Origin of the sequence: Kitasatospora sp. NPDC085879, from assembly GCF_040686255.1 — a bacterium.
Taxonomy (GTDB): Bacteria; Actinomycetota; Actinomycetes; order Streptomycetales; family Streptomycetaceae; genus Kitasatospora.
The window spans coordinates 1-57,115 of the sequence record NZ_JBFBJZ010000034.1; the positions used below are offsets into that span (position 1 = coordinate 1).

General features: G+C 73.6%; 49 protein-coding genes. 24 read left to right on the forward strand and 25 right to left on the reverse strand.

The window, feature by feature from the left end:
- Positions 1-248 precede the first annotated feature (248 nt).
- Positions 249-950 carry a DUF3105 domain-containing protein gene (locus AB0P35_RS24545; RefSeq protein ID WP_095876753.1) on the reverse strand — a complete coding sequence of 234 codons (702 nt, stop codon included), beginning with the start codon at positions 948-950 and terminating at the stop codon, positions 249-251.
- Positions 951-1,074: 124 nt separating this feature from the next.
- Positions 1,075-1,566 (reverse strand): hypothetical protein, encoded by a 492-nt coding sequence (locus tag AB0P35_RS24550; RefSeq protein ID WP_363514214.1) that lies wholly within the window; start codon positions 1,564-1,566, stop codon positions 1,075-1,077.
- Positions 1,567-1,885: 319 nt separating this feature from the next.
- Between AB0P35_RS24550 and AB0P35_RS24555 the strand changes: the two genes are divergently transcribed.
- Positions 1,886-3,865 (forward strand): protein phosphatase 2C domain-containing protein, encoded by a 1,980-nt coding sequence (locus AB0P35_RS24555; protein WP_363514217.1) that lies wholly within the window; start codon positions 1,886-1,888, stop codon positions 3,863-3,865.
- A gap of 31 nt (positions 3,866-3,896) precedes the next feature.
- Here the strand turns inward: AB0P35_RS24555 and AB0P35_RS24560 are convergent, their stop codons facing one another.
- From AB0P35_RS24560 to AB0P35_RS24580, 5 genes are all read right to left on the reverse strand, one after another.
- Positions 3,897-4,523: a TetR/AcrR family transcriptional regulator gene (locus tag AB0P35_RS24560; RefSeq protein ID WP_363514220.1), complete on the reverse strand. Its 627-nt coding sequence runs from the start codon at positions 4,521-4,523 to the stop codon at positions 3,897-3,899.
- A 71-nt stretch (positions 4,524-4,594) separates the two neighbouring features.
- The gene (locus tag AB0P35_RS24565) at positions 4,595-4,756 is read right to left on the reverse strand and encodes a hypothetical protein (protein WP_179419663.1); all 162 of its coding nucleotides are present in this window, start codon (positions 4,754-4,756) and stop codon (positions 4,595-4,597) included.
- A gap of 102 nt (positions 4,757-4,858) precedes the next feature.
- Complete coding sequence (locus AB0P35_RS24570; protein ID WP_363514223.1) at positions 4,859-5,686, reverse strand: tyrosinase family protein; 828 nt, start codon at positions 5,684-5,686, stop codon at positions 4,859-4,861.
- A 50-nt stretch (positions 5,687-5,736) separates the two neighbouring features.
- A complete protein-coding gene (locus AB0P35_RS24575; protein WP_363514226.1) occupies positions 5,737-6,132 on the reverse strand; it encodes a tyrosinase cofactor in 396 nt (131 codons plus the stop codon).
- A gap of 249 nt (positions 6,133-6,381) precedes the next feature.
- Positions 6,382-7,161: a GntR family transcriptional regulator gene (locus AB0P35_RS24580; RefSeq protein ID WP_363514229.1), complete on the reverse strand. Its 780-nt coding sequence runs from the start codon at positions 7,159-7,161 to the stop codon at positions 6,382-6,384.
- A gap of 96 nt (positions 7,162-7,257) precedes the next feature.
- On the opposite strand from AB0P35_RS24580, the gene AB0P35_RS24585 reads away from it, so the two are divergent.
- Both AB0P35_RS24585 and AB0P35_RS24590 read left to right on the forward strand, forming a co-directional pair.
- The gene (locus AB0P35_RS24585; protein WP_363514232.1) at positions 7,258-7,500 is read left to right on the forward strand and encodes a hypothetical protein; all 243 of its coding nucleotides are present in this window, start codon (positions 7,258-7,260) and stop codon (positions 7,498-7,500) included.
- On the forward strand, positions 7,494-7,745 hold the full coding sequence (locus tag AB0P35_RS24590; RefSeq protein ID WP_363514235.1) for a hypothetical protein: 252 nt from the start codon (positions 7,494-7,496) through the stop codon (positions 7,743-7,745). The genes AB0P35_RS24585 and AB0P35_RS24590 overlap by 7 nt, the downstream gene beginning before the upstream one ends.
- 99 nt (positions 7,746-7,844) lie before the next feature.
- On the opposite strand, the gene AB0P35_RS24595 is transcribed toward AB0P35_RS24590, so the two are convergent.
- The 3 genes from AB0P35_RS24595 to AB0P35_RS24605 are packed head-to-tail and all read right to left on the reverse strand — an operon-like array spanning position 7,845 to position 11,361.
- A complete protein-coding gene (locus AB0P35_RS24595) occupies positions 7,845-8,882 on the reverse strand; it encodes an agmatine deiminase family protein (RefSeq protein ID WP_363514238.1) in 1,038 nt (345 codons plus the stop codon).
- 47 nt (positions 8,883-8,929) lie between these two features.
- On the reverse strand, positions 8,930-10,645 hold the full coding sequence (locus AB0P35_RS24600) for an urease subunit alpha (RefSeq protein WP_095877275.1): 1,716 nt from the start codon (positions 10,643-10,645) through the stop codon (positions 8,930-8,932).
- 5 nt (positions 10,646-10,650) lie between these two features.
- The gene (locus AB0P35_RS24605; protein ID WP_095876744.1) at positions 10,651-11,361 is read right to left on the reverse strand and encodes an urease subunit gamma; all 711 of its coding nucleotides are present in this window, start codon (positions 11,359-11,361) and stop codon (positions 10,651-10,653) included.
- 293 nt (positions 11,362-11,654) lie between these two features.
- Between AB0P35_RS24605 and AB0P35_RS24610 the strand changes: the two genes are divergently transcribed.
- Both AB0P35_RS24610 and AB0P35_RS24615 read left to right on the forward strand, forming a co-directional pair.
- Positions 11,655-12,362: an ATP-binding protein gene (locus AB0P35_RS24610; RefSeq protein WP_363514242.1), complete on the forward strand. Its 708-nt coding sequence runs from the start codon at positions 11,655-11,657 to the stop codon at positions 12,360-12,362.
- A 223-nt stretch (positions 12,363-12,585) separates the two neighbouring features.
- Positions 12,586-14,802: a SpoIIE family protein phosphatase gene (locus AB0P35_RS24615; protein ID WP_363514245.1), complete on the forward strand. Its 2,217-nt coding sequence runs from the start codon at positions 12,586-12,588 to the stop codon at positions 14,800-14,802.
- A 58-nt stretch (positions 14,803-14,860) separates the two neighbouring features.
- On the opposite strand, the gene AB0P35_RS24620 is transcribed toward AB0P35_RS24615, so the two are convergent.
- From AB0P35_RS24620 to AB0P35_RS24640, 5 genes are all read right to left on the reverse strand, one after another.
- Entirely contained in the window at positions 14,861-15,862 is a 1,002-nt protein-coding gene (locus AB0P35_RS24620) for a DUF2637 domain-containing protein (RefSeq protein WP_363514248.1), read from the reverse strand.
- 130 nt (positions 15,863-15,992) lie between these two features.
- Positions 15,993-16,799 (reverse strand): (2Fe-2S)-binding protein, encoded by an 807-nt coding sequence (locus AB0P35_RS24625; RefSeq protein WP_363514251.1) that lies wholly within the window; start codon positions 16,797-16,799, stop codon positions 15,993-15,995.
- 347 nt (positions 16,800-17,146) lie between these two features.
- Complete coding sequence (locus AB0P35_RS24630) at positions 17,147-17,917, reverse strand: hypothetical protein (protein WP_095876739.1); 771 nt, start codon at positions 17,915-17,917, stop codon at positions 17,147-17,149.
- A gap of 174 nt (positions 17,918-18,091) precedes the next feature.
- The gene (locus AB0P35_RS24635; protein ID WP_257019448.1) at positions 18,092-18,910 is read right to left on the reverse strand and encodes a hypothetical protein; all 819 of its coding nucleotides are present in this window, start codon (positions 18,908-18,910) and stop codon (positions 18,092-18,094) included.
- Positions 18,911-19,114: 204 nt separating this feature from the next.
- On the reverse strand, positions 19,115-19,717 hold the full coding sequence (locus AB0P35_RS24640) for a nucleotidyltransferase family protein (RefSeq protein ID WP_095876738.1): 603 nt from the start codon (positions 19,715-19,717) through the stop codon (positions 19,115-19,117).
- Between the two features lie 131 nt (positions 19,718-19,848).
- Here AB0P35_RS24640 and moaA point away from each other — a divergent pair, with 131 nt between their 5' ends.
- Together moaA and AB0P35_RS24650 are read left to right on the forward strand one after the other, a co-directional pair.
- Positions 19,849-20,889 (forward strand): GTP 3',8-cyclase MoaA, encoded by a 1,041-nt coding sequence (moaA, locus tag AB0P35_RS24645; RefSeq protein WP_095876737.1) that lies wholly within the window; start codon positions 19,849-19,851, stop codon positions 20,887-20,889.
- 92 nt (positions 20,890-20,981) lie between these two features.
- Entirely contained in the window at positions 20,982-21,725 is a 744-nt protein-coding gene (locus tag AB0P35_RS24650) for an HNH endonuclease family protein (RefSeq protein WP_363514256.1), read from the forward strand.
- A 214-nt stretch (positions 21,726-21,939) separates the two neighbouring features.
- Here the strand turns inward: AB0P35_RS24650 and AB0P35_RS24655 are convergent, their stop codons facing one another.
- Together AB0P35_RS24655 and AB0P35_RS24660 are read right to left on the reverse strand one after the other, a co-directional pair.
- Complete coding sequence (locus AB0P35_RS24655; protein ID WP_363514259.1) at positions 21,940-24,219, reverse strand: glycosyltransferase family 39 protein; 2,280 nt, start codon at positions 24,217-24,219, stop codon at positions 21,940-21,942.
- A 109-nt stretch (positions 24,220-24,328) separates the two neighbouring features.
- On the reverse strand, positions 24,329-25,465 hold the full coding sequence (locus AB0P35_RS24660; RefSeq protein ID WP_363514262.1) for an alpha/beta hydrolase-fold protein: 1,137 nt from the start codon (positions 25,463-25,465) through the stop codon (positions 24,329-24,331).
- A gap of 264 nt (positions 25,466-25,729) precedes the next feature.
- On the opposite strand from AB0P35_RS24660, the gene AB0P35_RS24665 reads away from it, so the two are divergent.
- Complete coding sequence (locus tag AB0P35_RS24665; protein ID WP_363514265.1) at positions 25,730-27,958, forward strand: MMPL family transporter; 2,229 nt, start codon at positions 25,730-25,732, stop codon at positions 27,956-27,958.
- Positions 27,959-28,040: 82 nt separating this feature from the next.
- Here AB0P35_RS24665 and AB0P35_RS24670 read toward each other — a convergent pair whose 3' ends face one another.
- Together AB0P35_RS24670 and AB0P35_RS24675 are read right to left on the reverse strand one after the other, a co-directional pair.
- Positions 28,041-30,563 (reverse strand): discoidin domain-containing protein, encoded by a 2,523-nt coding sequence (locus AB0P35_RS24670; RefSeq protein WP_363514431.1) that lies wholly within the window; start codon positions 30,561-30,563, stop codon positions 28,041-28,043.
- A 430-nt stretch (positions 30,564-30,993) separates the two neighbouring features.
- Positions 30,994-32,235, reverse strand: a complete 1,242-nt coding sequence (locus AB0P35_RS24675) for an ROK family transcriptional regulator (protein WP_363514268.1) — start codon at positions 32,233-32,235, stop codon at positions 30,994-30,996.
- A 166-nt stretch (positions 32,236-32,401) separates the two neighbouring features.
- On the opposite strand from AB0P35_RS24675, the gene AB0P35_RS24680 reads away from it, so the two are divergent.
- Genes AB0P35_RS24680 through AB0P35_RS24695 form a run of 4 tightly spaced genes read left to right on the forward strand, consistent with a single transcriptional unit; the run spans position 32,402 to position 36,845 of the window.
- Positions 32,402-33,718, forward strand: a complete 1,317-nt coding sequence (locus tag AB0P35_RS24680) for a sugar ABC transporter substrate-binding protein (protein WP_363514271.1) — start codon at positions 32,402-32,404, stop codon at positions 33,716-33,718.
- A gap of 1 nt (position 33,719) precedes the next feature.
- Positions 33,720-34,649: a sugar ABC transporter permease gene (locus tag AB0P35_RS24685; protein ID WP_363514274.1), complete on the forward strand. Its 930-nt coding sequence runs from the start codon at positions 33,720-33,722 to the stop codon at positions 34,647-34,649.
- A complete protein-coding gene (locus tag AB0P35_RS24690; protein ID WP_363514277.1) occupies positions 34,642-35,484 on the forward strand; it encodes a carbohydrate ABC transporter permease in 843 nt (280 codons plus the stop codon). Before AB0P35_RS24685 ends, AB0P35_RS24690 begins: the two co-directional genes overlap by 8 nt.
- A 20-nt stretch (positions 35,485-35,504) precedes the next feature.
- Positions 35,505-36,845, forward strand: coding sequence for a GH1 family beta-glucosidase (locus tag AB0P35_RS24695; RefSeq protein WP_363514280.1), 1,341 nt, complete (start codon positions 35,505-35,507; stop codon positions 36,843-36,845).
- A 73-nt stretch (positions 36,846-36,918) separates the two neighbouring features.
- Here AB0P35_RS24695 and AB0P35_RS24700 read toward each other — a convergent pair whose 3' ends face one another.
- A complete protein-coding gene (locus AB0P35_RS24700) occupies positions 36,919-37,635 on the reverse strand; it encodes a LysR substrate-binding domain-containing protein (protein ID WP_363514283.1) in 717 nt (238 codons plus the stop codon).
- Here AB0P35_RS24700 and AB0P35_RS24705 point away from each other — a divergent pair.
- The 4 genes from AB0P35_RS24705 to AB0P35_RS24720 all read left to right on the forward strand — a co-directional run bounded on the left by AB0P35_RS24705 (position 37,523) and on the right by AB0P35_RS24720 (position 41,017).
- Positions 37,523-38,131 (forward strand): maleylpyruvate isomerase family mycothiol-dependent enzyme, encoded by a 609-nt coding sequence (locus AB0P35_RS24705; protein ID WP_363514434.1) that lies wholly within the window; start codon positions 37,523-37,525, stop codon positions 38,129-38,131. The genes AB0P35_RS24700 and AB0P35_RS24705 overlap by 113 nt on opposite strands.
- A gap of 5 nt (positions 38,132-38,136) precedes the next feature.
- Positions 38,137-38,652 (forward strand): DUF1772 domain-containing protein, encoded by a 516-nt coding sequence (locus tag AB0P35_RS24710; RefSeq protein WP_363514286.1) that lies wholly within the window; start codon positions 38,137-38,139, stop codon positions 38,650-38,652.
- Positions 38,653-38,756: 104 nt separating this feature from the next.
- A complete protein-coding gene (gene sigJ / locus AB0P35_RS24715) occupies positions 38,757-39,701 on the forward strand; it encodes an RNA polymerase sigma factor SigJ (RefSeq protein ID WP_363514289.1) in 945 nt (314 codons plus the stop codon).
- A gap of 113 nt (positions 39,702-39,814) precedes the next feature.
- Positions 39,815-41,017 (forward strand): FAD-dependent oxidoreductase, encoded by a 1,203-nt coding sequence (locus AB0P35_RS24720; RefSeq protein WP_363514292.1) that lies wholly within the window; start codon positions 39,815-39,817, stop codon positions 41,015-41,017.
- A gap of 198 nt (positions 41,018-41,215) precedes the next feature.
- On the opposite strand, the gene AB0P35_RS24725 is transcribed toward AB0P35_RS24720, so the two are convergent.
- Positions 41,216-43,165 (reverse strand): CocE/NonD family hydrolase, encoded by a 1,950-nt coding sequence (locus tag AB0P35_RS24725; protein WP_363514295.1) that lies wholly within the window; start codon positions 43,163-43,165, stop codon positions 41,216-41,218.
- Between the two features lie 162 nt (positions 43,166-43,327).
- Positions 43,328-44,266, reverse strand: coding sequence for a hydrolase (locus AB0P35_RS24730; RefSeq protein WP_363514298.1), 939 nt, complete (start codon positions 44,264-44,266; stop codon positions 43,328-43,330).
- Between the two features lie 322 nt (positions 44,267-44,588).
- On the opposite strand from AB0P35_RS24730, the gene AB0P35_RS24735 reads away from it, so the two are divergent.
- The 5 genes from AB0P35_RS24735 (at position 44,589) to AB0P35_RS24755 (ending at position 51,600) form a co-directional block, all read left to right on the forward strand.
- Positions 44,589-45,695, forward strand: a complete 1,107-nt coding sequence (locus AB0P35_RS24735; RefSeq protein WP_363514301.1) for a HoxN/HupN/NixA family nickel/cobalt transporter — start codon at positions 44,589-44,591, stop codon at positions 45,693-45,695.
- Positions 45,696-46,308: 613 nt separating this feature from the next.
- The gene (locus tag AB0P35_RS24740) at positions 46,309-48,750 is read left to right on the forward strand and encodes an endonuclease/exonuclease/phosphatase family protein (protein WP_363514304.1); all 2,442 of its coding nucleotides are present in this window, start codon (positions 46,309-46,311) and stop codon (positions 48,748-48,750) included.
- Positions 48,751-48,897: 147 nt separating this feature from the next.
- On the forward strand, positions 48,898-49,830 hold the full coding sequence (locus AB0P35_RS24745) for an alpha/beta hydrolase (RefSeq protein ID WP_363514307.1): 933 nt from the start codon (positions 48,898-48,900) through the stop codon (positions 49,828-49,830).
- 16 nt (positions 49,831-49,846) lie between these two features.
- Entirely contained in the window at positions 49,847-50,560 is a 714-nt protein-coding gene (locus AB0P35_RS24750) for a WYL domain-containing protein (protein WP_363514310.1), read from the forward strand.
- 59 nt (positions 50,561-50,619) lie between these two features.
- Positions 50,620-51,600, forward strand: a complete 981-nt coding sequence (locus AB0P35_RS24755; protein ID WP_363514313.1) for a nucleotidyl transferase AbiEii/AbiGii toxin family protein — start codon at positions 50,620-50,622, stop codon at positions 51,598-51,600.
- Between the two features lie 113 nt (positions 51,601-51,713).
- Here the strand turns inward: AB0P35_RS24755 and AB0P35_RS24760 are convergent, their stop codons facing one another.
- The gene (locus tag AB0P35_RS24760; RefSeq protein WP_363514316.1) at positions 51,714-52,640 is read right to left on the reverse strand and encodes an SGNH/GDSL hydrolase family protein; all 927 of its coding nucleotides are present in this window, start codon (positions 52,638-52,640) and stop codon (positions 51,714-51,716) included.
- Between the two features lie 291 nt (positions 52,641-52,931).
- Here AB0P35_RS24760 and AB0P35_RS24765 point away from each other — a divergent pair, with 291 nt between their 5' ends.
- Positions 52,932-54,587, forward strand: coding sequence for an FAD-binding dehydrogenase (locus tag AB0P35_RS24765; RefSeq protein ID WP_363514319.1), 1,656 nt, complete (start codon positions 52,932-52,934; stop codon positions 54,585-54,587).
- Positions 54,588-54,660: 73 nt separating this feature from the next.
- Here the strand turns inward: AB0P35_RS24765 and AB0P35_RS24770 are convergent, their stop codons facing one another.
- Positions 54,661-55,095 (reverse strand): CBS domain-containing protein, encoded by a 435-nt coding sequence (locus AB0P35_RS24770; RefSeq protein WP_095876719.1) that lies wholly within the window; start codon positions 55,093-55,095, stop codon positions 54,661-54,663.
- A gap of 243 nt (positions 55,096-55,338) precedes the next feature.
- Between AB0P35_RS24770 and AB0P35_RS24775 the strand changes: the two genes are divergently transcribed.
- Positions 55,339-55,743, forward strand: coding sequence for a hypothetical protein (locus AB0P35_RS24775; RefSeq protein WP_095876718.1), 405 nt, complete (start codon positions 55,339-55,341; stop codon positions 55,741-55,743).
- 24 nt (positions 55,744-55,767) lie between these two features.
- On the opposite strand, the gene AB0P35_RS24780 is transcribed toward AB0P35_RS24775, so the two are convergent.
- A complete protein-coding gene (locus AB0P35_RS24780; protein WP_363514323.1) occupies positions 55,768-56,253 on the reverse strand; it encodes a hypothetical protein in 486 nt (161 codons plus the stop codon).
- Positions 56,254-56,334: 81 nt separating this feature from the next.
- On the opposite strand from AB0P35_RS24780, the gene AB0P35_RS24785 reads away from it, so the two are divergent.
- Entirely contained in the window at positions 56,335-57,102 is a 768-nt protein-coding gene (locus AB0P35_RS24785; protein ID WP_363514326.1) for an aminotransferase class IV, read from the forward strand.
- Positions 57,103-57,115: the final 13 nt, after the last annotated feature.

Genomic DNA, 57,115 nt, shown 5'->3' on the forward strand with positions numbered 1-57,115 from the left:
TGGGGGGGGGGGGGCCCCCGGGGGGGGGGCGGGGGGGCCGGGGGGGGGGGGGGGGGGGGGGGCGCCCCCCCCCGACGAGCCGCCGGAGTCCGACCCGCCCGCCACCAGCGCGGACACGCCGAGGCAGAGCGCGATCACCGCGGCGATCGCCGCCGGCCACCACAGCAGCTTCCGGGAGCGGCGCGGCGCGGCGCCGTCCGCTCCGGACTCCTCGGTCCGGGTGGCCGAGGTCTCCTCGGCGCCGGTCATCACTGCATCACACCCGCGCTGCAGGACGCGCCGGGCTCCTGGGTCTGCGGACCCTGGACGTACTTGGTGAAGAACTGCTCCACCCGCGGGTCACTGGCGCTGTCCACGTTCAGCTGGGTGCCCCAGGCGCTGAGCGTGATCGGGCTCTTCTCGTCCGGGTAGGGGCTCATGAAGGTGTACGGGGTGGCCTTGACCTTCTCCGACAGCTTCTTGACGTCGTCGGCGGACGCCTTCGAGTTGTACGTCACCCAGACCGCGCCGTGCTCCATCGAGTGCACGGCGTTCTCGTTGGCCAGCGGCTTCTCGTACACGTCGCCCATGCAGTTCGCCCAGCGCGGGTTGTGGTCGCCGCCGACCGGCGGGGTCTGCGCGTAGGTGACCTTGGTCTCGACGTGGTTGCGCGACAGGTTGTCGAAGGTCTGCACGCCGGATATCGGCGCCTTGGCGGCGGCCGCCTTGGCGTCCTTGTCGTGCTTGGCGTCGAGGGCGATCCAGGTGCCGGCGCCGATCATGCCGACCAGCAGCGCACCGCCCAGGCCGAACGCGATGATCTTGTTGCGGCGGTCGCGCTTCTGCTCGGTCGCGCGCAGCTCCGCGATGCGGGCCCGGCGGTCGGCCTGCCGATCGGACTGGCTCGGCCGGTTGCCCGGGTTGCCGGAGGTCTGCTTGGCCGGCTTGGACTGCCTGGAGGCGGAACCCATGAGTGTGTCCTTGTCTCCGCCGTGCGCACGGGCACGACGGTAGGGCGAGAGGGGGATGGGGGCGGCGGAGCCGTCGGACGGCCCGGTGCGCGGGGCACGGGTCACGGCCGACGGTGGGTTCCGCTCAGGACCTGTGGACCTGCAGCACGTGGAGGTCGGGCGCGGGAGGCGGCCCGGCCAACGTGTCGAGCGGGACGGCGGCGGGCAGCGCCGGCGCCGGAACCAGCTGCGGCAGGGTGACCGCCACCGGCTGCGGGGGAGCGTTCGGCAACTGCGCCTCCAGCCCCCGGAACGGGTGGCTGGTGCAGCCCTTCCCCGGCAGCGGGTGGTCGCCGTCGGCAGAGCACCAGACGTGCGGGCCGCCCTCGTCCGACCAGCCCGCGACGGCGTGCCCCGCACCGTGGACGGCGGACGCCGGGGCCGCGGTGTGCGGACCGGTGGCGGCCGTGGCCGGCGGGGCCGACGGCACGCGGCCGGACACCGCCTTCGCGGTACCGGCGCACGGCAGCAGCGTCAGCAGACCGGCGACGAGCAGCGCCCACAGCACCACGGCCGGACCGCGGCCCGCGCGGACGGACCGCACCGGCTCACCGGTCGCGGATGCTGGCACGCTCATGCGCACATATTAATCAGCCGAAGGGGTGAAGCGGTCCCCCTCTTGGCCCTCCCATCCCAGGCCGGACGGCCCTTGCAGGGCCTTTCCCGCCCCGATCCCACCCCGAAAACGGACGGTCCGGACATCCGGTCCCGCCCAGGTCCGGACACTCTCCGCACGGTTGGCCGAATCCGAGCGGATCACACCGCCGCTGCACCCGACGGGTGGCCGGGTGTCCCCGAAAGCCGGACACCGTCGTTCTCCTTCGGGAGAATGACCAACCGAGTCCGGCGACACGGCCCGCTCGGCAGACGGCAGACATGGTACGAGGAGCCGCCACGTGACGAACCAGGGCGCACCCCCGCACGACCGGCCCGAGGACGGCTGGTGGCACTCCGTCTACGCGGGCCCGGCGGGCAGCCTGCCGGACGCCCCCGGGGCCACCGCGGGCGAGGGCAGCGTCGACGACTGGTTCGACTCCGCGGCCGGAATGATCGGCCCCCGGCGCACCGCCGCGCCGACCGGGCCCGCCCCCGCCGCACCGCCCGGGCCGTCCGGACCGCGGCAGAGCGAGGTCTTGGAGGCCGCGGCCGCACCGGACCCGGTTCCGCCCGCGCCGACCCGTCCCGCCCCGGTACCGTCGCCGTCCCGCCCGCACTGGGCACCCCTCGCCGACCCACCGCCGCGCGCCACCCCCGCCGAGCCGGCCACCGCGCCCGCCGCACCGTCGACGCCGCCGCGCCCGCACTGGGCACCTCCGGCCGACCCGCCACCGCGCGCCGCCACGGCGGCCGAGAGCGGCACCCCCGTGGGGCCCGCCGTCGCCGCCGCCGCGGACGAGCCCAGTGTCGACGACTGGTTCGACATGGCCGCCGGTGTCATCGGCGGACCGCGCCCGGCTCCGCCCGCCGCCCCCACGCCGCCTGCCGCCCCCACACCGTCGGCCGAGCCGGAGCCCGAGCCGACGCTCACCCTCGGCACGGTCCGCCGCTCCGACCCGCTGCCCGAGCCAACCACCGAGCCCGAGCCCGAGCCGGAGCCCGAGCCGACGCTCGCCCTGGGAACCGTCCGCCGCTCCGACCCGCTGCTCGCGCAGCGGACCGCGGACGTGCGGCAGCCGTCGACCGCTGCCCCCGAGCCCGAGCCGACGCTCCCGCTCCGGCCCGTGCGCCGCCCCGCGGCGGACGCCGCCCCCGCCGCGCCCGAGCCGTCCGCCGCCGGCGCCGAGGCCGGTGTGCCCCGCCGTCCGACCGTCCCCGCGCCCGGTCCGACCGTCGTCCTGCGCAAACCGACGCCCTCCGGTGTCGAGCCCGAGGAGGCCGGGCCGCAGGAGGTGGTGGTCGAGCCCGAGCCGGCCGCGGTGCCGTCCCAGCCCCGGCCGGCCACGAGGCGCGCCCCACTGGAGCCGCCCGTACCGCACGTCGGCGAGCGGCCCCCGACCTACAGCCCGGAGCCGACCGCATTGCCGGCCGCCGACCCGGCGGGGCTGGACGCGATCGTCCCGGACACCGTCCTCGACGGCGCGCAGTACGGCGCGGCCATACTCCGCGCGGCCTCCGTCCGGGGCGACTCCGCACGGTTCCGCGGCGAGCCCCGCCGGGACGCCCTGCTGGTGACCCGCTTCGGCGAGGGCGAGGACGGCCTGCTGCTCGCGGTGATCGCCGCACCGGCCCGCGGGGAGGACGCGGCCGCCGGTTCGGCGGCCGCCGCGGAGGCCGCCCGGCAGCTGGCTGCCGCGATCGGCCGCAGCCGGGCCGAACTCGCCGCCGACCTGCGCGGCGGCGCCCGTGACCGGCTCCGCTACGGCCTGCAGCGCCTCACGGTCGGCGCGGCCGCCCGGCTGCGCCCGGCCGGTGCGGCATCCCCGGTGGCCGGGCAATCCGGCGAGGGTGAGTCCGGTGAGGGCGAGTCCGGGGCGCTGCACTGCCTGCTGGTCTCGCTGGACCGGGAGGCCGGGTACCGGGCCGCGTTCGGCACCGGACCGGGCGGGCTCTACCTGCTCCGCTCCGGCCACTGGATCGACGCCTACGCCGCCCGGCTGCTGCACCACCCCGACGGGGAGCCGGCACCGGCGGCCCCGGCGGCGGCGCCGCGGTCGTTCCGGTTCCGGATGGTGCCCGCCACGACCGGCGACATCCTGCTGTTGTGCACCGCGGGCCTGGCCGATCCGATCGCGGACGAGCCGGCGGTGGCCCGGTTCCTCTCCAACCACTGGGCGCATCCGCATCCGCCGGGCAGCGTCGACTTCCTGCGCCAGGTGCAGGTCCGGGCCAAGGGCTACGCCGACGACCGGACAGCCGCCGCGCTCTGGACGGAGTGAGCCGCGGTCCCGGCCGCCCGCGCCGGGCCGGTCAGTCCAGCAGCGCGGCCGTCACGGAGGCGACCTGGGCCAGGGCGTCGGCGCGGTCGGCGCCCGGCAGGCCGATGGCCAGCGGGACGGCGAAGCCGTCCAGCACGGCGCGGATCTGCCGGGCCCGGTCCTGGAGCGGGGTGCCATGGCCGGCACTGTCGTCGCCGTGCGGGTGGCGGAAGGCACCGGTGGCGACGCCCTCCTCGATCAGGGCGACGAGGTCGGCCTGCCAGGGGGCCTCGATCTCCAGCTGGCCCTGGCGGATCTCGGCGCTGGCGGGGGAGCGGCCCCAGACCTCGACCCAGAGGATCCAGCGCGGGTCACCGAGCCCCTCGGGCAGGTAGAGCTCGGCGTACTCGGCCAGCCGCTGCCGGACGGTGAGGTCCTGCCGGGCGAGGGCGGCGCGGCGCCGCTCGCCGAGCTGCTCCTCGCTCCAGCGCAGGGTCTCCAGCAGCAGCTGGTCCTTGCTGCCGAAGTAGTAGAGGAGGTGGCCGGCGCTCATCTGGAGCTGGCGGCCGAGGCCGGCCATGGTCAGCTTGTCGAGGCCGTGCTCGGCGATCGCGGCCCGGGCGGTCGCGAAGACCTCCTCGCGGGGCCGTGCGGCCCGGCGCACCCGCGGCTCGGCCATGTCCTGCTCCTCTTTCCTGGTCCGGCCCCACCTTAGACCGACCGGCAATTGGGGGGCGCCGGGGAGCGGTCTCACCAGCCGCTGTGCTCCTGGCCCTCGGCGCTCTCCAGCCGGCCGGCGGCGCGGCCCGCCTCGTACACCTTGCGGACGAACTCGGCGGCCTGTTCCTGGTCGAGGTCGTCGGTGAGGCGCATCAGCTCGTCGGTGAAGGTGATCAGCCAGTGTGTGGTCATGGATTCATGACACCGTGCGGGACGGCGCGGCGCCCGCCGGACACCGGTCGGGCGGGCGCCGCGTTTCGCACAATCACTCGTCCGGCCGGGGCCGGTGCCCGGTCAGAACGCCGAGTCGTAGGTGTAGTGGCGGGTGTGGTCGAGCATGTCGGCGGGGGTGGTGTCGTTCCACGGCTTCATCGCGGTGTTGAGGGCGATCACGTTGGTCGTGGCGGTGGTCGGCAGGTAGCCCTGCTGCGGGTGGCGGCGCTGCCACTCGGCCCACAGCTTGTCGATGAAGCAGTGGTGCAGCCAGAACACCGGGTCGTTGGGCGACATGCCGGTGCCCATCAGGCCGCCGACCCAGACGTGCACCCGGTTGTGCAGGTTGATGCCGCGCCAGCCCTCGAGCTGGTTGCGGAAGCCGGCCGAGGAGCTGTTCCACGGGGCGGCGTCGTAGGTCTGCACCGCGAGCACCGACTCGACCTCGGCCCGGGTGGGCAGTTGGGCGACACCGGTGCCGAGCGAGCGGCGCAGGTAGTCGCGGCTGTCGGGGCGGACGGTGATCGTCCACTGGCCGCCGGTGCCGGCGAACGGGCCGGTGGTGACCCGGTTGTCGCCGGAGCGGCCGTTGCCGCCGAGCAGGTCCTCGGCCCACAGGCCCGCCGTGGCGGTGCGGTCGGCGGTCCAGTCCCAGTAGGGCAGGGTGACCGAGGGGTTGACCGACTGCAGGTCCTGCTCGAACTGGAGCAGGAACCTGCGGTGCCAGGGCAGGAACGAGGGCGAGCGGTGGCCCGTCCGCTCGCCGTTGTCGGTGTCGCTGACGATGAAGCGGTTGTGGGTGCTGACGTAGGCGTCGTAGCGGCCGAGCTTCTTGAGCTGGAGCACGGCGTCGACGAAGTCGCGCTTCTCCTTGGCCGTGAGGGTCGCCTGGTTCTTGCGGACCGCCATGGTGTCCTCCTGAAAGTGCTGGTGGTGGTTACGGGGAGGGGCGGGCCCGGTCAGGCGATCGGGACGAGGGTGGCGCCCTGCAGCTCTACGACGGCGGCGCGGGCGAGGGCGAGCGGAGTCTGGTGCGGCTGGTAGTGGTTGACGACGCTGATCCACGTGCCGTCGGCGTTGCGCATCACGTGCAGTTCCTCGCCGTCGACCAGCACGGTGTAGTCGGCGCCGCCGTGGTGGTGGTGGCCGGATGCGGCGGGGCGGCCCTGGATGCGGCGGCCGCGGTAGACCTCGTCGAAGGTGTCGTTGCCGCCGGGCCCCGCCGCGGCGGCCGGGGTTCCGGTCGGCCCGGCGAGGCCGAGGACGGCGGTGCCGACGGCGGCGGTGAGGGCGACGCCGGCGCCCTGGAGCATCCGGCGGCGGGTCAGCTCGGCGTGGTGACCGGCTTCGGGCATGGGTGGTTCCCCCCTGGTGGAGCGGATCTGACGATGCCTCGGCGACGGCATGTGCTTGTGGCATATGCGCCGTCGCGGACGGTCCCCATGCTGGCAAGGCGCGGCTCGGCCGCGGAACCCTCCAACGGCGGGGGCCGGTCGACAGACCGAAATCCGGACACGGGTGAACGCTCAACGAACCCCGGCGGCCCGTGCGGGCGCCCTCGGCTGACGGCCCGTCGGCCGCGCCGGTCCCTCCCGCCGGCCGAACTACTCGGCGGCGGCGCCGTTCACGGGGCGGGTGCCGTACTCGGCGGCCCAGCGGCTGCCGAGCAGCACGATGTCGGCGGTCTCCACGGCGCGGCGGCCGGCCCGGTCGTAGTAGGTGCGCTCGATCGCGAGCACCGGCGCGGCCGGGGTGGTGCCGAGCAGGGCGGCCTCGGCGCGCGAGGCGCCGCGGGCGGTGACCCGCTCGACCGGCACGCCGGTCTCGATGCCGATCAGCGCCATCCGGTCGGCGACGCCGATGCCCGCGTACGGGCCGGCCTCCGGCAGTACCACCAGGGTGCCGCCGGTGACGGACATCGGCTCCCAGGACTCGGCGAGTTGCACCGGCTCGCCGTCCGCGCGCCAGACGTACGTGGTGTGCATCACCGGGTCGCCGGCGGCGATGCCGAGGCGCTCGGCGATCCGCCGGTCGGCGCGGGCGGTGGTCGACTCGCTGTCCCAACTCGCCCGGACGCCCTGCTCGGTGAGCAGCGCCTCGGCCGGCGATCCGGAGGCGGGCGTGACCCGCGGGCGGCGCACCAGCAGCGGCCGCTCCTCCTGCGAGCGGACGTAGTGGCCGCGGCCCGGCCGGGCGACGACCAGGCCCTCGTCGACGAGCACCGCGTAGGCACGCTGACCGACCGTGCCGGAGTACCCCGTCTCGTCGCGGATCTCGGAGAGGGAGGGCAGGAGGTCGCCGGGCGCGAGATCGCCGGACTGGATGCGCTGGCGGAGCCGCTCGGCCACCCGGAGGTACGGGGGCGGCGAGCTGTCCTGACTCATCCTGTGTCCTCTCACTGAGTGACGGCGAGGTGACAGAGTATCCGTCCGGCCACTAGTCTATTAGTACAGTTCCACTCCATTACTAGGGAAGGGGCGGTGCAGGTCAGCGTGCGTGCGAACGTCCTGCGCAAAGGCCTCGAGCGGGCCACCGGCGAGGTCGCGACCACCGCCCGGACCGCCCCCGGCACTGTCCGCATCACCGTGACGATCCCGGAGCGGTGCACCGACGAGCAGTGGGCCGCCGTGCTGCGGGCCCTGACATCCGTCGCGCGTTGGGGCGCCAGCGACGGCTCCGGTCGCACCGTGGTCTGGGCCGAGGTCCAGGAGGACCCGTGCTGAAGCCGACCCCGCCCGATCCGACCCCGCCCGATCCGACCGTGATCGGTCCGACCCCGCCCGACCCTGCCCGTTCCGATCCCGCCGCCTCCGGAGCGGACGTGTCCGACCTGGTGCCGCGCTACCGGCGCTGCGGGCGGTGCGCCCGCTGCCACGGCGGCGGCTCGGAGGTGCCGCCGACGGGCGACTGCTGGGCCGACTACCTCGACGCCGTGACCGCCGTCCTCACCCGCGCCGCCGGCGGCTGAACGGGCCCGGCCCGAACGGGGCCGGACGGAGAAGCGCCGGGGTCGGCGCGGCACCTTTCGGTACCGCGCCGACCCCGGCGCCCGTCCTGTGGTGGTGCGTCAGCTCCGCGGCTGCTGCTGCGTGATGCAGTGGATACCGCCGCCGTTGGCGAAGATCTCGCGGGCGTCGACCAGTTCCACGGTGCGGCCCGGGTAGGCCTCGGCGAGGATCGCGGCCGCCTCCTGGTCGCGCGGGTCGTCGAAGGCGCAGAGGATCACCGCTCCGTTCGCCACGTAGTGATTGATGTACGAGTAGTCGACGGGCTCGCCCTCCTCGTCCAGCAGCACGGTCGGCGCGGGCAGTTCGATCACCTCGAACGGCCGGCCCTGGGCGTCGGTGGAGGCGCGCAGGATCGACACCAGCTCCTGGCACACCTCGTGGTCGGGGTGCTCGGGGTCGGGCTGCACGTGGGCGACGACCACGCCCGGGCGGACGAAGGAGGCGACGATGTCGATGTGCCCGCGGGTGCCGAACTCGTCGTAGTCGCGGGTGAGTCCGCGCGGCAGCCAGACCGCCTTGGTGGTGCCGAGGAAGGCGTGCAGCTCGGCCTCGACCTCCTCGCGGGTCCAGTCGGAGTTGCGGCCCTCGCCCAGCTGCACCGTGTCGGTGACCAGCACGGTGCCCTCGCCGTCGACGTGGATGCCGCCGCCCTCGTTGATCAGCCGGGAGGCGAAGCGCTGCACGCCGGTGAGCCCGGTGACGTGCTCGGCGACGTGCTGGTCGTTCTCCCAGCGGGCCCAGGACTGCGCACCCCAGCCGTTGAAGATCCAGTCGGCGGCGGCCACCCCGCCCTCGCCGTCGACCAGGAAGGTCGGGCCGATGTCGCGCATCCAGGCGTCGTCGAGCGGGCGCTCCACGATCTCCACCTCGGCGGCGACGTACTTCCGCGCCTCCTCCGTCTCACCGGTGTTGACCACCAGGGTCACCGGCTCGTACCGGACGATGGTGTTGGCGACCTTCGCCCACGCCTCGCGGCCGGCGTGCAGGTGCTCGGGGGAGTCGAAGGTGGGGTTGGCGGTCGGGAAGGCCATCCAGGTGCGCTCGTGCGGGTGCCATTCGGCGGGCATCCGGAAGCCGAGCTGGGCGGGAGTGGTCATGAGGGTCTGTTCCTAAACGCTGGTGGGGGTCGGAGGGCTGGTGGGGGTCAGAGGAAGTAGAGGCGGCTGAGCGAGACGCTGTCGGCGGGCTCGGAGCGCAGTGGGGCGCCGTCCAGGGAGACCAGGCCGGTGTCGGCCTCCACCTGGACGTGGCCGATGCGGGCGTTGCGGACCATGTTCTTCGGGCCGATCCCGCGGGTGTTGCGGACGCCCACCCGGCGCCTGCGGGTGGGGAGTTGGTCGCCGGCGACGTCCAGGTAGGAGGCCTCGGCGGCGGCCTGCGAGACGAAGGCGACGGAGATGTCCGCGGCGGTGGCGCCATGCGCGCCGAACTGCGGTCCGAGCACCAGCGGTTCGCAGCGGTCGGTGGAGGCGTTCGGGTCGCCCACCACGCCGTACGCGGGGAAGCCGGCCTTCAGCACCAGCTGCGGCTTGGCGCCGAAGTGGTCCGGACGCCAGAGCACGATGTCGGCGAGCTTGCCGACCTCCAGCGAGCCCACCTCGTGGACGAGGCCGTGCGCGATGGCCGGGTTGACGGTCAGCTTGGCGATGTAGCGCAGCACCCGCTCGTTGTCGTCGCCGCCGCCGGCGGTGCCGTACGAGCCCTCGCCGTCCAGCGGGCCGAGTTCGGCCTTCATCTTGCCGGCCATGGCGAAGGTGCGGCGGACGGTCTCCCCGGCCCGGCCCATGCCCTGGGCGTCGGAGGAGGTGATGCCGATGACGCCGAGGTCGTGCAGCACGTCCTCGGCGCCCATCGTGCCGGCGCGGATCCGGTCGCGGGCCATTGCGGCGTCGCCCGGCAGGTCGACCTTGAGGTCGTGCGCGGAGACGATCATGCCGAAGTGCTCGCCGAGGGCGTCCCGGCCGAACGGCAGGGTGGGGTTGGTGGAGGAGCCGATGACGTTCTCCACACCGGCCATCTTCAGCACGTTGGGCACGTGCCCGCCGCCGCAGCCCTCGATGTGGAAGGCGTGGATGGTCCGGCCCTCCAGCACCTTGAGTGTGTCCTCGACCGAGAGGCACTCGTTCAACCCGTCGGTGTGCAGCGCGACCTGGACGTCGTACTCCTCGGCGACCCGCAGCGCGGTGTCCAGGGCGCGGGTGTGCGCGCCCATGTCCTCGTGCACCTTGAAGCCGGAGGCACCGCCCTCGGCGAGCGCCTCGATCAGCGGGGCCGGGTCGGAGGACGAACCGCGGCCCAGGAAGCCGATGTTGACCGGCCAGGCGTCGAACGCGTTGAAGGCGTGCCGCAGCGCCCAGGGGGAGTTGACGCCGACGCCCCAGACCGGGCCGAACTCCTGGCCGATGATCGTGGTGACGCCGGAGGCCAGCGAGGCCTCCATGATCCGCGGCGAGAGCAGGTGGACGTGGGTGTCGATGGCGCCGGCGGTGGCGATCATGCCCTCGCCGGAGACGATCGTGGTACCGGTGGAGACGACGACGTCGACGCCGTCCATGGTGTCGGGGTTGCCGGCCCGGCCGACGGAGACGATCCGGCCGTCGCGGATGCCGATCGAGGTCTTGCGGATGCCCTGGATCGCGTCGATGACGACGACGTTGCTGATCACGATGTCGCAGGTCTCGCGGATCGAGGTGGCCTTGAGGTGCAGGCCGTCCCGGGCGGTCTTGCCGAAGCCGGCCAGGAACTCGTTCCCGGGCTCCTGGGAGTCGGACTCGACCCGGATGATCAGCCCGCTGTCGCCGAGCCGGATGCGGTCCCCGGCCCGGGCGCCGTGCACCGAGATGTAGTCGTGGGGGGAGATGGCGGTCACGACTCGACCTCCGCGTCGTCGAAGCTGGTCAGGTAGCCGGTGGCGCGCGCCTTCTCCAGGGCGGCCTCCTTGGCGCCGGGCGCGTCGAGCGGCCCGTCGACCAGTCCGGCGAAGCCGATGGCGACCCGTTCGCCGCCGATCGGGACGAGGCCGACCTCGACGGTGGCCCCGGGGTCGAACCGCACCGAGGACCCGGCCGGCACGGCCAGATGCGTGCCGTACGCGGCGGCGCGGTCGAAGGCGAGGCGCGGATTCGCCTCGAAGAAGTGGAAGTGCGAGGTCACCGAGATCGGCACCGCCGCGGTGTTGTGGACGGGCAGCACGACCGTCTCCTCGACCGGGTCGTAGCCCTGGCCGCTCCCGGCCAGGGCGGCGCCCGGGGCGTCGTCGCCGAGCGAACCGGCGCCGCGGAACGGGTCGTTGACCACGGCGAGCCGGGTGCCGTCGTCGAAGACCGCCTCGACCTGCACCACGGTGACGACGTCGGGCACGCCGGGCAGCACGTCGTCGGCGGAGAGGACCGATCGCCCGGCCTCGATCGCCTCGGCCAGTCGCCGGCCGTCCCGGGCCGCCTCGCAGACCGTGTCGGCGATCAGCGCGGTGGCCTCGGGCACGTTGAGTCGCACGCCGCGGGCGCGGCGGGCGCGGGCCAGTTCGGCCGCTGTGAAGATCAGCAGCCGGTCCCGTTCGGTGGGGGTCAGTCGCACGGTTCCTCGCTCGCGGGTGCCGGTGGGTGGTCGATGGTGTTAGAACGGCGTTCAAACATCGGGGCCCCATTGAACCCGGGCCCGGCCGCCGTGTCCAGCGTTGCTCGCCCGGTGGTACTCCGCACGGCGGCGCGACGGGGGCGCGACGGGGGCGCTCCGGGAGGTGCGGGTGCAGCATCGGGCGCCCGGCCAAACCTCCCCGACCGCGCCCGGTGGATCACGCGGCCGCCCCCGAGCCCCGCTTCACCCCGGGTGACCGGCTACGCACTGTTGCGGGGCCATTGGGAGTGGGCATGAGGACTTCCGACGGCTGGACGCCCGCGGAGGGGGACCGGTGGGGCGTTCCTGAGCAGGGCGGGGGCGTTTTGATGGACGGGCAGGCACGTTTTCAACGCCGGCGGCCGGCGGTCGCGGGTCCGGGCGGCAGCCGCGCCGCAGCCGGCGGCCGCACCGCACCGGACGGCACCCCGCCCGGCGGCCGCGGCGCACCAGGGGGGCGCCCGGCGCCCGGCGGCGAGCCGCGGACGGGCGGCGCGGAGGGCTCGGCGCGGGCCGGCGGCCCGCCGTCGCCGCGGGCCGCACCCGACGACGCGCCGGTGCGCGGGGCGGGTAGGGCGCTCCACCGCCGGCTGCACGCCGTCCTGGAGCCGGCCGACCTGGCCGCCGTCGGCGCCGTTCGCCGCCGGCTCCGGGCGGTCCTGGACCGTTGGGGGCTGCCGCCGGAACTCGCCGACACCGCCGAACTGCTCGCCTCCGAGCTGGTCACCAACGCGCTGGTGCACACCCCGCACGGTGCCGTGTTCGACGTGGAACTCTCCGCGGACCGGCGGCTCCGGATCGAAGTCCGCGATGGCGCGCCCGGACTCCCCGGGCGGCGCGCGCCGGGCGATTACGCCACCTCGGGCCGCGGACTGCTGCTGGTCGAGGCCATGGCGGACGACTGGGGAGTACAGCTCCGGGGTGACGGCAAGACCACCTGGTTCGAGCTCGGACCGTCATGAATCGCGTGCGAACCGTTACCCTGTCCCCATCTTTGCGACACCCGGACGGTGCTACGGGATTGCCGCCTTGCCGAACATACGAGAGGCTAGTGAGAATGTGTGCGCGGTGCGCGGCGGGAAGAACCGATTCCCGACCGGCCCCACCGGCCGGCACACCGATCCGATCACGACACGGCCGTGCCGTCCGCCCGGACAGCACGGCCTTGGCAGCGGCAGGAGACACATGGCGACAGAGCCCGAGCCGCAGGGGCCCGCGCGCCGGAGCCCACCGGCCCAGGCGGTGCGTACCGCCGCGGGCCACGCGCTGCGCACCGCGACCGCCGGCCTCTCGGCCCCCCCGACCGGCCGCAGCCTCTCCGGCCGCGGCGCCGACTCCACCCCGGACTGGCTCGAGCCGGCGATGGCCGCCAACGGCATCGGCTCCTTCGACTGGGACATCCGCCGCGACATCCTCGAGGGCGACCAGCGGGCCTGCGACATCCTCGGCCTGGACACGAACCGCTTCGACCGCAGCTCCGCCGCCTTCCTCGCCCTGCTGCACCCGGAGGACGCCCCGGTCGTCCGCCGCCGGGTCGAGCGGGCCGTCACCGAACTCGGCCAGTGCGGCGCCTACTACCGCACCGTCCACCCCGGCGGCGAGATGCACGCGGTGCGCTTCCGCGGCCGCGTCCTCGCCGACGCCTTCGGCCGGCCCTCCCGGATGGTCGGCTTCGTCTGGGACGCCACCGTCGAGCTCCACAAACGCGAGAAGGCCGGCGAACTCGCCGCCCTGCGCGAGGAGCGCTCCCGGTTCATCAAGGAGGCCGCCCGGGCACTCTCCGAGGCGGTCACCGTCCGCGACGTCGCCCGGGTCTTCACCGAGCTGCCGCTGCCCGGCCTCCCGCCGGACGGCCTGGTGCTCGCCTCCCTGGAGGCCGGCCGGCTCGCCATCCTCGGCGCCAGCGGCTACCGCAGCGAGCTGATCGCCCGGCACGACCGCTCCCCGCTCGCCGCCGACCACCCGATGGCCTTCGCCGTCCGCACCCGCACCCCCGTGTTCATCGCCGACCGCGAGGAGTACGAGGAGCGCTACCCGGAGGCCTGGGAGCAGCTCGGCGCCGGCAGCGGTCGCAGCTCCTGGGCGTTCCTGCCGCTGGTGGTCAGCGGCCGGGCGATCGGCGTCTGCGTGGTCAGCTTCGACGACGACCGCGAACTCGACGCCGACGACCGCACCCTGCTCTCCACCCTCGGCGGCCTGGTCGCCCAGTCGCTGGCCCGCGCCCAGCTGCACGACGCCGAGCACGAGCTCGCCGCGAGCCTCCAGCGGGTCATGCTGCCGCGCGCCGTGCCCTCCGTCCCCGGTGTCACCACCGCCGTCCGCTACCTCGCGGCCGGCTCCGGCCTGCAGATCGGCGGCGACTGGTACGACGTCGTGCCGCTGCCCGGCGGCCACGTCGGCCTCGTCATCGGCGACGTCCAGGGCCACGACGTGCACGCCGCCGGCATCATGGGCCAGCTGCGGATCGCGCTGCGTGCCTACGCCGCCGAGGGCCACCCGCCCGCCGCGGTCATGGCCCGCGCCTCCCGCTTCCTCGCCGACCTGGACACCGACCACTTCGCCACCTGCACCTACGCCGAGGTCAACGTCGACTACGGCGTCGTCTACGCGGTGCGGGCCGGCCACCTCGACCCGGTGGTCCGCCGCGCCGACGGCTCGGCCTCCGTGCTCCCGGTCGCCGGCGGGCTCCCGCTCGGCGTCGACCCCGACGAGGAGTACCGGGTCACCCGGTTCAGCCTCGACCCCGGCGAGACCGTCGTGCTCTGCACCGACGGCCTCGTCGAAGCCCGCGGCATGGACCTCGACACCGGCTTCGGCCGGCTCTGCGAAGCCGTGGCGACGCCACTGCCCGCCCGTGACGAGTCCGCCCGCGAACCGCTCGAGGAACTCGCCGACCGGATCGCCGCCCGCGCCGCCGACTCCAGCGAGCGCGAGGACGACATAGCGCTGCTGCTGCTCCGCTGGGACGGCCCCTCCGGCGGCCGCGCCGCCCAACAGCTGCGGCGCCGGATCGGCCAGGCCGACCTCGCCCGGATCTCCGAACTCCGCGGCGAACTGCGGGACGCACTGCGCCGCTGGCAGGTCCCGGAGCTCATCGACACCGCCGAACTGCTCTCCTCCGAGCTGGTCACCAACGCCATCCGGCACACCGACCGGGACGCGATGTTCACCGCCCGGCTCTACCGGGCGCCCGACAACGGGCGGGCCCGGCTGCGGGTCGAGGTCGAGGACGAGTCGGACCTCTGGCCGACCCGCCGCACCCCCGGCGAGCAGGCCTCCTCCGGCCGCGGCCTGATGCTCGTGGAGGCGCTCGCCGACGGCTGGGGCGTGGAACCGCGCGGCTCCGGCAAGCGCATGTGGTTCGAGCTCTCCGCCGACGGCCCGGCCCCGACCGACAGCTAGGCGTCCTCGACGTGCCCCGGGCGGTCAACCCGGGGCACGTCGAGACACGCCACGGCCGTCAGCCGAACTGCTGCTCCAGGTCCTTGAGCTTCTGCTCCAGGGATTCCAGACGCGGCAGCGTGATGGTGTCGTCCTCCGGCGTCAGGTCGACGCTCAGCGGCGCCGCCCGCACCGGCAGCCCGGGCTGGGCCGCCCGCACCTCGACCGGCGGCGCGTCGACGGCTATGGCAGGCTCCGTTCCGCCCGCCTCCAGCTGCCGGGCTCCCGAACGGCGCCAGCCCCCGTGGTGGCGGCCGATGGCGCGGATCTCGGCCCGCTCGCGGCGGCTCGCCAGCCGTCGGCGCTCCCGGTCGGCGGCCGCCGCCCGCCGGTCGTCGCGGACCTCCTCGACCGCCTCGTCCAGCGTGCGCACCCCCTCCAGCAGCATCAGCGACCAGGCGGCGTACGTCTCCCGCGGGGCCCGCAGCCAGCGGACGATCCGGATCTGCGGCAGCGGACGGGGCACCAGGCCCTGCTCGCGCAGCGCGGCCCGGCGGGTCTGCTTGAGCGCGCGGTCGAAGAGCACCGCGGCCGACAGCGACATGCCGGCGAAGAACTGCGGCGCCCCGGCGTGGCCGAAGCCGCGCGGCGCGTGCACCCAGTTGAACCAGGCGGACGCCCCCGCGAACAGCCACACCAGCAGCCGGGAGCCGAGCGCCGCGTCGCCGTGGCTGGCCTCGCGGACGGCCAGGACCGAGCAGAACATCGCGGCGCCGTCCAGCCCGAACGGCACCAGGTACTCCCAGCCCCCGGAGAGGTTGAGGTTCTGCACACCGAAGCCGACCAGCCCGTGGAAGGACAGTGCCGCGGCGACGGCGGCACAGCAGAAGAGCAGGGTGTACGAGGCGGCCCCGTACAGGGATTCCTTGCGCCGACGGCGCTCCTCCGAGCGCTCCCAGGAATCGGACCCGCCCGTTGCCGTGGCGGCCCGGTAGCGGGCGAACGCCACGAGCACGGCGGCGACCACGAGGAGGGCCACGCCCACCGCACCCCAGCCCGGTGGTATGTCGGACAGTCTCATGACCTGAACCAGCCTCGCTTTCCTGCGTAGGGACGGCTGGTCCATGATGGCGGAGAATTCCGGCGCCGAAGGCCGGATTACCGGCGATGCACCGGTGCGGGGGAATTATCGGCGAATATTCGAATGGCAATCACCTTTCCTGCTGCCGCGGGCAGGTGAAACACAGCCCGTTCGGGTCAACCGTGTAGAACAGGCAGCAGGTCGCCCGAGTGCGTGTACGTATACCGTCGGTCGCCCGGAAGGAGGCGCCGCCGACGTACGGTGCCGGGCCGCCGCCGGGCAGCAGCGCGGTGAGTTCCGCGACCGCGCGCTCCTCCTCGCCGAGCTGCCCCGCCACGAACCAGAGGCCCTCGACCACGTCGTCGGTCGCCGTGCCCCACAGCGTCCGCGGTCCGCGCCGCACCCACGGGCGGAACGCCGCCACCATCGGCTCCATGTGCTCGGCCAGCGCGTCCAGCAGCTCGGCGCGCAGTGCGGCCTCGTCGGGGACGGCGCGCAGCAGGCCCTCGGCGGCCAGCGGGTCGCCGGGCAGGCCGACCAGCTCCACCGGGTCCACGGTGAGCTCGCCGCGCGCCCGGTGGAAGGCGACCCGGCCGACCGGCAGCCGCGGCACCCGGCGCTCCAGGAACCACGGCAGGGTGAAGGCCAGCGCCGCCGGCCACATCCAGCGGTGGAAGCAGAAGCCCGCGGCCACGTCCGGCCGCAGCGGGGTGCCGTGGTCGCGCTCGCCGGCCTCGGCGTCGAACGCGATCGCGGCGCGTACGGCCTCCGGATCCCGGGTCAGCTCACCGGCGGTCACCCAGCCCGCGCCGGACGGCGGCGGCGCCAGGCGCAGGCGCAGCGCGGGGTGGGCGTCGGTCAGCCTGCGGTACGCGCCGGCGAGCGGCGGCTCCGGGCGGGCCCGCGCCGGGACGGCCTCGGGGACGGTCAGGGTCATGCGGGCCCCAGCGGTACGGGGCTCGGCGGAGCCCGGGGACGGCGTCGGCGGACCCTGTCCGGGGCACTGCTCAACCCCGGACAGGTAAGCCTTACCTTAGCTCACCCCGTCCCCCCTGCCGAGCCCACCCCGGGGCTGCCGTCACCGGGGTGGTTCGCCCAGGATCCGTCGGCCGGGCCGGGGGCCGGTGGAGAGAGTGCGGTGCATCGGCGCAGTGCGGAGGGCGGAGCCGGCGATCTTCGTGTCCGTCCCGGCGGGTGTTCGTGTTCGGTGCCGTTTCGGTTCAAGCGGTGCCGCCGGGCTGCGGCGGGTGGGTGGCTGGTGCCGCCCACCCGCCGCGGCCCGGGTCAGGCCGTGCCCGGTGTCCGGGCGGCCGGGCTGTCGGGGCTACCGCCCTGCGGCGGGATCCGGAGGCGGCCGGCCAGCCAGACCGGGACTCCGCCGAGGGCCTGCACCAGCCGGGTCGCCTCGGCACGCAGCCGGGCCGCCTCGGCCGGCTCGGCGACGTCGGCGAGTGCGGCCAGGGCCGGTGCCACCCCCACCGTGAAGCCGAGTTCCTCGCGCAGCCGCAGCGACGCCCGGAATCCCTCCCTGGCCCGCTCGCGGTCCCCGCCGGCCAGCGCCAGCCCGGCCAGGTGCCGCCAGGTGTAGGAGCAGAGCAGGTCGTCGTGGCGTTCCACCGCCGCGTCGTGCGCCCGGCGGTAGGCGATCCGCGCCGCCGCCGGGTCGTGCAGCAGGTGTTCGGCGACCAGGCCGCGCCGGAAGTCCAGCAGTGGACGCCCCGGTGCGTCCGGGGGCAGCAGTGCGGACGTCCGTCCGAGCGCGGCCTGCGCCTCGTCCAGCCTGTCCCGTCTGCCCAGCACGCTCGCCACGTACGCCAGGAACCCGCGTGCGCAGGCCGCCGCGGCTCGCTGACCGGGCGCCGCCGCCCCCGCCTCGGCGAGCCGCAGCGCGGCCTCCGCCTCGGCCCAGTTCGCGGCCGTGAACAGGCACTGCTCGATGAGGAGTTCGGCCCGCTCCACGGCGGCGGACGGATCCCGTCCGGCGTGCGGTCGCAGTAACTCCGCAGCCTCCTGCCAGCACCCGCGCGACCGAAGCCGCCACACGGCGTCGGCCATGCCCCCCGGGGCCGTTCGGTGCTCCGACAACGCCACCTCCTTGTGTGCGCCATCCGGCAGGCGCGCGCCTTCCCCACGGCTGCGCTGTGGCGGCAATTCAACACGGGGGCGCGCTTGTGCACCAGATCACGAGCGACACGGATTGCGGAGTGGCACCCTCCGCCGCGGCGGGGGTCAGGATGTCCAGCCGGTCTCCATCAGCGCCTCGGCGGCGCCGTTCGCCGGTTGCGGGATGCCCGAGGCGTCCAGCGTGAACAGCGCCACCAGCAACTGTTCGCCGCGCACCACAGCCTGATGCGAGAACCCGGCCAGCGTGAACATCGCCGCCGCCATCTCCTCGCTGTGCAGCGTCTGCATCCACAGGCACTCGACGGCCTTCACGTCCGCCGGGTCCGACCAGGTGTCCACCTGGGCCACCATCCGGGAGCCGAGCAGGGTCACCGCCTCGCGGTCCTGCCCCTCCGTCAACTCCAGGTCCTCGAAGCCGAGCCACTGCAGGTAGCGGGCCGCGGCCAGCACCGCGTCCTGCGAGGAGTGCACCGGCTGCGGGCGGAACGGCGGACGCATCAGCCGGTGCCGGCCCTGCTGCGGCGCCACCTCCTCCGGCGGCACCGCCGTCGTGTACGGGCGGGCCCCCACCGGTCGGCCGCTCGGCCCGGCGGACGGCAGCCGCGGCGCCTTGTCCACCGGCAGCCGCACCGTCGCCCCGCAGTTGCAGGTGAACTCCGGCTGCGGCCACTGGTCGTTGCGCCCGCAGTGCGGACAACGCATGCTCAGCCAGGAGTCCTCCCAGGAGCGGAACCGCACCTGCACCGGCACCCCGCCGCGCAGCAGCGGCACCCGCAGCTGCGCCCCGCACGGGCACGGCAGGCTCGGCGCCTCGTACACGTGCTCCGCCCGGCAGGCCGGGCAGCGGATCGCGGTGCCACCCGCGGACGGGGCGGGGCCGGGCGCCCGGTTGCTGAAGTCGTCGGGCTGCGGCACTGCGGTCATGGCTGGCACCGTCCGTTCGGTGTCGGCTGGGCAGGTCACTTCCTATCTTCGCTGATCCGGGCAGGTGGTGGAACGGATTGCGGCAAACATCGGGGAGACCCCGGGGGCGTACGACCCGACGGTGGCGGCGCCCCCGCCGAACGGCGGGGACAGCAGTGACCGGGGCGCATCCGAGAGTCCAACGTGCTTGCACGGCAGGTCTGTTCATCCGGCGGACGCGGCCCAGCGGGCCAGGTCCTCCGGGGTGTCCAGATCGTCCGGCACCGCCACGTCGCCGCACTCCACCAGAAGGAGCTCACCGGCGTGCGCCGTCAGCAGGGCGCGCGCCCCCGCATCGCCCGTGGCCCCGTCCGCCGCCTCCGCGAAGTACCGGGCCCCGATCAGCACCGGATGCCCGCGCCGACCGCCGTACGCCGCCGCCACGAGCTCCCCGCCCGTCCGCTGCGCCGCCAGCAGCCGCGCCACCGCCTCCGGGGTCACCCCCGGGGTGTCCACCAGCATCACCAGCACCGCCGGAGCGCCCTCCGGCAGCGCCGCCAGCCCCACCCGCAGCGAGGAGCCCATCCCGCTCTCCCACGCCGGGTTGTCCACCAGCAGGCAGTCGCCCGTCGCGGCCCGCGCCCGCACCTGCTCCCGGGCCGCGCCCAGCACCGCCACCACCGGCCCGCAGCCGCCCGCCCGGACGACCTCCAGCGCGTGCTCCAGCAGCGGGCGCCCCCGGTGCTCCACCAGCGCCTTCGGCCGCCCGCCGAGCCGGCGCCCGCCGCCCGCCGCCAGCACCAGGGCCGGAATCCGCCGATCACTCATGCACCCAGTCTCCCGACCCCGCCGCCCCGACGGCAGTTGTGCGATCAGCCAAGTCGACCTCGCAGGTCAGCGGCGCACACCGGAACTTCCGCCGCTGGCCGCCGCCCCCGCCCGCACCCTGTACTGGGCCCATGGCACCCCGTTCCACCGCTCCCGGCACCGCGCAGCCCCCCGGCGGGCCCCTGATCGACCGCTTCGGCCGGATCCACACCGACCTGCGGATCTCGCTGACCGACCGCTGCAACCTGCGCTGCACCTACTGCATGCCCGCCGAGGGCCTGAACTGGCTGCCCCGACCCGAACTCCTCACCGACGACGAGGTCGTCCGGCTCGCCCGGATCGCCGTCGACCGCCTCGGCATCCGCAGCCTGCGCCTCACCGGCGGCGAACCGCTGCTCCGCCGCGGCCTGCCCGGACTGATCGCCGGACTCACCGCCCTCGGCGGCCCGGACGGCCGCCCCGAACTCTCCCTCACCACCAACGGCATCGGCCTCGCCCGGACGGCCGCCGACCTCAAGGCGGCCGGCCTGCACCGGGTCAACGTCTCCCTCGACACCCTCCGCCCCGAGCGGTACACCGAGATCACCCGCCGCGACCGGCTCACCGACGTCCTCGACGGCCTCGCCGCCGCCCGCGCCGCCGGCCTCGACCCCGTCAAGATCAACGCCGTCCCCGTCCGCGGCGTCAACGACGACGAACTCCGCGACCTCGTCGCCTTCGCCGCCGAGCACGGCTACCGGATGCGCTTCATCGAGTCCATGCCGCTGGACGCCCAGGGCGCCTGGGACCGCGCCCGCATGGTCACCGCCGACGAGATGCTCGCCGACCTCGGCCGCCGCTGGGACCTCGTCCCGGTCGGCCGGCACGGCAACGCCCCCGCCGAGGAGTGGCGGATCGCCGGCACCGACACCGTCGTCGGCGTCATCGCCTCCGTCACCCGCCCGTTCTGCGGCGGCTGCGACCGCGTCCGGCTCACCGCCGACGGCCAACTGCGCAACTGCCTCTTCGCCACCGAGGAGTCCGACCTGCGCGCCCTGTTGCGCTCCGGCGCCGACGACGACCGGATCGAGGCCGCCTGGCGCGCCACCGTCGCCCGCAAGCGCGCCGGCCACGCCATCGACTCGGCCGGCTTCGTCCGCCCCGACCGCCCGATGTCCGCGATCGGCGGCTGACCGCCCCGCCCCGTGCCTCCGCGGCTTGACCCGGCGGGACGGCCCCTGCTCTGCTGGTGCGCCGTCACCGCCACACCGTCGGGGGAGAACCCGTGCGCGCCCGCCCAGCCACCGCCCTGTCCGCCCTGCTGCTGCCCGCCTTCCTGCTCACCGCCTGCACCTCCGGCACCTCCGGCACCTCGGCCGACCACGCCCCGGCCGGCGCCCTCGGCACCAGCCCGCTGCAGAACCCGGACGGCACCCGGCCCGGCCTCGCCCCGCTCAGCTCCGCCGCCGACCGCAAGGCCGGCCGCGACCTGATCGCCAAGGTCCGCACCGCCGCGGCCGGCCCCAGGACCGGCTACGACCGCGACCAGTTCGGCCCCGCCTGGACGGACAACGTCGACGGCACCGCCCTCGGCCACAACAACTGCGACACCCGCAACGACCTGCTCGCCCGGGACGGCCGCGCCGTCCAGCACAAGGACGGCTCCGCCTGCACCGTCACCGCCATGACCATCCACGACCCGTACACCGGCAAGGACGTGCAGTGGACGAAGGCGCAGGCGACGAGGATCCAGATCGACCACGTGATGCCGCTCTCCTACGACTGGCAGATGGGCGCCGCGAAGTGGGACAAGGCCAAGCGGGTCCGGATCGCCAACGACCCGCTCAACCTGATCCCCGCCGACGGCCCCCAGAACTCCGCCAAGGGCGACTCCGGCCCCTCCGAGTGGCTCCCCGCCGACCCGAAGATCCGCTGCTCCTACGCCGTCCGCTTCGCCCAGGTCTCCCTCAAGTACGACCTGCCCGTCACCCCGGCCGACAAGCAGACCATGCTCGCCCAGTGCGGCTGACCCGCCGGGACACGGCGATCAGGGGCGCGTGGGGGCACCTCCCGGCCGGAGGCCGGGGGAGAACTGCGCAATCCGAGAGCGGCGCACCTGACAGCTCGGGCAAACCCGAAGTACGGGGCGCGGGGAACTGCGCGGGACGGAAGGCATCGGTCCGTGCCTCCCGCCTCGCGCAGTTCCCCGCGCCCCCGGGGGGCGCCCTATTGGCGAGCCTTCCCTACTCGGTCGCCGTCAGGTCGTAGACGGTGGCGTTGCCGACCGTCTTGGCGGTGAAGTTCTCGGAGACCCAGGTCGAGATCTGCGAGGACTCGGAGGAGCCGCCCATCCCGCCGCCGCCACCGCCGCCGAAGCCGCCGCCGCCGATGAACCAGTGCACCTTGCCCTCCTTCACGTACTGCTGGAACTGCGCCAGGGTCAGCGAGGGGTCGGTGCCGTTGAAGCCGCCGAGCGCCATCACCGGCTCGCCGGTGGCGAGCTGGTAGCTGGCCTGGTTCTGCGAGCCGACGGCGGCCGCGACCCAGGTGTACTTGTCGGCGTCCTGCTTGAGCAGGGCGGACAGCTCGCTGCTGACCTGGGCGCCGTTGAGCAGACCGCCCATCCCGCCGCCGGGGCCGCCCGTGCGCCCCGTCCGGCCGTCGCCGCCCGTGCCGGTGGTGCCGTTGGTGCCGGGCATGCCCTGGCCGTTCGTGCCGGGGAAGCCGCCCTGCCCGTTCATGCCCGGGAACCCGCCCTGACCCTGGCCCTGCGTCTGGCCCTGGCCCTGGCCGTTCTGGCCGCCCTGGACGCCCGGGGGGAAGCCCGTGCCGCCGGGGCCGCCGCCCGCCATCCGGCCGCGGCCGCCGCCGGGGCCGCCGAAGCCGCCGCCCTGCACCCGCGGGCCGGCCGTGACGATCGAGCCGCTGTGCCCGGTGGAGACGGTCTGCAGTGCGTAGGCGGTCGGGCCGCCGAGCGTCGCGGCCAGCGCCGCCAGCCCGGCGACCGCGGCCAGCCGTGCCCCGGTCCGCCCGGTCAGCCTGCCGGCCAGCGGCAGCGCGAGGGCCGCCGCGAGGCCGCCGACCAGGACCGCCCACCGCAGCCACGGCACGAAGTCCGCGCTGCGGCCGAGCAGCACGTACGCCCAGACCGCGGTCACGGCGACCACGCCGCCGAGCAGGGCCGCGTACGGCAGCCGGTGCCGGGCCCGCCACAGGCCGTCCGCGCCCATGCCGACCAGGGCGGCGACCGCGGGGACGAGGGCCACCGTGTAGTACTGGTGGAAGATGCCGGACATGAAGCTGAACGTCAGCGCGGTGCTGAGCAGCCAGCCGCCCCAGACCAGGAAGGCGATCCGGGCGCTGTCGGTGCGCGGGTAGCGGCGGGTCGCCCAGAGGCCGAACACCAGCAGGATCAGCGCGGCCGGCATCAGCCAGGCGATCTGCCCGCCGATGTCGCCGTCGAAGAGCCGGGTGATGCCGGTCTCGCCCCACATGCCGCCGCCCGCGCCGCCGCCGCCACCGCCGACGCTGCCGGTCTCGTTGCCGGTGATCCGGCCGAAGCCGTTGTAGCCGAAGGTGACCGAGAGGAAGTCGTTGTCCTGGGAGCCGCCGATGTAGGGGCGGGCGGAGGCCGGGACGAGTTCCACGATCGCCACCCACCAGCCGGCGGCGACGACCACGGCGAGGCCCGCCCACAGCAGCTGGCGGAACCGGCGGCCGAGGCCGGTGGGGGCGGTCACCAGGTAGATCAGGGCGAAGGCCGGCAGCACCAGGAAGGCCTGCAGGGTCTTGGTGAGGAAGCCGAAGCCGAACATCACGCCGGCGAACACCAGCCAGCGGGTGCTCGCCGTCTCGGTCGCCCGGACGACGCCGTACGCGGCCAGGGTCAACAGCAGCACCAGCAGCGCGTCCGGGTTGTTGAAGCGGAACATCAGCGCCGCGACCGGGGTGAGCGCCAGGGCGGCGCCGGCCACCAGGCCGCCGACCGGGGAGAAGCGGCGGCGCACCGTCGCGTAGACGGTGGCCACGGTGGCCACCGCCATCAGGACCTGCGGGGCGAGGATGCCGGCCGAGCTCAGGCCGAACAGCCGCACCGAGAGCGCCATCGGCCACAGCGACATCGGCGGCTTGTCGACGGTGATGAAGTTCGCCGCGTCCGAGGAGCCGTAGAAGAAGGCCTTCCAGCTCTGCGAGCCCGCCTGGACGGCGGCCGAGTAGAAGGAGTTCGCCCAGCCGGAGGCGCTGAGGTTCCAGAAGTAGAGGACGGCGGTCGCGGCGAGCAGCGCCAGGAACGCGGGCCGGACCCAGGCCGGGTCGTCCGGGCGGCCGCGCCAGGTGCGGCCGGGCAGGGTCCGCAGCCGGCCGGCCCACGAGCCGGGCCCCTTGGTGCCGCGCGGCGGCAGCTCGGCCGACGGGAAGAGTGCATCGACCGTGGCCCGCCGGTCGGCGGGCGCCGGCGGCGGGTAGTTCGCGGCCTCGGGCCACGGTTCGCTGGTCGGAGGTACGGAACTGGTCGTGGTCATGGGAGATACGCTGGCCGCGCCGACTGAGAGCTTGATGAGAGCGGCCTATGAGCCCGGTGTGATCTTCTTCCGGCCCGCCGGGCGGCCCCGTGCGCAGACCGCCGGGCCGTCAGCCGGCCGCGGCGGCAGGGGCGGGCGGCGCCAGGCGGTGGCCGAGCCACTCCAGTGCGGGCGGGATCTCCCGCGTCCAGGTGCGGAAGTTGTGGCCGCCGGTGTCGAGGGTGATGGTGGACATCCGGGTGGGCGCCTTGAACGCGCCGACCATCTTCTGGGTGGCGCCGTAGTTGTGCTCGTCGTAGCTGGTCGCGAGCAGCAGCGAGACCGGCGGGGCGGGCAGTGTCCGCAGCCGCCACAGCAGGTCGTTCTCCTGCTTCAGCCGGGGCCGGCCGCCGAACAGGTCGCCGGTGGTCGGGTCGGTCGGGGCGGTGTAGTAGCCGGAGAGCGAGATCGCCGAACGGTACGAGTCGGGCTTGCGCAGCGCGAACTTGAGGGCGCAGTAGCCGCCGGTGGAGTCGCCGACGGCGGCCCGGGCGTCGGGCCGGTCCAGGATGCGGTAGGTGCCGCCCAGCGCGTGCGGGAGGTCCTCGGTGAAGAAGGTCTCCACCTGGGGGCCGCCGGGGACGTCCATGCACTCGGTGTCCCGGTTGCCGGCCAGGGTGGGCCGCATCATCACCAGGACGGTCGGCGGCAGCTGTCCGGCCTGGATCGCCTTCAGCGTCGAGTCCGGGTACTCCAGCAGCGAGATCAGCTTCTCCGCGGAGCCGGGGTAGCCGGAGAGCACCAGCGCCATCGGGAAGCGGCTGTGCGCGTAGGCGGGCTGGAAGTACTGCGGCGGCAGGTAGACGTAGGCGGGGGTCGCGGTGAGACCGGAGGCCCGGCCGCGGATGCGGACCTTCTCGATCACCCCGGAGCGGTCCTGCGCCGAACCCTGTGCGGAGTACACCTTCTGCTGCCCGAGCACCGAGACGGCCCGGCCGCCGGGCTCGTGGTCGACGACGGTGCCCTGCTTGCCGTCCGTGCCGAGCAGGTCGCCCCAGGTCGTGTAGAAGCCGAAGTACGCGTTGGCGATCAGCCCGATCGCCGCGAACACGGCGAGCTGGGCACCGAAGAAGGCGCCGAGCCGGCCGAGCCAGGCCTTCCAGCCGCGGCCCGCGAGCTTCGGCCAGAGCCACATGGTGGCGCCGAAGGCGGCGACGGCGAGAAGGACGGCGAGGACGCGCAGCGGCAGTCCGGTCAGGCTCAACACGCGTTGATCGTAGAGGACTGTCAGAAACCGTTCAGACCACCCCCAGGCTGTGTCAGGAATGTGCACGGACGGCCCGTCCGGCCCAGGCCGTGACGATCCGTCGGCCGACCTTCCGGCGCGGCGCGGGCACACCGGCGTCCGGGGGACGGGGGCGGTGTGTCGGCCCGGTGGCAGGCGTTCCGCTGCCTACGCTCGTGACCGGCCGTCAACCGATCGCCCCAGGCACCGCCGGACACCCCGGCCTGTCCGACCCCGGGAGGGCGCATGCTGTCACCGCCGCCGAGCACCACCGCCGAGGCCGCTCGACGCCCCGGTGTGCTGCACCGGCTCGGCTCGTGGTGCGCCCGGCACGGCATCCTGGTGCTGGTGGCCTGGCTGATCGCGCTGGCCGGCATCCAGGTCGCGGACCGGGCGGTCGGCGGCACCTTCTCGGACGACTTCAACATCTCCAGCAGCCAGGCCCAGAAGGGCCTGGACGTGCTGAAGGCGCACAACCCGGCCGCGGGCGGCGTCGGCTCGCAGATCGTCCTGCACGACGCGCAGGCGCTCACCGGCTTCTCGGACCAGATCAACCAGGTGGTCGGGAACCTCGGGAAGCTGCCGAACGTGGTGTCGGTGCAGAACCCGCTGCCGCAGCCCGGCCAGCCCTCCACCCAGACCCCGAACGGCCCGCTCTCCACCGACGGCCTGACCGCCTTCATCACCTTCAAGACCGACGCCAACCCGAGCACCTACGGCAGCGACTACCTGACCCAGGTGGACAACGCGGTCGCCCCGCTGCGCCAGGCCGGGGTGCAGGTGGAGTACGGCGGGCCGCTGGGTGAGGCGGCCCGGCCGAAGGCGGACGACCGCAGCAGCGAGGCGATCGGTTTCGCCGTCGCGATCGTGGTGCTGCTGATCGGCTTCGGCAGTGTGATCGCGGCCGGCCTGCCGCTGATCAACGCGCTGATCGCGGTGATCGTCGGTCTCGGCTGCCTCGGCCTGCTGGCCGCGGCGACGACCTTCGCGACCGTCTCGCCGACCCTGGCCACCATGATCGGCCTGGGCGTCGGCATCGACTACGCGCTGTTCCTGCTGACCCGCTACCGGCAGGGCCTGATGGACGGCGCGGACCCGGCGGCCTCCGCCGGGCACGCGACGTCCACCGCCGGCCGGGCGGTGCTGGTCTCCGGCTGCACGGTGATCATCGCGCTGGCCGGCCTCTCGGTCTCCGGGGTCAGCTTCATCTCCAAGCTGGGCCTGGCCGCCGGCGTCACCGTGGTGACGGCGGTGGCCGGCGCGCTGACCCTGCTGCCGGCGATGCTCGGCATCATCGGCAAGGCGATCGACCGCTGGCACGTCCGCACGCCCGTCGCCGAGACCAACGCCGCGCCGGGCGAGGAGGTGACCGGCACCTGGCACCGGTACGCGCAGCGGGTGGAGCGCCACCCGTGGCGGTTCCTGATCTCCGGCGTGGTCGTGGTGTGCGTGCTGGCGATCCCGCTGTTCTCCATCCAGCTCGGGCACATCGACGACGGCGCCGACCCGCCCTCCTTCACCGACAAGCGGGCCTTCGACCTGATGTCGGACGCCTTCGGCCCGGGCTCCAACGGCCCGCTGACGGTGGTGATCGACCAGACGACCGTGCCGGCCGCGAACCAGCAGGCGGTGGTCACGTCCGTCCAGCAGGCGCTGGCCGGCACCCCGAACATCGCCAGCATCGGCCCGTTCCAGCCGTCCAGCGACAACGACGTGCTCACCTCCACGGTGATCCCGGCCCAGCAGCCGCAGGACGAGCAGACCACCGAGCTGGTCAACAGCCTGCAGGACACCGTGCTGCCGCAGGCCGTGGAGAACACCCCGGCGGTCACCTACGTGACCGGCACGACCGCCGCCCAGGTGGACTTCCGCGACATCGTCGCCAGCCGGCTGCTGGCGATCATCGCGGTGGTGGTCGGCCTGGCCTTCCTGATCATCCTGGCGGTCTTCCGCGGCCTGCTGGTGGCGGTCAAGGCGGCGGTGCTGAACCTGCTGTCGATCGCCGCCTCGTACGGCGTGGTGGTGGCGGTCTTCCAGTGGGGCTGGGGCGGTCCGGCGCTCGGGGTGTCGGGGACGGTGCCGATCGAGAGCTACGTGCCGATGATGATGTTCGCCATCGTCTTCGGCCTGAGCATGGACTACGAGGTCTTCCTGCTCTCCCGGGTGCACGAGAACTGGACGCGCACCGGTGACGCCAAGGGCAGTGTGGCGCACGCGCTGGAGATCACCGCCCGGGTGATCACCTGTGCGGCGCTGATCATGGTGAGCGTCTTCGCGGCGTTCATCCTGAGCGACAACATCGTGGTCAAGATGCTGGGCCTGGGCCTCGCGGTCAGCGTGCTGATCGACGCGACCGTCGTCCGGCTGCTGATGGTGCCGGCGGTGCTCACGCTGCTCGGCCCGCACGCCTGGTGGACGCCCCGCTGGCTGGACAGGATCCTGCCGCACATCAACCCGGAGGGCGACGAGGCCTGAACCCGCGGCGCGGCCGCCGCACCGGTGTCCCGGTGCGGCGGCCGCCGTGTGACGGACCGTCAGATGGTGGGGGTGCGGCCCGTCACGGGTAGGAGACGACGTTGGACGGGGTGGTGGAGGTGCCCGAGGTCGGGGCGCCGGTGTCGTTCACCACGTGGGCGAACTGGCCGTTGCCGCCGAGCGAGTTGACCAGGACGTCGTGCAGCTTGACGCCCGACTTGTTCGGCACCTCGAAGCCGTGGTCCATGACGATGGTCGGGTCCACGTTGAAGTAGCAGTAGCTGCCCAGGCCCCAGCCCTCGTGGGTGTTGACCGAGTCGTCGACCTTGTAGGCCGCGAAGCCCCGGGTGTTCCCGTTCTGGATGGCGGCCTGGTTGGGCGCGTCGTACGCCTTCTCGTTCTGGAAGAAGATCGTGCGGCCGCCGTTGCCCTTCCACCAGACGTCGTACTTGTTGAAGTGCTCGACGAACAGGCCGGTGGCGAGGACGTCGTTGCCGCCGACGACGAAGCCGTAGTCGGAGCGGTTGGTCTCCCAGCCGACGCCGGCGCCGTGGTCGGCGCGCCAGATCCAGGTGTGGTCGACGACCGTGTTGTTGCTGTTGATCACCATGCCGTTGGTGGCCTTGCCGGCGCCCGCGCCGCCGACCCGGACGAAGACGTCCTGGATGACGACCGGGTCGGCCGCGTGGGACGCGCCCGGTCCGGCGTCGCCGACCTGCAGCAGGGCGGGGGAGTTGACGGTGCCGGCGTCCAGCAGCAGGCCGGAGACCTTGACGCCGTCCACGTCGGCGACCTTCATCGCGGTCACGCCGTTGTCCGGGACGACGGTGGCGAGGCCGAGGCCGAGCACCACGGTGTCCGGGCGGGTGACGTTGATGGTCTGGTCGACGTGGTACACGCCCGGGGTGAAGAGCAGGTTGAGGCCCTGGGCGAGCGCCTGGTTGATGGTGGCCGCGGTGGCGCCCGGCTTGACCACGTAGAACTGGTTCAGCGGCAGCGAGGCGCCCTGCGGCGTGCCGTTGCCCCAGGAGGTGCCGCGGGCGTTGGTGCGCCTCGCCGGGACGAAGACCTTGTAGTCGTTGCCGTCCAGGTAGAGGAACGGCTTCTCCTGCGAGACCGGGGTGGTGTCCAGCGTGGTGTACGGCGGGTTCGGGAAGCCCTGGGCGGGGGCGCCCTGGACGCCGGAGAAGGTCTGGTTCCAGACGCCGTTGGTGAAGCCGCCGATCGAGCTGTCGCGGGTGTACCACTGCTGCTGCGAGTAGTTGCCGACCTGGCCGTCGATCTTCGAGTCGGCGATGTAGCCGCCGGAGGCCCAGCCGTAGCCGTCGGGGGCGAGGTTGAGGCCGCCCTCGACGTGCATCCGGCGGAACGGCGCGGCCTGCGAGACGGCCCAGCGGTCGGTGCCGCTGACCGGCTTGAGGTGCAGGTTCTCCGCGGAGCGCCAGAAGTTCTGGGTGGCGTTGCCGTTGAACCAGCCGGCGTCGACGGTGACGTCGCCGTTGAAGGTGGTGTCGTCCGGGTTGAGGCCCAGGCCTGCGATCGAGGTGTAGAAGCCGATCTGGGCGTTGATGTTGCTGTACGTGCCGGGCTTGAACAGCAGCGCGTACCGCTCGCTGCCGAACTGGTTGGACTCCTGCTGCGCGAAGACCTGGTCGACCTTGGCCTGGATGTTCGGCGTGGACGGGTCGAAGACCAGCACGTTCGGGCCGAGGTCGCCGCCGCCCTGGACCGGCGGGACGGTGCTGCCGCCGCCGGTGTGCACCGCGAACTCCCAGAGCGAGTAGCCCCAGGCGGTGCCGCGCTGGGTGCCGTAGACCCGCACGTACCGGCCGGAACCGCTGACGTTCAGGGTCTCGTTGCCGCCGGCGCCGGTGGTGGTGGAGTGGACGGTCGTCCAGGTGGTGCCGTCGTTCGAGGTCTGGATCTGGTAGGCCTTGCCGTACGCGGCCTCCCAGTTCAGCTGGACCTGGCAGATCTGCTGCACCGAGCCGAGGTCGACCTGCAGCCACTGCGGGTCGTTCGCGGCGGAGGACCAGCGGGTGCCGGTGTTGCCGTCGACGGCGGCCGAGGCGGGGGTGCCGGCGTTCTCGGTGCTGGACGCGGTGACCGCCTTGCCCTGGGCGGCGTTGGCGGTGGCGCAGGTGTCCGGAGTGGTGCCGCCGAACGAGCCGTAGACCTGGAACTCCCAGAGCGAGTAGCCGTAGCCGGTGGCCCGGGTGACGCCGTTCATCCGCACGTAGCGGCCGGTGCCGGAGACGGTGAGCGTCTCGTTGCCGCCGGCGCCGGTGGTGGTGGAGTAGACGGTCGTCCAGGTGGTGCCGTCGTTCGAGGTCTGGATCTGGTAGGCCTTGCCGTAGGCGGCCTCCCACTGGAGCACGACCTTGCTGATGGTCGCCGAGGCGCCCAGGTCGATCTGGATCCACTGCTGGTCGGTGGCGGCCGAGGACCAGCGGGTCCCGGTGTTGCCGTCGACCGCGTAGGTGGCCGGGGTGCCGCCGTTCTCCACGGACGAGGCGGTGACCGTCCGGCCCTGCGAGATCAGGGTGTCGGCGGCGTGGGCGGCGCTGCCGGGGAACGCCAGGACGGCGCCCGAGAGCAGGGCCATGCCGAGCAGGGCGGCGGAGCCGCGGCGGCCGGCTCGGGCGCCGGGGCGTGCTGAAGTGAGCCTCACGGGCTTCTCCTGCGGTGGGGGTGGGTGGGGGTGGTGTGGGGGCGCGGACGTCGGACGTCGGCAGGGGGACCGGCCCGCGACTGGTGGGCCGGCGCGGCGCAGGGGCGCCGGAGAACTGCGGGCAGGGCGGTGCCGGTCGTTGCGGCTGAGCCGAGAGAGCGCTCCCCGGAGGGAGTCTGTGGGGCTGCGATCTCGGGTGTCAAGTCCTCGGACGGGAGTTCCGATACGGATCAACCGGCCTGCGCGGAGCGGCCTTTGACCCGCCGCCAGGCGCAGTGGACGGCGGGTTCGCGCAGGTCGCGAGGGGTGCGGCAGGGTTGTGTGGGCAACCCCGGCCACGGGGTGGGTCCGGCGCGCGGGCCGGTCAGCCCGCGGCGGCCGCGGCGGCCATCCGGGCGGGCAGCTCGCCGCCGGACTGCAGGAAGTGCCAGAGCGGCAGGGTGGCCGCGCCGACGGTGACGGCGTCCGGCCCGAGCAGGCCGAGGTCGATCGAGGTCTGCGCCCGGGGGAAGCGCAGCGCGTACGCGGTGGCGGCGTCCCGGATCGCGGGCAGCAGGCGCGGCCCGAGCATCAGCCCGGCCCAGCCGCCGATCACGATCCGCTCCGGGTTGAACAGGTTGATCAGGTCGGCGATCGCCGCACCGAAGTACTCGGCGGCCTCGGCGAGCAGGGCGACGGCGTCCTCCTCGCCGGCCTCGGCGGCGGCCAGCAGGGCGGCCAGCCCGGCCTTCTCGCTGGACCCCTCGGGTGCCCGGCCCCACCGCTCGACCAGGGCCTCCGCGCCGACGTAGGCCTCCAGGCAGCCGCGCGAGCCGCAGCGGCAGAGCCGCCCGCCCACGTGCACCTTGGTGTGGCCCCACTCGCCGGCGCTGCTGGTGGCGCCGCGGAAGCGGGCGCCCTCGGCGATCACGCAGGCGCCGACGCCGGAGCCGAACAGTGCGACCACCGCGTGCCGGGCGCCCCGGCCCGCGCCGAACCACATCTCGGCCTGGCCGAGCGTCTTGGCGCCGTTGTCCACGTAGAGCGGCAGGTCGGTGCCGGCCCGCAGCATCCGGCCGAGCGGCACTGCGTCCCAGTCCACGGTCTGGCTGTGCACCACGATGCCCTGGCCGTCCGTCCCGGGCTCGCCCTGCTCGACGATGCCGGGCACGCCGACGCCCACGCCCAGCACGGTGGCTGGGTCGGTGCCGGTGGTGCGCAGCACCTCGGCGAGGCCGGTGAGGATCAGCTCGACCACGTGGTCGAAGTCGTGCCCGCAGTCCGAGAGCGGGTGGTCGCTGGCGGCGAGCTCGGTGAGCCCCAGGTCGAAGAGGGCCACCCTGACCTGCGTCTCCCCGACGTCCACGCCGACCAGGTGGGCCCGGCCGGGCGGCACCTGGAGCAGGATCCGGGGCCGGCCGCCGTCCGACTCGACCGAGCCGCACTCCTCGACCAGCCCGTCCGCCAGCAGTTCGCCGACCACGTTGCTGACCGAGCCGGCGCTCAGTCCGCTGATCTGTCCCAACTCCTGCCTGCTGAGCGGCCCTTCGAAATACAACCGTTGCAAAAGGGTCGATCTGCTGCCTCGCCGCAGGTCGCGGACCGTCTGCTTGCCTCGCTCTGCCATCGGTTCTCCCTCCTGTAGCGAATCTAGCGCTGCACATCCTCTTGACGCCAGCTTTTCTCACACGTTAAATCACGGCCTGAAGAAAGCCTTCCCGGGGTCGATGCCCCCGGACAGGAGGCCCTTCCACCCCCACCACGCCATCCACCCGCCCGAGAGGGGCATGGTCATGCGTATCAACCGTCTGGCTGCCGCGACCGCCGTGGTCGCGACTCTTGCACTCACCGTCACCGCCTGCGGAGGCGGCTCCAGCACCTCCGGCTCCGGCGACAACAGCAGCCCCAAGACGCTGACGTACTGGGCCAGCAACCAGGGCACCAGCCTGGAGAACGACAAGCAGGTCCTGGAGCCCGAGCTCAGAAAGTTCGAGCAGCAGACCGGCATCAAGGTCAAGCTCGAGGTCATCCCCTGGTCCGACCTGCTCAACCGCATCCTCGCCGCCACCACCTCCGGCCAGGGCCCCGACGTCCTCAACATCGGCAACACCTGGTCCGCCTCGCTCCAGGCCACCGGCGCCCTGCTGCCCTTCGACGACGCCACCTTCGGCAAGATCGGCGGCAAGGACCGCTTCCTGCCCGCCACCATCGCCTCCGCCGGCGCGGCCGGCAAGGACCCGGCCGCCGTCCCGCTGTACTCCATGGCCTACGGCCTCTACTACAACAAGAAGATGTTCCAGGCCGCCGGCATCGAGCGCCCGCCGGCCACCTGGGACGAGCTGATCGCCGACGGCCAGAAGCTCACCAAGGACGGCAAGTTCGGCATCGCCGTCGAGGGCGGCAACGTCTCCGAGAACGTCCACCACGCCTTCACCCTCGGCAAGCAGCACGGCGCCGACTTCTTCGACGCCTCCGGCAAGCCCGCCTTCGCCACCCCCGAAGCCGTCGCCGCGATCAAGCAGTACGTCGACCTGATCGCCAAGGACAAGATCGCCGCTCCGGGCAACGCCGAGTACGCCAACAACCAGACCGTCACCGACTTCGCCACCGGCAAGGTCGGCATGATGATGTGGCAGTCCGCCGGCGCCAACCTCAAGTCCCACGGCATGAACCCCGACGACTACGGCGTCGCCACCGTCCCCGTCCCCGCGGGCGCCTCCGGTACCAAGCTCACCAGCTCCATGGTCGCCGGCATCAACCTCGCCGTCTTCAAGAACACCAAGAACCTGAACGGCGCACTGGACTTCGTGAAGTTCATGACCGGCAAGGACGAGCAGATCCAGCTCAACAAGACCTACGGCTCCATCCCGCCGGTCAAGGACGCCCAGGCCGACCCCGCCTTCGCCACCCCCGAGCTCCAGGCCCTCTCCGAGGTCCTCGGCACCAGCGCCCAGCCGCTCCCGCAGGTCGCCAACGAGAGCCAGTTCGAGACCCTCGTCGGCACCGCCGTGAAGAACCTGCTCGCCGCGGCCGCCGCCGGCAAGCCGGTCACCGACGACTCCGTCAAGGCCGAACTCACCAAGGCCCAGCAGCAGATGCCGGCCAACTGACGTGCGACAGCGACTGCGCCGACTGCGCCTGACCACTTCGGGCCTGCCCTACCTGCTCCTGCTCCCGGCACTGCTCCTGGAGCTGCTGATCCACCTGGTCCCCATGGTGGTCGGCATCGTGATGAGCTTCAAACAGCTCACCCAGTTCTTCATCCGGGACTGGTCGTCCGCACCGTGGACTGGCCTCGGGAACTACCACCTGGCGGTGGACTTCAGTGCCCCCGTCGGCCAGTCGCTGCTCAACTCGTTCTGGGTGACCTGCGCCTTCACGATCCTCGCCGTCGGCCTCTCCTGGCTGGTGGGCACCACGGCGGCGATCATGATGCAGGACGCCTTCCGCGGCAGGGGGCTGCTCCGCGCGGCCTTCCTGCTGCCCTACGCCCTCCCCGTCTACGCGGCCGTCATCACCTGGTCGTTCATGTTCCAGCGGGACACCGGGCTGATCAACCACGTCCTGCACGACCAGCTCCACCTCACCTCGGACCGGCCGTTCTGGCTGATCGGCGACAACAGCTTCACCGCGCTCGTCACCGTCTCCGTCTGGCGCTCCTGGCCGTTCGCCTTCCTCACCCTGACGGCCGGCCTTCAGAACATCCCCCGCGAGCTGTACGAGGCCGCCGCCATGGACGGCGCCGGCATCTGGCAGCAGATCCGCCGGATCACCCTGCCCTCGCTGCGCCCGGTCAACCTGGTGCTCGTCCTGGTCCTCTTCCTCTGGACCTTCAACGACTTCAACACGCCCTACGTGCTGTTCGGCAAGTCGGCGCCCGAGGCCTCGGACCTCATCTCCATCCACATCTACCAGTCCTCCTTCGTCACCTGGAACTTCGGCGCGGGCTCGGCGATGTCCGTCCTGCTCCTGCTGTTCCTGCTGCTGGTGACGTCGGTCTACCTGTTCATCACCTCGCGTCGGAGGGGCGCCGATGATTAACCCGCCCGCGTCCTTCCGGTGGATCCGGCGGATCGTGCTCGCGCTGCTCGCCGTGTTCACCCTCGTCCCGGTCGGCGTCATGGTCAGCTCCTCGCTGAAGCCGCTCCAGGACGTCCAGGGGCCGTTCCGCTGGATACCGAGCACGCTCACCGTCCGGCCCTACTTCGACATCTGGAAGACCGTTCCGCTCGGCAAGTACTTCATCAACTCGATCATCGTGGCCGGCGGCGCGACGATCTTCTCGGTGATCGTCGCGATCCTCGCCGCCTACGGCGTCAGCCGCTACCGCTTCCGCGGCCGCCGGTTGTTCACCGTCACCGTGCTGTCGACGCAGATGTTCCCCGGCATCCTCTTCCTGCTGCCGCTCTTCCTCATCTTCGTCAACATCGGCAACACCACCGGCGTCGCCCTCTACGGCAGCCGCGGCGGACTCATCCTCACCTACCTGACCTTCTCGCTGCCCTTCTCGATCTGGATGCTGGTCGGCTACTTCGACTCCATCCCGCGGGACCTGGACGAGGCCGCCCTGGTCGACGGCTGCGGCCCGGTCCGGGCGCTGGTGCGGATCATCATCCCGGCCGCCATCCCCGGGATCGTCGCCGTCGCCGTCTACGCCTTCATGACCGCCTGGGGCGAGGTGCTCTTCGCCTCCGTGATGACCAACGACGAGACCCGCACCCTCGCCGTCGGCCTCCAGGGCTACGCGACGCTCAACGACGTGTACTGGAACCAGGTCATGGCCGCCTCCCTGGTGGTCAGTGTCCCGGTCGTCGCCGGCTTCCTCCTCCTGCAGCGCTACCTCGTCGCCGGACTCACCGCCGGCGCCGTCAAGTGACCCTGATTGAAAGGCCAGTTGTGAACGACCTCAACGCCCTGCCGGACGACTTCGTCTGGGGCGCGGCCACCTCCGCGTACCAGATCGAGGGTGCCGTGGACGAGGACGGCCGCGCGCCCTCCATCTGGGACACCTTCTCCCACACCCCCGGGAAGATCGACCACGGCGACCACGGCGACACCGCCTGCGACCACTACCACCGCTACAGCGAGGACATCGGCCTCATGAAGCGGCTCGGCCTCGGCGCCTACCGCTTCTCCGTCGCCTGGCCGCGCGTGGTGCCGCAGGCCGACGGCCGGGTCAACGCCGAGGGCCTCGCCTTCTACGACCGGCTGGTCGACGGCCTCCTGGAGGCCGGCATCACCCCGCACGGCACCCTGTACCACTGGGACCTCCCGCAGGCCCAGCAGGACCGCGGCGGCTGGCCCGAGCGCGCCACCGCCGAGCGCTTCGGCGAGTACGCGGCCGTCGTCGCCGACCGCCTCGGCGACCGTGTCAAGCACTGGGCCACCCTCAACGAGCCGCTCTGCTCCTCCTGGATCGGCCACCTCGAGGGCGCGATGGCCCCGGGCTGGACGGACCTCACCGCCGCCGTCCGCACCTCGTACCACCTGCACCTCGGCCACGGCTACGCCGTGCAGGCGCTGCGCGCGGCCCATCCGGACGTCCAGGTCGGCATCGTCAACAACCTCAGCCCGATCATCCCGGCCTCCGACAGCGAGGCCGACCGCCTCGCCGCCGTCCGCGCCGACGGCCACATCAACCGCTGGTGGCTCGACCCCGTCCTCGGCCGCGGCTACCCGGAGGACATGGTCAAGCTCTACGGCGTCGAACTCCCCGTCCGCGACGGCGACATGGAGCTCATCTCGGCCCCGCTCGACTGGATCGGCCTCAACTACTACTTCCGCCAGTTCGTCCAGGACGACCCGACCGGCTCGGTCCCGCAGTTCCGGCAGGCCCCCGGCCGCAACGACGAGCACACCGCGATGGGCTGGGAGGTGGACGCCGACGGCATCCACCAGCTGCTGATGCGCCTCACCGAGGAGTACGGCGTCCGGAGGATCTACATCACCGAGAACGGCTCCGCGTACCGGGACACCGTGACGGCGGACGGCCGGATCGAGGACACCGAGCGCACCGCCTACCTGGAGGGCCACCTGGCCGCCTGCGCCCGCGCCGTCGCCAAGGGCGCCCCGCTGGCCGGCTACTTCGCCTGGTCACTGCTCGACAACTTCGAGTGGGCGTACGGCTACGACAAGCGGTTCGGCCTGGTGCACGTCGACTACGACACCCAGCAGCGCACCGTGAAGGCCAGCGGCGAGCGGTACGCGGAGATCATCCGCAACCACCGCACCCGCTGACCCACAGACCGAGGAGTCCGGCGGCGGCGGCCGCCGGACCCCTCGCCGGTCGACCCGCCTGCGGCGGGTGCCCCTACACGTCCGGGGCAGGTGCGGGCAGGGCCTCTCGCAGGCGGTCGAGCAGGGCCCGGGCCGCGGGGCTCGCGGGGCCGGCGCCCCGCCAGGCCAGCGCGATCCGGGCGCGGACACCGGGACGGATGATCGGCAGCGGCCGCAACCGTCCGTCGACGGCCGGACCGTCCTCGCCGGCCGGCAGCACCGCGACACCGAGCCCACGGGAGGCGAGTCGTGCCAGCACATCGGGTACAGCTGCCTCGAACGTGACGAGGGGGCGGAACCCGGCCTGTGCGCAGGCACGTTCGAGCGCCGCCCGGACTCCGGTGCCACGGGGCAGGCAGATCAGCGCCCGGTCGCGCAGCTCCGTCAGCGGGACGCCCGTGGGCCCGGCCGCGGCGTGGATCGGGTCTCCGGGCGCAGCGAGGACGCCCAGCGGAGCGTCGACGACCGTGAGGAGCGACAGGCCGGGCGGGGGCACCTCGTCGGTCGGTCCGAGGAGGGCGATGTCGAGGTCGCCGGCCAGGAGTGCCGCCTGCATCCGCTCGGAGGTGTCCTCGGTGAGCGTGATCTCCAGGGCGGGATGGGCGTCGTGGAAGTCCGAGGTGGGGATCAGGGCCGCGATCGCGGCGGAGCGCCGGGAACTGGCCGACCTGTTCGAGGGTTTGCCGGCCGGCGCGTGGAACACGCCGAGCCTGTGCGGCGGGTGGCGGGTCCGCGAGGTCGTCGCCCACATGTCGACGGGGTTCCGGCTCTCCCTGCCGGCGACTCTGGGCGAACTGGTCAAGGCCCGGGGAAGTCTGCACCGCATGACCGACCGCGTCGCCCGCAGGGACGCGGCCGCGCACCCCACCGGCGAGCTCAGCGCCTTCCTGCGGGACAACGCCGACCACCCGTGGACGCCGCCGGTCGGCGGGCTCTCGGCCGCCCTCGGCCACGACGTGGTGCACGGGCTGGACGTGACGGTCGCGCTCGGACCCTTGCGGAGTGTCCCCGAGGACAGGCTGCGCCTCCTGCTCGACGACATCACGCCCCGCGGCCTGAAGTTCTTCGGTGCCGACCTCCGCGGAGTGCGGCTGTGCGCCGAGGACATGGACTGGTCCTACGGCTCCGGGTCCCCCGTGTACGGCGCCGCCCAGGACCTCCTGCTGCTGGCTCACGGCCGCAGACTCCCGCAGGGCCGCCTCCGCGGCGGACCGAGCAGCCGTTTCACCCACTCCACCGGCCGGTGACGGCCGTGCGCATCCGACTTCTCCGAGCCCTCCCGCTGTTCTCCACCGGCCTGCTGGCCGGCGCCTTCGGCTACGGCGCCGCCAACCTCGTCCCCACGTTCAACACCGTGCCGATCGACATGAGACTCGACTTCCACACCGCGCTGATGGCGATGAACGGCATCACCATGCAGGGCGCGATGGCGGTCTCGGCCATCGGATCCTTCGCCCTGGCCGCCGCCGAGCGCGGCCGCGAGCGCGCTCTCGCCGGCGCGGCGGGCCTCCTGGTCGTCTTGTCCTTCCTGATCACACGGTTCGGGAACGTCCCCATCAACGGGCGCATCAAACAGTGGGCCGCCACCGCGCCACCGCCCGACCACGCGGAGCTCCTGCACCGCTGGGAACTCTTCAACGACCTGCGCACGCTGACCGCCGTGACCGCCTTCGGGTTCCTTGTCCTTCTCGTCCTCCCGGGGTCCGGCCGGGCGGCACCCAACGGCTCGGTCCCTGCCCGTCGGGCATCGGTCGGCACCGCTCTCTGACCATCGGTCAAAGAGCGGCAGCGCGGCCCGGACCGGGCCCGGGCGGCCGTCGGGACGCGCCGTCCCGCCTACCGTTCCGCCCGGGGGCGACTAGGATCGCGGGCATGGCCCTGATCATGAGCGACGTGGACCGGTTCGAGGCCGCCAGGCCCCGGCTGGAGGCCATCGCCTACCGGCTGCTCGGCTCGTCGGGCGAGGCCGAGGACGCCGTGCAGGAGACGTTCCTGCGCTGGCAGGCGGCCGACGTCGAGCGGATCGGGGTGCCCGAGGCCTGGCTGACCAAGGTTCTCACCAACCTCTGCCTCAACATGCTCACTTCGGCACGCGCACGGCGTGAGACGTACGTGGGGGCGTGGCTCCCCGAGCCGCTGCTCGCCGGGGACCCGATGCTCGGCCCGGCCGACACCGCCGAGCAGCGCGAGTCGGTGTCGTACGCCGTCCTCGTCCTGCTGGAGCGCCTGTCGCCCAACGAGCGGGCGGTGTACGTGCTGCGTGAGGCCTTCGACTACCCGCACCGCGAGATCGCCGAGATCCTGAACGTCACCGAGGCCGCCAGCCAGCAGATCTACCACCGGGCCAAGAAGCACGTCGCGGACGGCAGGGCGCGCACCGAGATCGACGAGGCCGCCGCCCGGAGGATCGTCGAGGAGTTCCTCGCCGCGGCGACCAGCGGCCGTACCGAACCCCTCGTACGCCTGCTCACCCAGGACGCCGTCTCGGTCGGCGACGGCGGCGGCAAGGTCCCGGCCCGCGCGAAGGCGTTCGAGGGCGCGCTCGCGGTCGCCAAGTTCCTGCGTGGCCTGTTCAGGCCCAGCGAGGCCAAGCGGGCCCACATCGGCGGCGCGGCCGAGATCCACGTCGCGATCGCCAACGGCGGTCCCGCCGTCGTGGCGGTCGTGGACGGCCGGGTCGTCGGGATCACCTGCCTGGAGGTCACCGCGGACGGCATCGCCGCGGTCCGCAGCCAGGTCAACCCCGACAAGCTCGTCCGGGCGACCGGGCAGTGGGCCGCCGCGGACCACGGGAGTGGCCCGCTCCACGTCCTCTGACCCGATGTGACGTGCTTCACATCCCGGTCCTGTCAGGAAACGCCGGGCTGCCCGGTTCAAGAGGCGAAACCGCGCAGAGACAGCGGCGGAACCCTCCAGACAGGAGCAGGCACATGCAGCACCGCATCGTCGTCCTCGGAGCCGGCTACACCGGAGCCGTCGCCGCCGGCCGCCTCGCCAAGCGGCTGCACCGCGAGGACGTCACCATCACCCTCGTCAATCCCGAGCCCGACTTCGTCGAGCGCGTCCGGCTGCACCAGCTCGCGGCCGGCCAGGACCTCAGGCCCCGGCCGTTCGGCGAGATGTTCGCGGGCACGGGCGTGGCACTGAAGCTCGCGAAGGTCACCGCCGTGGACGTGGACCGCAAGACGGTGACGGTCACCGCCGCGAACGGCCCCGAGCCGGAGGAACTGGCGTACGACACCCTGATCTACGCCCTCGGCAGCGGCTGGAACGACGGGGGCGTCCCCGGCGCCGCCGAACACGCCCACGACATCTCCGGCCGCCCCGGCGCCCTCCGCCTCCGCGACCGCCTGGCCGCCCTGGACGCCGGCCGGCCCGTGGTCGTGATCGGCGGCGGCCTGACCGGTGTGGAGGCCGCGACCGAGATCGCCGAGGCCCGCCCGGACCTCGACGTCGCCCTGGCCGCCCGCGGCGCCCTCGGCGACTGGCTCTCCGAGAAGGGCCGTGCCCACCTGCGGAAGGTGGTGGACGGGCTCGGCATCACCGTTCACGAACACGCCGCGGTCACCGCGGTTGAGGCGGACCGCGTGACGACCGCCGACGGCAGGATCGTCCCCGCCGGGGTCACCGTCTGGGCCACCGGCTTCGCCGTCCACCCGATCGCCCGGGCCACCACCCTCGAACTCACCGACGACGGCCGGATCGCGGTCGACGGCACGATGCGCTCGGTCTCCCACCCGGACGTGTACGCCGTGGGCGACGCCGCGATGGCGATCGGCCCGGGCGGCAAGCCCCTCCGCATGTCCTGCGCCTCGGGCGTCCCGATGGCCTGGCAGGCCGCCGACGCCCTCGCGGCCCGGCTCGCCGGCACCAAGGTCCCCCGCGTCCCCGTCCGCTACTTCCAGCAGTGCATCTCCCTCGGCCGCAAGGAGGGCCTGATCCAGTTCGTCACCGCCGACGACCGGGCGGTCGACCGCACCCTGACCGGCCGCGTGGCCGCCCTCTACAAGGAACTGATCTGCAAGGGCGCGGCCTGGGGCGTCGCCAACCCGACAGCGGGCATGCCCTCCCGCCGCCGGCGCATCGTCCGGGAGGAGCTCCCCGGCCGCGCACGGGCGGAGGCAGCGGCCTGACCCGGCCAACGCAGAAGCGCTCTGACCCGGCGCACGCAGAAGCGCCCTCATGGGCTACCGCCCAGGGGCGCGGGGAACTGCGCAATTCGGATGCGGGTCGTCGTACAGATCAGGGCTTGGCCCGTGCTGTCGTGACGCCCACCCTCGGATTGCGCAGTTCCGCCCCCGGCCTTCGGCCGGGAGGTGCCCCCAGCGCCACTAGTGGTTGCCCCGTGGCAGGCGGCGGCGCCAGTTGCGTTCGAAGATCACGTCGCCGCCCTCCAGGGCCCGCAGGTGGTCGTGGACGGTGATGTGCCCGGCGTCGCAGCTCGCCTCGGAGCGGAGCTGCAGGGTGACGTCCCAGCCGATGTCCGTCCGCTCCAGCCGCACCGTCCGGTCGGTCCTGGCCCGGGCGCTCAGCGGGTCGTCGGCCCGGATCCGGTACGCCTCCACCACGTGCTCCTCCTCGGCGAGGCCGTCGGTGTGCACCGTCGCCCCGGCCGGGTGGGCGAGCTGCAGCCGCCACTCGCCCGCGGCCACGTCGTGCACCACCTGCCGTTCCGGGTGGGCCACCAGCGGCTCGGGGTGCAGTTCGGCCGGGGTCGGGGCCTGCTCGGGCGGGTCGAAGGAGACCGGCCCGCTGCCCGCGTCCGCCGCCAGGTGCCGCACCGGCAGGGTGAGCACCGAGCCGCCCGGGTCCACCTCGAAGCCGCCGGTCTCCGCCACCGGCCACAGCCACGGCCAGTACGCGGAGGAGAGCGCCAGCCGGATCCGGTGCCCGGCCGGGAAGGCGTGCGCGACGGGTGTCAGCGCGAGCTCGGCCTCCACCGGTCCGTCGCTCCCGGCGAGCGCCGCCGCACCGCGGGCGACCAGGGTGGACGAGCCGTCCGGCGCCACGTCGCAGACCCGGGCCGCGACCTGCCCGTGCCGGCCGTCGCAGCGCACCCGCAGCCGCAGCGCCGCCCCGCCGAGCAGTTCCTCGGGCTCGGGCAGCGGCGCGGAGTCGAAGCAGACCGAGCGGCCGTCCTCCTCGCGCTGGTCGGGCGGCAGGTCGGCGGCGCCGCCGGACGGGCGGACCGCCCCGGCGTCGATCCCGGTGTGCTGCGGGGAGCGGACCGGGACGAAGCGTTCGCCCGAGGGCGTCCCGGCGGTGCGCAGCGCGCCGTCCAGCCCGTAGCGCACCTCGCGGACGTCGGGGGAGGGCCAGCCGTCGTCGCCGACCCAGCGGCCGGGCCGGTTGGCGTACGCGGGGGCGGGCGGCACCGACTCGTTCATCCAGCTGCGCAGCGCGGGTTCCTTGAGGACGCCGGTGTCGGCGCCCCTGAGCCAGTGGTCCCACCAGCGGAGGGTCTCCTGGAGGAAGCCGATCGCGGGGCCGGGCGGCAGGCCCTGGTCGGGGTACTGGTGCGGCCAGGGGCCGAGGATGCCGCGGGCGTCGGCGCCGAGTTCCTCGACGAGGCGGAGCACGGTGCCGGCCTGCGGGTCGGCCCAGCCGCCGACGGCGAGGACGGCGGCCCGGATCGCGCCGAGGTCGATGGGCCCGCCGTCCTCGGCCGCCGCGGGGTCGGCCGCGGCGAGCCGCTCCAGCCAGAGCCGCCGCCAGTCGTCACCGGTGTACCGGGGGTCGGGCGGGCGGCAGGCGGCGGCGAGCCGGTCGGCGGAGTCGGCCTGCACGGCGGCGGCCAGCGGGGTGCCGGCCGGGCTGCGGTCGGGCGCGGTGCGCTGCTCGGCGCAGACCGTGACGACGGCGGCGAGCGCTTCGGGGGCGCGGGCGGCGAGGGCGAGTGCGGCGGTGCCGCCGCGGCCGATGCCGAAGACGCCGGCCCGGCCGCTGGACCAGGGCCGGGCGGTGAGCCAGTCGAGCAGGGCGAGTCCGTCGGCGGTGCCGGCCGCGGAGGCGGGGTCGGTGGGGACGCCCTCGGAGCTGCCGTGGCCGCGGGCGTCGACCCGCAGCGAGGCGTAGCCGTGGCCGGCGTACCAGGGGTGCCGCTGGGCGTCGCGGACGGCGGTGGTGTCGCCGAGGCCGCCGGGCTCGTACTCCAGCAGTGCGGGCACCGGGTGGTCGGTGACCGGCAGCCAGAGCCGGGCGGCGAGGCGGGTGCCGTCCGGCATGGCGATCCGGACGTCCTCGCGGGTGGTGCGGTAGGGGTACGGGGCCGGCGGCTGCATGGGCCCTCCGTGGGGTCGTACGGCGGCCCGGGGCGGGCCCGACCTCCCCAGGATGGGTGCGGTTGGGCGCCATTTCCACCGGGCCGGGCCGCGGCCGCCCGGGGCGCCCCTCCCCGCGGCGCGGTGCGGGTGCCGAGGGAGGGGTGCCGTGGGGCCGGTGCCTCAGGAGGCCTTGGCGAGCCAGGCGGTGGCGTTCAGGGCGAGCGCCGCGTCGGTGCCGGCGGGGTCGTTCCAGCCGTTGTACAGGGTGTTGCCGGACTGGCCGGTGCCGTCGTCGATCGGGGAGCTGTCGCCCCAGGCGGCGACCCGGCCGCTGCCGAAGGTGCTGGTGACGAAGAAGGCGCCGGTGTTGCCGCTGTAGCCGGTGCGGTACACGAGGCCCTTGACCGAGGAGTTGTCGGCGGGGGAGAGGGTGAAGGTGGTGCCGGAGCGCAGGATCGAGCCGGTGACGTTGCCGAAGGCGCCGTGCAGCACCGGGTTGGCGGAGTCGCCGACGGCGCGCGGGTTGTCGGTGCTGATGGTCTTGACGTCGACCGAGAAGCCGAACGGCGAGGTGTTGTCGACGCCGTTGTTGGTCAGCAGGTCGTTGATGATCTCCGGGCTGTCCCAGCCGTCGTTGTTGCGGTCGCTGTTGCTGTGGTCGGAGACCAGGAAGAGGCCGCCGCCGTTCTGCACGAAGCGCATGATGGCGGTCTTCTCGGCGGTGCTGAACCGGATGTTGGGCTCCGGGATCACGAAGGTGTCGAAGTTGGCGAGGTCGAGCGCGGCACCGGTGCCGTAGCTGATGGTGGAGCCGGCGGGCAGCGTCTTGAGGCTGTAGGAGCCGGTCTTCTGCAGGGCGACGCCCCAGGCCGAGAGGGCGCCCGTCCAGCTCTTCTCGGTGCTGGGGCTGGCGTTCTGGCCGAGCGGGTCGGGCTGGCTGGTGCTGATGATCCAGTCCGCGTTGCCGGCGGTCTCGGCCTTGCTGTTGTCGAAGAGCACCCGGTGGGGGGTGGCGGCCGCGGCCGGGGCGGCGGGGGCGACGAGGCCGGTGAGGGTGGCCGCCAGGACGGCCGAGGCGGCCAGCGCCGCCTTCGTGCGGATGGTGCGAGTGCCGATCATCTGCCGTTCCTCCGTGGGGAGTTGAGGGGATTGGGGGGCAGTTGTACCCGCAGTGCCCGCGCGCGGCGTTGCGCGCGGATCATGGGGTATCCGCGCGTAGAACCGCGCACGAGGTCGAGTATCCGCGCGTAGAAGAGGACGGAGGAAGACGCGGGAGGTTAAGGGATCGGGTACGTCGCGTGACATGTCCTGCGCGGAATGCGCCCCCGGTGCATCCGTGCAGGTGGCCGTGCCCCGTATCAGCAGTTGCATATGACTTGCAATTGAGTCCCAGGGGCGACAGGATGGCCCGGCTCATCCGTCCGCTGTGGGGAGGACTCCCATGTCAACACCCAGTCGTCTCCGCGACCGGCTCACCCGGGAGGAGTGGATCCGGCTCGCCGGAATGGGCGGCTTCGTGCTGGCCCTCCACGTCGTCGGCTGGTTCACCCTGCTCGCGGTCATCGCACCGAAGCACTACGACGTCGGCGGCCAGGTCTTCGGCGCCGGCATGGGATTCACCGCCTACACCCTCGGCATGCGGCACGCCTTCGACGCCGACCACATCGCCGCGATCGACAACACCACCCGCAAGCTGATGGGCCAGGGCAAGCGGCCGCTCTCGGTCGGCTTCTGGTTCTCCCTCGGCCACTCCTCGATCGTCTTCGGCCTCTGCGCGCTGCTCGCCTTCGGCATCCGCTCGCTGGCCGGGCAGGTGGAGTCCGACGGGTCCACGCTGCACACCGCGACCGGCCTGATCGGCGTCTCCGTCTCCGGCACCTTCCTGGTGCTGATCGGCCTGATCAACCTGGGTGCGTTCAACGGCATCCTCAAGGTCTTCCGCGCCATGAAGGCCGGCGATTTCGACGAGGAGGAGCTGGAGCGCCAGCTCGACAGGCGGGGCTTCCTGAACCGGATCCTCGGCCGGGTCACCCGCGCCGTCACCAAGCCCTGGCACATGTACCCGGTCGGCCTGCTGTTCGGCCTCGGCTTCGACACCGCCACCGAGGTCTCGCTGCTCGTCCTGGCCGGCGGCGCCGCCGCCTTCTCGCTGCCCTGGTACGCACTGCTGGTGCTGCCGATCCTCTTCGCGGCCGGCATGAGCCTGCTCGACACCATCGACGGCTCGTTCATGAACTTCGCCTACGAGTGGGCGTTCTCCAAGCCGATCCGCAAGGTCTACTACAACCTCACCGTCACCGGCCTGTCGGTGCTGGTCGCCCTGGTCATCGGCGTGATCGAGCTGGTCGGCCTGCTCGCCGAGAAGCTCGACATCACCTCGGGCCCGGTCGGCTGGATCGCGGAACTCGACCTCAACCTGGTCGGCTACGCCATCGTGGGCCTGTTCGTGGTCACCTGGGCCGGCGCCATCGCCTACTGGAAGCTCGGCAGGGTCGAGCAGAAGTGGTCGGCGGGCCTGCGCGAGCCGGCCCCGGCCGAGGCCGACTGACGGCCCGTCCCCGCCGCACGTGCGAGGGCCCGCCCCGGACCGGTTCCGGGGCGGGCCCTCGCGGCTTCGCGGGAGGCGCCGCCGGCTGCCCGCGCAGCAGGCCATCGGCCGGTCGTGGTCGGCCTGGTGGGCACTGCAGCGCGCGGCATCGTCGATCTTCGGGAGCGTCTCGCCGTTGGCCCGCAGCGCCGAGTGCGGTGGCGAGCAGGGCCCGGTGGAGTCGCTCCACGTGCGTCCCTTCGGGATGACGGACGGTCGGGGACCGCGGGCCGCCGCCCGAGCCTGCCGGCCGCCGACCGTGACGTGCCCGAACCTGTGTACACCGCAGGCGCGTTGATGGTGCGGGGGTTGCCCGGGAACGGACCCGGTCGCGGGCCGTTCTCGGCCGACCGGCGCGCGCGTGCGCCAAGTGTTAACGCGCCATGTCTTGTCGTGTCACCTTCTACGCGCGTATCTTCTCCACTGGATCTACGCGAGTAGTGACCATATCTACCCGAGTATGTACCGACTCTGACACACCCTCAGCCATCCGGCCGCCCCACGTCGTCCGGGTGACCGTGCTGCCCGCACGCGGGCATCCCCGCGTCCGCCGGCAGATTAAGGAGCCCTCCCGGTGACCGACACCACCGCCGCCCGAACCCCCCGTGCCCGCCGCAGACTGCTGCGCGCGACCGTCCTGTCCTCCTCCGTGGCGGCCTCGCTGGTCCTCGTCCCGCTGCCCGGCGCCGTGGCCGCGCCCTCGGCCGACGCGGTCGTCGCCGAGGTCTACGGCGGCGGCGGCAACTCCGGTGCCACCCTGAAGAACGACTTCGTCGAGCTCGCCAACAAGGGCGGTGCCGCCTTCGGCCTCGACGGCTGGAGCGTCCAGTACATCTCCGGCAGCCCCGGCGCGAGCACCACCTGGGGCGTCACCCCGCTGAGCGGCGCGATCGCGCCCGGCGGCCGCTTCCTGATCGCCGAGGCCGCGGGCACCGGCGGCACCGTCGCCCTGCCCACCCCGGACGCCACCGGCACCCTCGCGCTCTCCGCGACCTCCGGCACCATCGCGCTCGTCCAGGGCACCGCCCCGCTGACCTGCAAGACCGCCGCGGACTGCGCCGCCGACAGCCGGGTGCGCGACCTGGTCGGCTTCGGCACCGCCGTCGTCCACGAGGGCAGCGCCTCCGTCGCCGGAGCGAGCAACACCGCCTCGGTCGCCCGCGCCGCCGGCCTCGCCGACACCGACGACAACGCCGCCGACCTCAAGGCCGGCGCGCCCAGCCCGGTCAACAGCAAGGGCGAGACGGCCGAGGGCGGTGACACCGGATCCACCGGCCCGACCGAGCCCGGCACCGTCCGCATCCACGACATCCAGGGCTCCACCCGGATATCCCCCAAGGCGAACGCCACGATCGCCGGCATCCCCGGCATCGTCACCGGCGTGCGCACCACCGGCTCCAAGGGCTTCTGGATCCAGGACGCCACCCCGGACGCCGACCCGGCCACCAGCGAGGCCGTCTTCGTCTACACCGGCAGCGCCGTCCCGACCGTCAAGGTCGGCGACTCGGTGCTGGTCACCGCCAAGGTCACCGAGTACTACCCGTCGTTCACCGGCGGCAGCCAGTCCGTCACCGAGCTGAGCGCGCCCAAGACCACGGTGCTCTCCTCCGGCAACCCGCTGCCCGCCGCCGTCCGCCTCGACGGCCGCAGCATCCCCGCCGCCTACGCCCCCGAGGCCGCCGGCGCCACCATCGAGAACCTGCCGCTCCAGCCCGCGACCTACGCGCTCGACCTGTACGAGTCGCTGGAGGGCATGCGGGTCGAGGTCGCCGACGCCCGCGTCGTCCAGGCCACCGACAAGTACAACGAGCTGTGGGTGGATGCCTCCTGCGAGGACCCGGCCACCCGCCGCGGCGGCGTCGTCTACCTCGGCTACGACAAGCCCAACACCGGCCGCCTGATGGTGCAGTCGCTGATCCCGGCCGCCGAGGGCGCCTTCCCGGTCGCCAACGTCGGCGACCGCCTCACCGGCACCACCGCCGGCCCGCTCGACTACAACCAGTTCGGCGGCTACACCGTCGCGGCCACCACGATCGGCACGCTCCAGGACAACGGCCTCAAGCGTGAGGTCACCGCCCGTCCGCTGCCGAGCGAGGCCACCATCGCCACGTACAACGTGGAGAACCTCGACCCGTCGGACCCGGCCGAGAAGTTCGCCCAGCTCGCCCAGGGCATCGTCACCAACCTGCGCTCGCCCGATGTCGTCGCCCTCGAGGAGATCCAGGACGACAACGGCGCCGTCAACGACGGCACCGTCACCGCCGGCGCCACCGTCGCCAAGTTCGTCGAGGCGATCAAGGCCGCCGGCGGCCCCGCCTACCAGTGGCGCTCCATCGACCCGGTCGACGGCAAGGACGGCGGCGAGCCCGGCGGCAACATCCGCCAGGTCTTCCTCTACAACCCCGCCCGGATCTCCTTCACCGACATCCCGGGCGGCGACGCCGTCACCGCGGTCGACGTCACCGGCACCGGCAAGTCCACCGCGCTGACCGCCTCCCCGGGCCGCATCGACCCGGGCAACGAGGCCTGGAACTCCAGCCGCAAGCCGCTGGTCGGCCAGTTCTCCTTCAAGGGCAAGCCGATCTTCGTGATCGCCAACCACTTCAACAGCAAGGGCGGCGACCAGGGCATCGACAGCCGCTTCCAGGCCCCGACCCGCAGCTCCGAGGTGCAGCGCGGCAAGCAGGCCGCCGCCGAGCACGCCTTCGTCGCCAAGCTGCTCGCCGCCGACCCGGGCGCCCGCGTGGTCTCCCTCGGCGACTTCAACGACTACCAGTTCTCGCCCGCGCTGCAGACCCTCACCGAGGGTGGCGTGCTGCGCGACCTGGTCAACGAGCTGCCCGCGTCCGAGCGTTACTCGTACGTCTACCAGGGCAACTCGCAGGTGCTCGACCACACCCTGGTCAGCCCCGCCCTGAAGCGCCAGCACGTCGACTACGACGTGGTGCACATCAACAGCGAGTTCGCCGCCCAGGCGAGCGACCACGACCCGCAGATCGTGCGCATCAAGCCGTGACCCGCGGCTGAACGGCGGGGCGCGACCCGGGACTTACCCCTGGGCCGCGCCCCGCCGGCGTTCCCGGCCGCCCCGGGGAGGACGTGACGTGGTTCACAGGGAAAGGGTGACAGGACGCTGTCGCGGGCACCTGCGACCGTCGACGGCATGAACTTCACCGACGAGGACTGCCTCCCCGAAACCCTGGCGTTCAACGAGCAGTTCGAGGCCGCCGCCGCGAACCGTCCTGCGCGCGGGCAGGCGCCGAACGCAGCCACGCTGGCCCTCCTGCGGCGCAACCGGCTCGGCGGAGACGCGCCACCGGTGCGACTGCCGCACGGCCGGGACCGGATCGTCGAAGGCGGGGTGCCGGTGCGGGTCTTCGTCCCGGACCGCGTCGACGGCGTGTACCTGCACATCCACGGAGGCGGCTGGGCGTTCGGCTCCGCGGACGGACAGGACGAGCGGCTCTGGCGGATCGCCGAGCAGGCACGGCTGGCCGTGGTGAGCGTCGACTACCGCCTCGCACCGGAACATCCCTTCCCCGCGGGGCCCGACGACTGCGAAGCCGCCGCCCGATGGCTGGTGGACCACGCCGCGGCCGAGTTCGGCACCGAACGGCTGCTGATCGGCGGTGAATCGGCCGGCGCCCACCTCGCCGTGGTGACACTGCTGCGCCTGCGCGACCGGCACGGCCTCACCGGCGCGTTCCGGGCGGCCAACCTGCTCTTCGGCCCCTACGACCTGTCGATGACGCCGAGCCAGCGGACCTTCGGCCCCCGACAGCTGCTGAGCAACACCGACACGCTTCGGGGCGGCTACGACCTGTTCACGCCCCGGATGGGGGAGGAGCGGCGCCGCAGCCCGGAGGTCTCGCCCCTGTTCGCGGACCTGGCCGGGCTCCCGCCCGCCCGGATCGTCGTCGGCACCGAGGACCCGCTGCTGGACGACTCGCTGTTCCTGGCCGCACGGTGGCACACGGCGGGTGCGCGCGTGCACCTCGGCGTCGTCGCCGGAGCGATGCACGGCTTCACGCTGTTCCCGCTGACCGTCACCGAGCGGGAACAGCGGCGCGAGTGGGACTTCCTGGCGTCCGCGTGACGGTAGCGTCGTCGGCATGAACCGGACCGCCCGACTGTACGGACTGGTGGAAGAGCTGCGCGCGGCGGCGCCGCGGTCGTTGACGGTCGCGGTGCTCGCCACGCGGTTCGAGGTCAGCACGCGCACGGTGCAGCGCGACCTCCAGACGCTGATGCAGGCCGGCGTACCGGTGCGCTCCGTACCCGGTCGGGGCGGCGGCTGGTCGATCGACCCGGAGACGACCCTTCCACCGATCCACCTCACCGCCGACGAGGCCTCGGCGCTGACCGCCGCGCTCGCCGCGGTCGACGCCGCCACCCCCTACGCCGGCGCGGCCCGCACCGCGGCCCAGAAGATCACGGCCTCGATGACCGGCCCCGCCTCGGCGGCGGCCCGGGAGCTCGCCGCACGGATCGTCGCCCTGCCCGCACGCGGCGACGCCGCGATCCGTACCGCGGTGGAGCAGAGCCTCGCCGGCAACACGGTGCTGCGGCTGTCCTACACCGACGCGGCAGGGCACGCGAGCGACCGCGTCGTGGAACCGGCCGGACTGCTCACCGCCGACGGCCGCTGGTACCTCATCGCCTGGTGCCGTACCCGCCGGGCCGGCCGGGGCTTCCGGCTGGACCGGATCGCGGCAGCGGCTCCGACCGGTGAACGGGCACAGCCCCGCGACCTGGCCGGACTCCTGCGCGGCTCGGCCGCCGTCGGCGCCGTACACCCCGCCGCACTCGCGCCACTCGCGCCCTGACCACGAGGATCGACCCGGCGCCCCTCCCCGCTGTCGGTGCCGGCCGCTAGCGTGCGCCCGTGACCAGCCGGACGACCGCCGAGGCCCACCGGGCCGTCCTCGACCACGTGCTCGCGACCGCCGCCGACGCACCCTGGGTCGACGGGCTGGTGCTGCGCGGCAGCGCCGTCCTCGCCGCCTGGTTCCCGGACACCGCCCGGCCGCCCGCGGACCTGGACTTCGTCCTGCGCGCCGTGCCCGCGGTGCCGATCGACCCGCTCGACCCGTACCCCCACCTCGACACCCCCGACGCGGTGCTCTGCGCGCCCGAGGTCGCGCACGGCGCGGGCGCCGCCGAACTCTGGGACCCGGAGGGGGCGGAGCCGTGCGGCGTCCGCGTCCGGCTGCCGCCCGAGGGCCTGCACTGGCTGCCCGACACCGAACCGGAGGACGTGCCGTACGGCGACCTGCTCGACCGCCTGCGGGGCGACCCCGAGGCCGCACCCGGCCTCCGGCTCGACCCCGGCGGGGCCCGGCACGAAGGACTCGGCGGCTACTACCGGCCCTACGGCGACGGCGTTTCGGGTTTGCGGCTGACGATCCCGTGGACGGCGGAGGGACTGCCGCCCGGCGCGCTGCAGATCGACTTCGCGTACGACGAACCGCTGCCCGTGGCACCGGTGTTCACCGCGCTGCCGCGCGGCGACGGCGGGCCGCCGGCCGTGCTGCCCACCGCGAGCCGCGAACTCTCCCTGGCGTGGAAGCTGTTGTGGCTGCTTTCCGAAGGCGCGACCGGCACGGCCCGCGGCAAGGACCTCTACGACGCCGTCCTGCTCGCCGAACATCCGGCCACCGCGCTCGACGCCTGGCTCCTGCGGCGGGTGCTGCGCCGCGCGCCGCACCCCGCAGGCCCGGCGGACCTGCCGCGCTGCCGCGTCGACTGGAACGGCTTCCCCGGCACCGCCGAAGAATGGCTGGACCGTCTGACGCGTGCCCTGGGCGGCCATGCGGCTCAGGGCCGACCACGAGGGGCGCGGGGAACTGCGCGACAACGGAAGTGACGGTGTCGCACCTTCCGATTCGCGCAGTTCTCCCCCAGCCATCGGCCGGGAGGTGCCCCCACGCGCCCCTATGGGCTTGCCGATCCTGTGGGTTGTGCCTCCATCGGTGAGTCCTACTTGCCGAGCGCCGCGAGGACGGCGCGGGCCATCACCTTCTCGCCGGTGGCGTTCGGGTGGAAGGGCACGGCGGGGGAGCCGGGCAGGGCGCCCTCGATCCAGCGGTCGTTGGAGCAGACGTCGTGGCCGCGGGTCGGGGTGAGGGTGTCGACGTAGGTGGCGCCGTTGGCGGCCGCGGTGGCGGCGAGGGTGTCGTTCAGCCTGTGCAGGATGCCGCGCAGGTAGGCGACGTCGCCGGTGGTGATGGGCTGGCGGCCGATGCAGTTGCGCTCGTTGTCGGGCAGCACGGACGGGTAACCGACCAGCAGCACCTTGGCGTTGGGCGCCTTGGCGTGGATCTTCTGCAGGGCGGCGGCGACCCGCGGGCCGGTGGCGTCGACCCGGTTGACCAGGGTGTCGTCGCCCCACTGCCAGGACCAGGTGCGGAAGTCCCAGTGGCCGTGGGCGTAGACGTCCTTGCACGGGGTGCCGAAGGGGTTGACGACCGAGCCCGCCATGCAGGTGGCGATGACGTCGCCGATGCCGAGGTCGGAGGTGCCGAGTTCGTTGCCGCCGATGCCGAGGGTTACGAGGTCGGTGCCGGCCGAGACGGAGTCGAGCTGCGGGTCGTTGACCCGTATGAAGGCGTCGTACTGGGCCTCCGTCAGATCGGAGACCTTGGCGGCGCCGCAGGTCGCGTCGCGGTAGCTCGCACTGCCGAGTTCGGCCGCTACCAGGTGGCCGTAGTTTTTGCTCGATCGCAGGCAGAGCCCGGCGTACTGCGAGGGTACGCCGGCGCCGGCCGCGTACGAGTCTCCGAGGGCGACGTAGTCGCCGGTGATGTCCGCGGCGTTCGCGGCGGGGGCGCCGAGGAGTCCTGCGGCGGCGGTCGCGAGGACGGCGCTGACCAGGACGGACGAACGCTTCAGGGCATGGCTGAACACGGTTCCTCCTGGGGAAGAGAAACGGGGCGAGGGTGGGGGCGTTACTGTCCAGTAAGTTACTGGCACGTTAACGCAGTTGTCCAGATATTCGACACCCAATTCGCGCCTGAAATTCCGTCAGATCGCGCCATGAATTACGCTCCACGGTGAAGCGTTCCGCATTTCCACTACTCGGTGGAGCGAAATTCCGGCGGTGGGGTTACCGGCCGGTTGACCTGCGCCCGGCCGGGGGCGCACCATGCTGGTCACCGAGATCGACAAGCCCGCTCCCAGTCCAGGAGGACCGCCCGGATGGCACTCGACGCCGACGTGATCGTGATCGGAGCGGGCCTCGCCGGCCTGGTCGCCACCGCCGAACTCGCCGAGGCGGGCCGCCGGGTGATCCTGCTCGACCAGGAGCCCGCCGCCTCGCTCGGCGGCCAGGCCCACTGGTCGTTCGGCGGGCTGTTCCTGGTCGACTCGCCCGAGCAGCGCCGGATGCGCATCCGCGACTCCCGCGACCTCGCCTGGCAGGACTGGCTGGGCACGGCCGGCTTCGACCGCCCCGAGGACGAATGGCCGCGCCGCTGGGCCGAGGCCTACGTCGACTTCGCGGCCGGCGAGAAGCGCGCCTGGCTGCACGAGCGCGGAGTGCGCTTCTTCCCGGTGGTCGGCTGGGCGGAGCGCGGCGGTCTCACCGCCACCGGCCCGGGCAACTCGGTGCCGCGCTTCCACATCACCTGGGGCACCGGCCCCGGCCTGGTCGAGCCCTTCGCCCGCCGGGTCAAGGCCGCGGCCGGCAAGGGCCTGGTCGACTTCCGCTTCCGCCACCGGGTCACCGCCCTCACCGCGACCGGCGGCACCCTGGACACCGTCAGCGGCGAGATCCTCGCCCCCAGCACCGTCAAGCGCGGCGAGCCCAGCTCCCGGGACGTCGCCGGCTCCTTCGAACTCCGCGCCCAGGCGGTGATCGTCGCCTCCGGCGGCATCGGCGGCAACCACGACCTCGTCCGCAAGGCCTGGCCGGCCCGGCTCGGCACCCCGCCCGAGCGGATGCTCTCCGGCGTGCCCGCCCACGTCGACGGCCTGATGCTCGGCATCGCGGGCGACGCCGGCGGCCACCTGATCAACGGCGACCGGATGTGGCACTACACCGAGGGCATCCAGAACTGGGACCCGATCTGGCCGATGCACGGCATCCGTATCCTGCCCGGCCCGTCCTCGCTCTGGCTGGACGCCCGCGGCCACCGACTGCCCGTCCCGCTCTTCCCCGGCTTCGACACCCTCGGCACCCTCGAACACATCATGACCACCGGGTACGACCACACCTGGTTCGTCCTCACCCAGAAGATCATCGAGAAGGAGTTCGCCCTCTCCGGCTCCGAGCAGAACCCGGACCTCACCGGGAAGTCGATCAAGGGAGTGCTCGGCCGGGCGCTGCCCGGCGCCACCGGCCCGGTCGAGGCGTTCAAGAAGCACGGCGTGGACTTCGTCGTCGCCGACACCCTCGACGAACTCGTCCGCGGCATGAACGCCAAGACGCCCGAGGCGCTGATCGACGCCGCCGAGCTGCGCCGCGAGGTCGAGGCCCGGGATCGCGAGATGGCCAACCCGTTCGCCAAGGACCTCCAGGTCACCGCGGTGCACGGGGCCCGCCGCTACCTCGGCGACAAGCTGATCCGCACCGCCGCCCCGCACCGCCTGCTCGACCCCAAGGCCGGCCCGCTGATCGCCGTCCGGCTCAACATCCTCACCCGCAAGTCCCTCGGCGGCCTGGAGACCGACCTCTCCTCGCGGGTGCTGCGCGCCGACGGGACGGTGCTCGACGGCCTGTACGCGGCGGGCGAGGCGGCCGGCTTCGGCGGCGGCGGGGTGCACGGCTACCGCGCCCTGGAGGGCACCTTCCTCGGCGGCTGCCTGTTCTCCGGCCGTGCCGCGGGTCGCGCCGCGGCGAAGGCGACCGCGTAGCGGAGGCGGCACGTCAGAAGGGGCGCGAGGAGCCTGCGAAGGTCCCCGCGCCCCTGAGCGCCTGCCGCAGGTGTCAGCGGCTCACGTAGATGCTGTCCATGAACTCGATGATCTGACGGTCGGTCAGGCGCTGGCCGTCGCGGTGGCCCATCGCGAGGTCCGCCTCGCTGATCATGCCGACCAGCCGGCCGTTCTCGATCACCGGCATCCGGCGGATCTGGTGCTGCTCCATCTTCTTGAGCACCGTCTCCATGTCGTCGCCGGCCTTGACGCAGTGCAGGTGGCCGGCCAGGTCCATCGCCATCATGGTGGACGGGTCCTTGCCGGCCGCCAGACACTTCACCACGATGTCCCGGTCGGTGATGATGCCCTTGAGCATCTTGTCCGGGCCGCAGATGGGCAGGGCGCCGACGTCCAGGTCGCGCATCATCTTGGCGGCGGCCATCAGGGACTGGTCGGCGTCGATGCACTGGGCACCGCGGTGCATGATGTCACTGGCTGTGGTCACGGGGGGTTCCTCTCGGTCGTCCGCGGGGGCGGCCACCGGTCGCGGCCGCGACGGCATGCGGAGCGTGATGGTGCGATCACCATATGCACGCCCGTCCGGGGCCGCGCGCGGAGCCGGACGCCCGCTGGGGCAGAATCTTCCGAGGTACCGACCGTTCCGGCGGTGCCGTTCGTACCGGTCCGCCGTTCTCCGGCCCGTCACCCGTTCGGCGGCGCGGGCGGCGGCCACCAGGGAGGGAACCCCATGGCCCGTCGTCCCCGCGGCCAGGCACCGGCCGCCGCCGCGCCGGTCACCGTCACCGTCTGCCGCGGCTGCTGCTGCGGCACGACGGCCAAGCACCCCGACGTCGACCACCCGGGCCAGCTGGCCCGGCTGCGCGAGGGGATCGGCGAGGCTGGCAAGGTCCGGGCCGTCGACTGCCTGGACGCCTGCGGGCACTCCAACGTCGTCGTGGTCGGCCCCTCCACCGAGGGGCGGCTGGCCGGCGGGCGGCCGGTCTGGCTGGGCTGGGTGCTCTCCGACGACATGATCGACGAAGTGGTGGAGTGGGTGAAGGCCGGCGGCCCCGGCCTGGTGCCCTCGCCGGGCACCCTCGACCTCCAGGAGTTCACCGTCTCCCGCCGGGTCCGCGAGAACCTGCCCGGCTGACGCGAGAACCTGCCCGGCCGACCGTCAGGCGGCCTGCCGGGCCGAGCCGTTCGGCCACACCACCCGGACGGGCACCCCGGCCCGCCGGGCCGTGCCCACCATGTCCGCGGTGCCGCCGAGGCCGCGCCCCGGCCGGCCGTCCCAGACCGCGACCACCAGGTCGGCGCGGCGCAGCAGTTCGGCGTTGGCCGCCTGGTACGCGGCCGCGGACTGCTCCCGGTGCGGCAGCACGACGGTCTCGGCGGCGGCCGCGAGCAGCCGGTCGAAGGGCGGGCGGTCCGGCTCGGGCAGCCAGCGGCGGTAGCGCGGCGAGGGCAGTACGGCGACCAGGCGGCCGCCCGCCGCGAGCACGGCCTCCGCGAACAGCGAGTCGGCGCCGGGGGCGAGGCAGGAGAGGCCGGTCAGGTCAGCGGGCCGGTGCGCCGCGAGCAGCGCCCGCAGTTCCTCCCGCACCAGCCGCACGGTCTCCTCGGAGAGGTCCAGGTGCCCGGTCACCGCGATCGCCGTCATTCCGTCCTCACCGGTCGCCGCCCGGCCGGCCGGCACCGGCCGAGCCGAGAGTACCGTGGCGGCTGCTGCCATGCTGGGCGCATGGCGGAACTCGACGGGCGACCGGCCACGGCCGCACAGCTGCAGGCGCTGGCGCTCACCAACTACGGGCACTTCACCACCGTCCGGGTGGCGAACGGGCTGGTCCGGGGCCTGGGGCTGCACCTGGCCCGGCTGGATCGGGACTGCCGGGAGCTGTTCGGCACCGGCCTCGACCTGGAGCGCGTCCGGGCGTACGCGCGCCGGGCGGCGCCCGCGGCGGGGGAGGCGATCGTCCGGATCACCGTCTTCGACCCGGAGCTCGACCTCGGGCGGATGGGCGCACAGGCACGCCCGCGGGTCCTGGTGACGACCCGTCCGGCCGGGCCGGCGGAGCTGCCGCCGCTGCGGGTGCGGACCGTCAGGTACGAGCGCGACGCCCCGCACGTCAAAGGGGTCGGCCTGTTCGGCGTGCTGCGCGAGCGGCGGGCGGCGCAGGCGGCAGGCTTCGACGACGCCCTGTTCACCGACGCCTCCGGTGCCCTCTCCGAGGGCGGCACCTGGAACATCGGCTTCGTCCGCGACGGCGAGGTGCTCTGGCCGACGGCCGACCAGCTCCGCGGCACCACCATGGACCTGCTCCGGACCGCCCACCCCTGGCGGCCCGAACGGATCACCGGGGCGGAGGGCTTCGAGGCCGCTTTCGCCACCAACGCCGCCACCGGCGTACGCCCCGTCGCCGCGGTGGACGGCGTCGCCCTCTCGACCACCCACCCTGTCCTGGACGCCCTGCGGGCGGCCTACGCGGCCGTGCCGGGCGAGCGGCTCTGAGTCCGCTCCCGAA

Coding starts and splice junctions, on each gene's coding strand:
- AB0P35_RS24545 (WP_095876753.1), bottom strand. CDS start 950: ATGGGTTCCGCCTCCAGGCAGTCCAAGCCGGCCAAGCAGACCTCCGGC.
- AB0P35_RS24550 (WP_363514214.1), bottom strand. CDS start 1,566: ATGAGCGTGCCAGCATCCGCGACCGGTGAGCCGGTGCGGTCCGTCCGC.
- AB0P35_RS24560 (WP_363514220.1), bottom strand. CDS start 4,523: ATGGCCGAGCCGCGGGTGCGCCGGGCCGCACGGCCCCGCGAGGAGGTC.
- AB0P35_RS24565 (WP_179419663.1), bottom strand. CDS start 4,756: ATGACCACACACTGGCTGATCACCTTCACCGACGAGCTGATGCGCCTC.
- AB0P35_RS24570 (WP_363514223.1), bottom strand. CDS start 5,686: ATGGCGGTCCGCAAGAACCAGGCGACCCTCACGGCCAAGGAGAAGCGC.
- AB0P35_RS24575 (WP_363514226.1), bottom strand. CDS start 6,132: ATGCCCGAAGCCGGTCACCACGCCGAGCTGACCCGCCGCCGGATGCTC.
- AB0P35_RS24580 (WP_363514229.1), bottom strand. CDS start 7,161: ATGAGTCAGGACAGCTCGCCGCCCCCGTACCTCCGGGTGGCCGAGCGG.
- AB0P35_RS24595 (WP_363514238.1), bottom strand. CDS start 8,882: ATGACCACTCCCGCCCAGCTCGGCTTCCGGATGCCCGCCGAATGGCAC.
- AB0P35_RS24610 (WP_363514242.1), top strand. CDS start 11,655: ATGAGGACTTCCGACGGCTGGACGCCCGCGGAGGGGGACCGGTGGGGC.
- AB0P35_RS24615 (WP_363514245.1), top strand. CDS start 12,586: ATGGCGACAGAGCCCGAGCCGCAGGGGCCCGCGCGCCGGAGCCCACCG.
- AB0P35_RS24620 (WP_363514248.1), bottom strand. CDS start 15,862: ATGAGACTGTCCGACATACCACCGGGCTGGGGTGCGGTGGGCGTGGCC.
- AB0P35_RS24625 (WP_363514251.1), bottom strand. CDS start 16,799: ATGACCCTGACCGTCCCCGAGGCCGTCCCGGCGCGGGCCCGCCCGGAG.
- AB0P35_RS24630 (WP_095876739.1), bottom strand. CDS start 17,917: ATGGCCGACGCCGTGTGGCGGCTTCGGTCGCGCGGGTGCTGGCAGGAG.
- AB0P35_RS24635 (WP_257019448.1), bottom strand. CDS start 18,910: ATGACCGCAGTGCCGCAGCCCGACGACTTCAGCAACCGGGCGCCCGGC.
- AB0P35_RS24640 (WP_095876738.1), bottom strand. CDS start 19,717: ATGAGTGATCGGCGGATTCCGGCCCTGGTGCTGGCGGCGGGCGGCGGG.
- moaA (WP_095876737.1), top strand. CDS start 19,849: ATGGCACCCCGTTCCACCGCTCCCGGCACCGCGCAGCCCCCCGGCGGG.
- AB0P35_RS24655 (WP_363514259.1), bottom strand. CDS start 24,219: ATGACCACGACCAGTTCCGTACCTCCGACCAGCGAACCGTGGCCCGAG.
- AB0P35_RS24665 (WP_363514265.1), top strand. CDS start 25,730: ATGCTGTCACCGCCGCCGAGCACCACCGCCGAGGCCGCTCGACGCCCC.
- AB0P35_RS24670 (WP_363514431.1), bottom strand. CDS start 30,563: ATGGCCCTGCTCTCGGGCGCCGTCCTGGCGTTCCCCGGCAGCGCCGCC.
- AB0P35_RS24675 (WP_363514268.1), bottom strand. CDS start 32,235: ATGGCAGAGCGAGGCAAGCAGACGGTCCGCGACCTGCGGCGAGGCAGC.
- AB0P35_RS24680 (WP_363514271.1), top strand. CDS start 32,402: ATGCGTATCAACCGTCTGGCTGCCGCGACCGCCGTGGTCGCGACTCTT.
- AB0P35_RS24690 (WP_363514277.1), top strand. CDS start 34,642: ATGATTAACCCGCCCGCGTCCTTCCGGTGGATCCGGCGGATCGTGCTC.
- AB0P35_RS24700 (WP_363514283.1), bottom strand. CDS start 37,635: ATGTGGGCGACGACCTCGCGGACCCGCCACCCGCCGCACAGGCTCGGC.
- sigJ (WP_363514289.1), top strand. CDS start 38,757: ATGGCCCTGATCATGAGCGACGTGGACCGGTTCGAGGCCGCCAGGCCC.
- AB0P35_RS24720 (WP_363514292.1), top strand. CDS start 39,815: ATGCAGCACCGCATCGTCGTCCTCGGAGCCGGCTACACCGGAGCCGTC.
- AB0P35_RS24725 (WP_363514295.1), bottom strand. CDS start 43,165: ATGCAGCCGCCGGCCCCGTACCCCTACCGCACCACCCGCGAGGACGTC.
- AB0P35_RS24730 (WP_363514298.1), bottom strand. CDS start 44,266: ATGATCGGCACTCGCACCATCCGCACGAAGGCGGCGCTGGCCGCCTCG.
- AB0P35_RS24735 (WP_363514301.1), top strand. CDS start 44,589: ATGTCAACACCCAGTCGTCTCCGCGACCGGCTCACCCGGGAGGAGTGG.
- AB0P35_RS24745 (WP_363514307.1), top strand. CDS start 48,898: ATGAACTTCACCGACGAGGACTGCCTCCCCGAAACCCTGGCGTTCAAC.
- AB0P35_RS24750 (WP_363514310.1), top strand. CDS start 49,847: ATGAACCGGACCGCCCGACTGTACGGACTGGTGGAAGAGCTGCGCGCG.
- AB0P35_RS24765 (WP_363514319.1), top strand. CDS start 52,932: ATGGCACTCGACGCCGACGTGATCGTGATCGGAGCGGGCCTCGCCGGC.
- AB0P35_RS24775 (WP_095876718.1), top strand. CDS start 55,339: ATGGCCCGTCGTCCCCGCGGCCAGGCACCGGCCGCCGCCGCGCCGGTC.
- AB0P35_RS24780 (WP_363514323.1), bottom strand. CDS start 56,253: ATGACGGCGATCGCGGTGACCGGGCACCTGGACCTCTCCGAGGAGACC.
- AB0P35_RS24785 (WP_363514326.1), top strand. CDS start 56,335: ATGGCGGAACTCGACGGGCGACCGGCCACGGCCGCACAGCTGCAGGCG.